Annotated in this window: 46 protein-coding genes and 1 tRNA gene (2 of these 47 cut by a window edge); 22 read left to right on the top strand and 25 right to left on the bottom strand. The window is 46.2% G+C overall.

Features of this window, described 5'->3' with window-relative positions; all coding sequences use genetic code 11:
• Together VB118_04460 and VB118_04455 are read right to left on the bottom strand one after the other, a co-directional pair.
• Nucleotides 1-495 carry the 5' portion of a GH25 family lysozyme gene (locus VB118_04460; GenBank protein MEA4831855.1) on the bottom strand. It extends 237 nt beyond the left edge of the window, so the window shows 495 of its 732 coding nt (coding positions 1-495); its start codon is at nt 493-495; its stop codon lies off the left edge, out of view.
• A gap of 35 nt (nt 496-530) precedes the next feature.
• Entirely contained in the window at nt 531-839 is a 309-nt protein-coding gene (locus VB118_04455) for a hypothetical protein (GenBank protein MEA4831854.1), read from the bottom strand.
• 742 nt (nt 840-1,581) lie between these two features.
• Between VB118_04455 and VB118_04450 the strand changes: the two genes are divergently transcribed.
• From VB118_04450 to VB118_04440, 3 genes are all read left to right on the top strand, one after another.
• Entirely contained in the window at nt 1,582-2,262 is a 681-nt protein-coding gene (locus VB118_04450) for a lysophospholipid acyltransferase family protein (GenBank protein MEA4831853.1), read from the top strand.
• Between the two features lie 491 nt (nt 2,263-2,753).
• Nucleotides 2,754-3,053 carry a CrcB family protein gene (locus VB118_04445; GenBank protein MEA4831852.1) on the top strand — a complete coding sequence of 100 codons (300 nt, stop codon included), beginning with the start codon at nt 2,754-2,756 and terminating at the stop codon, nt 3,051-3,053.
• A gap of 55 nt (nt 3,054-3,108) precedes the next feature.
• Complete coding sequence (locus VB118_04440) at nt 3,109-4,629, top strand: IS5 family transposase (protein MEA4831851.1); 1,521 nt, start codon at nt 3,109-3,111, stop codon at nt 4,627-4,629.
• Between the two features lie 81 nt (nt 4,630-4,710).
• Here the strand turns inward: VB118_04440 and VB118_04435 are convergent.
• Nucleotides 4,711-4,784 (bottom strand) — tRNA-Gly (locus tag VB118_04435).
• 273 nt (nt 4,785-5,057) lie between these two features.
• Here VB118_04435 and rpsB point away from each other — a divergent pair.
• The 7 genes from rpsB (at nt 5,058) to VB118_04400 (ending at nt 17,010) form a co-directional block, all read left to right on the top strand.
• Nucleotides 5,058-5,822: a 30S ribosomal protein S2 gene (gene rpsB / locus VB118_04430; protein ID MEA4831850.1), complete on the top strand. Its 765-nt coding sequence runs from the start codon at nt 5,058-5,060 to the stop codon at nt 5,820-5,822.
• A gap of 41 nt (nt 5,823-5,863) precedes the next feature.
• Nucleotides 5,864-6,793 (top strand): translation elongation factor Ts, encoded by a 930-nt coding sequence (gene tsf / locus VB118_04425; GenBank protein MEA4831849.1) that lies wholly within the window; start codon nt 5,864-5,866, stop codon nt 6,791-6,793.
• A gap of 556 nt (nt 6,794-7,349) precedes the next feature.
• Nucleotides 7,350-10,478, top strand: coding sequence for an isoleucine--tRNA ligase (gene ileS / locus VB118_04420; protein ID MEA4831848.1), 3,129 nt, complete (start codon nt 7,350-7,352; stop codon nt 10,476-10,478).
• Between the two features lie 495 nt (nt 10,479-10,973).
• Nucleotides 10,974-12,731, top strand: a complete 1,758-nt coding sequence (dnaG, locus tag VB118_04415; GenBank protein MEA4831847.1) for a DNA primase — start codon at nt 10,974-10,976, stop codon at nt 12,729-12,731.
• Nucleotides 12,732-12,827: 96 nt separating this feature from the next.
• Nucleotides 12,828-13,922, top strand: a complete 1,095-nt coding sequence (rpoD, locus tag VB118_04410) for an RNA polymerase sigma factor RpoD (protein ID MEA4831846.1) — start codon at nt 12,828-12,830, stop codon at nt 13,920-13,922.
• Nucleotides 13,923-14,124: 202 nt separating this feature from the next.
• Complete coding sequence (locus VB118_04405) at nt 14,125-15,969, top strand: hypothetical protein (protein ID MEA4831845.1); 1,845 nt, start codon at nt 14,125-14,127, stop codon at nt 15,967-15,969.
• A gap of 345 nt (nt 15,970-16,314) precedes the next feature.
• Nucleotides 16,315-17,010 carry a zinc dependent phospholipase C family protein gene (locus VB118_04400; GenBank protein ID MEA4831844.1) on the top strand — a complete coding sequence of 232 codons (696 nt, stop codon included), beginning with the start codon at nt 16,315-16,317 and terminating at the stop codon, nt 17,008-17,010.
• 73 nt (nt 17,011-17,083) lie between these two features.
• Here the strand turns inward: VB118_04400 and ytvI are convergent, their stop codons facing one another.
• Nucleotides 17,084-18,172 carry a sporulation integral membrane protein YtvI gene (ytvI, locus tag VB118_04395; protein MEA4831843.1) on the bottom strand — a complete coding sequence of 363 codons (1,089 nt, stop codon included), beginning with the start codon at nt 18,170-18,172 and terminating at the stop codon, nt 17,084-17,086.
• A gap of 83 nt (nt 18,173-18,255) precedes the next feature.
• Here ytvI and VB118_04390 point away from each other — a divergent pair, with 83 nt between their 5' ends.
• Nucleotides 18,256-19,503 (top strand): homoserine dehydrogenase, encoded by a 1,248-nt coding sequence (locus VB118_04390; GenBank protein ID MEA4831842.1) that lies wholly within the window; start codon nt 18,256-18,258, stop codon nt 19,501-19,503.
• Nucleotides 19,504-19,704: 201 nt separating this feature from the next.
• Here the strand turns inward: VB118_04390 and VB118_04385 are convergent, their stop codons facing one another.
• The 5 genes from VB118_04385 to VB118_04365 form a co-directional block, all read right to left on the bottom strand.
• Nucleotides 19,705-20,661, bottom strand: a complete 957-nt coding sequence (locus VB118_04385; GenBank protein MEA4831841.1) for a hypothetical protein — start codon at nt 20,659-20,661, stop codon at nt 19,705-19,707.
• A gap of 161 nt (nt 20,662-20,822) precedes the next feature.
• On the bottom strand, nt 20,823-22,991 hold the full coding sequence (locus VB118_04380) for a Tex family protein (GenBank protein MEA4831840.1): 2,169 nt from the start codon (nt 22,989-22,991) through the stop codon (nt 20,823-20,825).
• Between the two features lie 6 nt (nt 22,992-22,997).
• Nucleotides 22,998-24,170 (bottom strand): ribose-phosphate pyrophosphokinase, encoded by a 1,173-nt coding sequence (locus VB118_04375; protein MEA4831839.1) that lies wholly within the window; start codon nt 24,168-24,170, stop codon nt 22,998-23,000.
• A 101-nt stretch (nt 24,171-24,271) separates the two neighbouring features.
• Nucleotides 24,272-25,300, bottom strand: a complete 1,029-nt coding sequence (locus VB118_04370) for an aldose 1-epimerase family protein (protein ID MEA4831838.1) — start codon at nt 25,298-25,300, stop codon at nt 24,272-24,274.
• A gap of 78 nt (nt 25,301-25,378) precedes the next feature.
• Nucleotides 25,379-27,358, bottom strand: coding sequence for a serine hydrolase (locus tag VB118_04365; GenBank protein ID MEA4831837.1), 1,980 nt, complete (start codon nt 27,356-27,358; stop codon nt 25,379-25,381).
• Between the two features lie 461 nt (nt 27,359-27,819).
• Here VB118_04365 and VB118_04360 point away from each other — a divergent pair, with 461 nt between their 5' ends.
• Entirely contained in the window at nt 27,820-29,265 is a 1,446-nt protein-coding gene (locus VB118_04360) for a peptidylprolyl isomerase (GenBank protein MEA4831836.1), read from the top strand.
• Nucleotides 29,266-29,532: 267 nt separating this feature from the next.
• On the opposite strand, the gene VB118_04355 is transcribed toward VB118_04360, so the two are convergent.
• Nucleotides 29,533-30,609: a DUF4855 domain-containing protein gene (locus tag VB118_04355; protein ID MEA4831835.1), complete on the bottom strand. Its 1,077-nt coding sequence runs from the start codon at nt 30,607-30,609 to the stop codon at nt 29,533-29,535.
• Between the two features lie 272 nt (nt 30,610-30,881).
• On the opposite strand from VB118_04355, the gene pyrH reads away from it, so the two are divergent.
• From pyrH to VB118_04315, 8 genes are all read left to right on the top strand, one after another.
• Entirely contained in the window at nt 30,882-31,610 is a 729-nt protein-coding gene (gene pyrH / locus VB118_04350) for a UMP kinase (protein MEA4831834.1), read from the top strand.
• 59 nt (nt 31,611-31,669) lie between these two features.
• A complete protein-coding gene (frr, locus tag VB118_04345) occupies nt 31,670-32,224 on the top strand; it encodes a ribosome recycling factor (GenBank protein ID MEA4831833.1) in 555 nt (184 codons plus the stop codon).
• Nucleotides 32,225-32,243: 19 nt separating this feature from the next.
• The gene (gene uppS, locus VB118_04340; GenBank protein ID MEA4831832.1) at nt 32,244-32,957 is read left to right on the top strand and encodes a polyprenyl diphosphate synthase; all 714 of its coding nucleotides are present in this window, start codon (nt 32,244-32,246) and stop codon (nt 32,955-32,957) included.
• Nucleotides 32,954-33,814 carry a phosphatidate cytidylyltransferase gene (locus VB118_04335; GenBank protein MEA4831831.1) on the top strand — a complete coding sequence of 287 codons (861 nt, stop codon included), beginning with the start codon at nt 32,954-32,956 and terminating at the stop codon, nt 33,812-33,814. The genes uppS and VB118_04335 overlap by 4 nt, the downstream gene beginning before the upstream one ends.
• A gap of 110 nt (nt 33,815-33,924) precedes the next feature.
• Nucleotides 33,925-35,091 carry a 1-deoxy-D-xylulose-5-phosphate reductoisomerase gene (gene dxr / locus VB118_04330; protein MEA4831830.1) on the top strand — a complete coding sequence of 389 codons (1,167 nt, stop codon included), beginning with the start codon at nt 33,925-33,927 and terminating at the stop codon, nt 35,089-35,091.
• Nucleotides 35,092-35,245: 154 nt separating this feature from the next.
• A complete protein-coding gene (locus VB118_04325; protein ID MEA4831829.1) occupies nt 35,246-36,283 on the top strand; it encodes a M50 family metallopeptidase in 1,038 nt (345 codons plus the stop codon).
• A 1-nt stretch (nt 36,284) separates the two neighbouring features.
• A complete protein-coding gene (gene ispG / locus VB118_04320) occupies nt 36,285-37,379 on the top strand; it encodes a flavodoxin-dependent (E)-4-hydroxy-3-methylbut-2-enyl-diphosphate synthase (GenBank protein MEA4831828.1) in 1,095 nt (364 codons plus the stop codon).
• Entirely contained in the window at nt 37,372-41,778 is a 4,407-nt protein-coding gene (locus VB118_04315; protein ID MEA4831827.1) for a PolC-type DNA polymerase III, read from the top strand. Before ispG ends, VB118_04315 begins: the two co-directional genes overlap by 8 nt.
• A 455-nt stretch (nt 41,779-42,233) precedes the next feature.
• On the opposite strand, the gene VB118_04310 is transcribed toward VB118_04315, so the two are convergent.
• Together VB118_04310 and VB118_04305 are read right to left on the bottom strand one after the other, a co-directional pair.
• The gene (locus VB118_04310; GenBank protein MEA4831826.1) at nt 42,234-44,204 is read right to left on the bottom strand and encodes a heavy metal translocating P-type ATPase; all 1,971 of its coding nucleotides are present in this window, start codon (nt 44,202-44,204) and stop codon (nt 42,234-42,236) included.
• Nucleotides 44,205-44,230: 26 nt separating this feature from the next.
• Complete coding sequence (locus VB118_04305) at nt 44,231-44,590, bottom strand: metalloregulator ArsR/SmtB family transcription factor (GenBank protein ID MEA4831825.1); 360 nt, start codon at nt 44,588-44,590, stop codon at nt 44,231-44,233.
• Nucleotides 44,591-45,095: 505 nt separating this feature from the next.
• On the opposite strand from VB118_04305, the gene acpP reads away from it, so the two are divergent.
• Nucleotides 45,096-45,323: an acyl carrier protein gene (acpP, locus tag VB118_04300; GenBank protein MEA4831824.1), complete on the top strand. Its 228-nt coding sequence runs from the start codon at nt 45,096-45,098 to the stop codon at nt 45,321-45,323.
• Nucleotides 45,324-45,600: 277 nt separating this feature from the next.
• Here acpP and VB118_04295 read toward each other — a convergent pair whose 3' ends face one another.
• From VB118_04295 to VB118_04235, 13 genes are all read right to left on the bottom strand, one after another.
• Nucleotides 45,601-46,305 (bottom strand): MgtC/SapB family protein, encoded by a 705-nt coding sequence (locus tag VB118_04295; protein ID MEA4831823.1) that lies wholly within the window; start codon nt 46,303-46,305, stop codon nt 45,601-45,603.
• A 4-nt stretch (nt 46,306-46,309) separates the two neighbouring features.
• On the bottom strand, nt 46,310-47,257 hold the full coding sequence (locus VB118_04290; protein MEA4831822.1) for a TIGR01212 family radical SAM protein: 948 nt from the start codon (nt 47,255-47,257) through the stop codon (nt 46,310-46,312).
• A gap of 133 nt (nt 47,258-47,390) precedes the next feature.
• Nucleotides 47,391-48,710, bottom strand: coding sequence for a DegT/DnrJ/EryC1/StrS family aminotransferase (locus VB118_04285; GenBank protein ID MEA4831821.1), 1,320 nt, complete (start codon nt 48,708-48,710; stop codon nt 47,391-47,393).
• Nucleotides 48,711-48,938: 228 nt separating this feature from the next.
• Nucleotides 48,939-49,826: a hypothetical protein gene (locus VB118_04280; GenBank protein ID MEA4831820.1), complete on the bottom strand. Its 888-nt coding sequence runs from the start codon at nt 49,824-49,826 to the stop codon at nt 48,939-48,941.
• Between the two features lies 1 nt (nt 49,827).
• Nucleotides 49,828-50,679 carry a DNA glycosylase gene (locus VB118_04275; protein MEA4831819.1) on the bottom strand — a complete coding sequence of 284 codons (852 nt, stop codon included), beginning with the start codon at nt 50,677-50,679 and terminating at the stop codon, nt 49,828-49,830.
• The gene (locus VB118_04270) at nt 50,676-51,374 is read right to left on the bottom strand and encodes a DUF6062 family protein (protein MEA4831818.1); all 699 of its coding nucleotides are present in this window, start codon (nt 51,372-51,374) and stop codon (nt 50,676-50,678) included. The genes VB118_04275 and VB118_04270 overlap by 4 nt, the downstream gene beginning before the upstream one ends.
• 10 nt (nt 51,375-51,384) lie before the next feature.
• Nucleotides 51,385-52,101, bottom strand: coding sequence for a redox-sensing transcriptional repressor Rex (locus tag VB118_04265; protein ID MEA4831817.1), 717 nt, complete (start codon nt 52,099-52,101; stop codon nt 51,385-51,387).
• A gap of 290 nt (nt 52,102-52,391) precedes the next feature.
• Complete coding sequence (tsaD, locus tag VB118_04260; protein ID MEA4831816.1) at nt 52,392-53,393, bottom strand: tRNA (adenosine(37)-N6)-threonylcarbamoyltransferase complex transferase subunit TsaD; 1,002 nt, start codon at nt 53,391-53,393, stop codon at nt 52,392-52,394.
• 103 nt (nt 53,394-53,496) lie between these two features.
• The gene (gene rimI / locus VB118_04255; protein ID MEA4831815.1) at nt 53,497-53,973 is read right to left on the bottom strand and encodes a ribosomal protein S18-alanine N-acetyltransferase; all 477 of its coding nucleotides are present in this window, start codon (nt 53,971-53,973) and stop codon (nt 53,497-53,499) included.
• Nucleotides 53,970-54,425 (bottom strand): hypothetical protein, encoded by a 456-nt coding sequence (locus VB118_04250; GenBank protein MEA4831814.1) that lies wholly within the window; start codon nt 54,423-54,425, stop codon nt 53,970-53,972. The genes rimI and VB118_04250 overlap by 4 nt, the downstream gene beginning before the upstream one ends.
• A 22-nt stretch (nt 54,426-54,447) precedes the next feature.
• Nucleotides 54,448-54,942 carry a dCMP deaminase family protein gene (locus tag VB118_04245; GenBank protein ID MEA4831813.1) on the bottom strand — a complete coding sequence of 165 codons (495 nt, stop codon included), beginning with the start codon at nt 54,940-54,942 and terminating at the stop codon, nt 54,448-54,450.
• A gap of 490 nt (nt 54,943-55,432) precedes the next feature.
• Entirely contained in the window at nt 55,433-56,302 is an 870-nt protein-coding gene (galU, locus tag VB118_04240; GenBank protein ID MEA4831812.1) for a UTP--glucose-1-phosphate uridylyltransferase GalU, read from the bottom strand.
• Nucleotides 56,303-56,509: 207 nt separating this feature from the next.
• A complete protein-coding gene (locus tag VB118_04235) occupies nt 56,510-57,112 on the bottom strand; it encodes an XRE family transcriptional regulator (GenBank protein ID MEA4831811.1) in 603 nt (200 codons plus the stop codon).
• Nucleotides 57,113-57,381: 269 nt separating this feature from the next.
• Between VB118_04235 and VB118_04230 the strand changes: the two genes are divergently transcribed.
• Nucleotides 57,382-57,671 carry the beginning of a hypothetical protein gene (locus VB118_04230; GenBank protein MEA4831810.1) on the top strand. It continues 628 nt past the right edge of the window, so the window shows 290 of its 918 coding nt (coding positions 1-290); the start codon lies at nt 57,382-57,384; the stop codon falls past the right edge of the window.

Genomic DNA, 57,671 nt, shown 5'->3' with positions numbered 1-57,671 from the left:
CGACCAGTGCGCCTGCCAGATATCAAGATCCGCAAGAAGCTTCATATCAAGCCTGTATCTCATATAATTTCTGTTTGTATACAGCATAGGCGCAAAGCCCGCGGAACAAACTCTTTCGCAGAAAGCTAATATCAGCTCTGATAATCGCTTCCTCTCAAAGCCTTTAAAAATACTTTCTTCTTCAACGTCAACTGCCGCCCATAGCTTAATCTGCGGATGGAATGGTTCTATTGCTGATATGAAATAATCGGCCTCTTCAACCGCTTTTTCCACACTTTCCGCCGTAAAATAATGGTATACTCCGTTCATAATTCCAGCCGCTGAAGCGCCGGCTATATTTGCTTTGAATCGCGAATCGCAGAACAGGTACATCTGAGGTTTCATATATATGCTTTTACCCTGAGTCGCCTTTATCATGGCGAATTCCGTTCCTCCGGCCTTTACCGCGTTCCAATCTATCACGCCATTATGTACAGATACGTCAATACCGCGCATTTTTCATTCCTTTCTCTGATATTGTAAGTAAAACGTTACAGTACGGAGCTCATCAGATATCCTATCAGCCCTCCGGCGACAGCTGAAACGGCCGAAGTTACGAGACCATTCCAGCGTGACGAGGGCACATCTTCCAATTCTGACAATCTTTTTTCGTGTGTGCAGATAAGCTCGTTCGTATGTTTTAATTCAATAACCAGCGATACTATTTTATTGTTCGTTTCGGCAATGCTTTCACATAACCGCTCGAGCTTTTCGATCCGTTTATCATCCCGGCCGAATTTTTCTTCAAAGTTTTTACGCTTTGCCTCGCACAGCTCGTGCGTCATGAATCCATCGTTCATTTATATACCTATGCCTTTCCGCCGAACCGCGTTCTTTTGGCGGTTCCGGCTTACCGAAATTACATATGTTCAAACCGCAAAGGTCATATTTTACTGATTGAAAGCTTTAACTTTCAATCTTGCTCATTTTAATTCCGGCTTTATATTTTATATTTAATCAGTTTTAATAATCGTCTGTGATTATTTTATGACGCAACAATAACATCCACGGGCGGTGACATATAATGACTTGTCACTGATTATTAAACGGCATTTAAATAAGTCTTGTTTTATTATAGAGAAAAGCTCATATACCAGAGCTTTTTCTCTTTCAGCAGTAGTTATTTGAATGCCGAGTTAATAATAAAATGCTGTAAAAAGCCGCCATCCGGCGGCAAGTAAAGCATTTATTCAATATTATTAAATCAATGGCTGTACATAATAAATGTGCTCCTGCATCCATATAAACAAACAATAAATAATGAACCGAAGCTGAGAAATATTTTTTATTTACATTCATAGGATATATTGATGTTAATGCTTTCAGAATAGAAAGCAAACGTCTGTGCAGTGTTTTGTTATTCGGGCTTTATTAAAACAATATTATTTAACAGCTTTATAATAATTTTATCGCTTTTCATGAATATCGATAGCATGAATGGAAATAAATGAATATGGGATTATTTATGACAGTCTGTGATTTCTGCCGATCCTCATTGACATTATGCAGAATAATTAATTTATTCGTTGAGAAAGGATACACATGAAAAGGCTTTTTGAATATTCTGACGAAGCCCTTGGCGTACTGATTCGTTTTCTGTTGATGATCGGAATAAAATTGATTTGCAGACCGAAAATCTATTTTACTTCACCTGAAGTTCAAAAGTACATGATCGAAACACCTTCGGTTATCATATCAAATCACCTTCTGCTCATGGACGGAGCATTGATTGGCACAGCGTTTTACGGTCAAAAGGTTCATTTTATGATCGCCAAGGATCTGCTTTCAACTGAACCGAGACGTTGGATCGCATCAAAATGCCGCTGTATACCGCTCAAAAGATATGTTTCCGATACAAGCTGGCTAAAAAAAGGCGCAGAAGCTATTAAAAAAGGCAGCTCAATCTGTATTTTTCCGGAGGGTGATACCTCACGCAAGGGCGAAACAAAGCCGTTCAAACCCGGTTTTGTTCTGCTTGCGCTCCATTCCGGCGCTCCAATACTGCCAGTTTGTCTCGAAGGTCCGTATAAAATCTTCGGGAAGAGGCAGAGAATCCTTATTGATAAACCTATTCAGCTCGTAATTCCCGCGGAAGGTATTACTTCTGATTTTGTCCGCAGCGCAACTCGGCTTATCAACGAACGCGTCCTGTATCTTCAGGAGCTTTTGCGTGAAAAGACAAATTTTGTTGAATGCGAGCACAAACGCAGAGCCGTGCTTTAAAATTAAAGCATATGAAAAAATCCGGCTCCGCGTCAATGAAGTATTTTAAGCTGCCGGTGCTTTTTCCTATGCTAATTCTGATTATAGCATTATTAACTGCTTGCCCGGAGATATAGTAAGTTTGTATCTAGTAGCTCGCAGAACCACCCTTCATAAATACCTTTTGGGAAGCCTTGCAGGAAATCTGCCGGGAATAATTGCCGTTACACTGATCGGTTCAAGCATTACCGATCTAACATCTCCGGTTTTATTTTTTTCTGCTGCCATAGCTTCTCTTTCGATATTGTCAATTATTATGTATGCTTATATAATCAAGAGAAAGAAAAAGCATAAATTCGGAACGTATATGGCAAGCTTTCACCTATTGACTTTCTCACACTAGACTGTTATACTTATCACAGAAAAAAATAATCCCGTTAAATTGCACTTAAAAAGCTAATGACTTCTGCGCTTGCAGAAGCGTTGGCTTTTATTTTCTTGGAGGTATGACCATGCAATCGGTTTTGTTTGTCGGACTCGGAGGCTCTATAGGAGCAATTTTAAGATATATTCTTGGCAGGATACCCATATCAGAGAATTTCCCGATTATGACGATGATCATAAATTTTCTCGGATCTTTCGTCATCGGTCTTATTTTCGGTTTTTTTGAAAATAATGACACTGTCGATTGCAATTGCAATTTCAATTGCAATCGCAATACAGTTCTTTTCCTGCAAACAGGTTTATGCGGAGGCTTTACCACCTTTTCAACCTTTTCTCTTGAAACCGTAAATCTACTTCATGCCCGCTGAACAAAAGAAAATATACAGCAAGGCAAGACAAATCGCAAGAATTATGGTATAATAAGTGCAAGGAAAATGGCCGAAACATGTTAAAAAGCTTGCACTTGGGGGCGACGAGATGTATAAATACAGCAACGGGCAGATCAGTCTTGAGGATTTCAAACAACCAATAGGCATGAATCTGAAGGAAAGCAACCGCTGGGTAAAGAAAGCCCAGACGATACCGTGGTTGGAAATTGAGAAAAGGTATGCAGCTCTGTTCAAGAATCGAAAAGGTAATGTCGCAAAACCGTTGCGTATGGCGCTTGGCGCATGCATCGTACAAGCGGAATATGGATATTCTGACGAAGAAATCACACTTCAGCTTCAGGAAAATCCATATCTGCAATATTTTTGCGGTTATCTCGAATATGACGATAACAGGCTTCCGTTCGACCCGTCTCTGATGGTATATTTTCGCAAACGTTTGACGCCGGAAATTCTCGGCGAGATCAACGAAATGATTATCGAAAAAGCTGTTAAAGAAGCCCCAATGCCATTGGAAGATGAGAATGATTATACTGATCACAATGACGACAATGATGAAGATGACAAGCCGGAGCCTCCGCAAAACGGCGGAACCATGATAGTCGACGCGACCTGCGCGCCATCGCAGATCAGCTTTCCGCAGGACACAAAGCTTTTAAACAGCGCTCGTGAAGCGACTGAGGAACTGATTGATACCTTGCATGTTCCAGGAACAAAAAAGCCCCGTACATACCGAAAAAAAGCGCATAAGAATTTTCTCAAAATATCCCGCACCCGCAAACCAACCGCAAAAAAGATACGTAAAGCTATTGGGAAACAGCTTGGATACATCAGGAGAAACCTTGAAAACATAAAAATAATATCTGAAAACAGTGCAAAACTGACGATTAGGCAAGCGGAACAGCTGAAAACAATAGAGAAGATTTACGAACAGCAAAAGTATATGTTTGACAACCGCGTACACAGTGTTCCCGATCGTATAGTGAGTCTGTCTCAACCGTGGATCCGTCCGATTTTGCGCGGGAAAGCAAAGGCTCCTGTCGAGTTCGGCGCGAAACTGGACATCAGCGTCGTTGAAGGGTGGACGCGGCTTGAGTTTATTTCATTCGACGCGTATAACGAATCGACAAAGCTGACAGAGATGATTGAGCGTTACCGGGAACGTACCGGACATTATCCGGCAAGAGTGCTTGCCGACAAAATCTATCGAAATCGTGATAACCTTAAGTTTTGTTCCGAACACAGAATACGGCTTTCCGGCCCGGCACTCGGAAGGCCAAAATTAGGTGAAAAAGAGGATATTAGGAATAAAAAACAGAATTACCTTGACGAGTGCGAACGTATCGAAGTTGAACGCAAGTTTAGTTTGGCAAAGCGTAAGTGCGGACTCGGATTGATTGTGGCGAGACTGTCGGAAACAGCACGTCACTGTATCGCTATGTCTGTTATTGTCCTGAACCTGAAAAAGGTTCTTTGCGCCTTTTTTGTGTTCCTATATTGTTTGCTAATAACACATCATCTACCGCAGCGAAATTTGAAATTCGTATTTGTTCAGTAGACATTAAGTATAACACAAAATTATCACAACAGAAAACAAAACTCCATGTGCGGGTTCATCCCCCGACACATGGAGTTTTGCTGGAGCGGATGACGGGAATCGAACCCGCGTGTTCGGCTTGGGAAGCCGACGCTCTGCCATTGAGCTACATCCGCATTTTTTCACTGGGCATTATTATACATCAGGGAAAGCCGTTTGTAAATACCGAATAAAAATATATGACAAGCGTATATGTGAATATTTTGTAAATTTTGGTCGAGAGCGTTTTAAAATTGGAATTACAGTTGAAAATTAATTTAAAATGTGATATAGTATAGCGGCAATTCACACACGTCACGTTGCTTGACGGGGGTGCCTGCATGCGCAGGTATCGTCATTCCGCGCCGTGGTGGTTAAAAAACCCATATTTAAGGAGGACATATTAAATTATGTCAGTTATTTCTATGAAGCAGCTTCTCGAAGCCGGTGTTCATTTCGGACATCAGACGAGAAGATGGAACCCGAAAATGGCTGAGTACATTTTCACCCAGAGAAACGGCATATACATCATTGACCTTCAGAAGACCGTTAAAAAAGTCGAAGAGGCATATGCCTTTGTCCGCGATACCGCGATCGATAACGGAACTATTCTGTTCGTCGGCACAAAAAAGCAGGCTCAGGACGCGATTAAAGAAGAAGCTGAAAGAGCCGGTATGTACTTTGTAAACGCGCGCTGGCCGGGCGGAATGCTCACCAACTATAAAACCATAAAAAAGAGTATCTCCCGTCTTCAGAACCTCCGCAAGCTTGAAGAAGACGGAACCTTTGAGCTCCTCCCCAAGAAAGAAGTCCTCGCTCTCAGAAAAGAGATGGAGACTCTCGAAAGAGATTACGGCGGAATCAAGAACATGAAGGATCTTCCCGACGCCATATTCATTGTCGACCCCCACAAGGAAAGAAACGCAGTCAACGAAGCAAAAAAGCTCGGTATTCCGATAGTCGCTATCGTCGATACCAACTGCGATCCTGACGAAGTCGATTATATCATCCCCGGCAACGACGACGCCATCCGCGCCATCCGCCTTATCGCCTCCGTCCTCGCGGACGCGGTCCTTGAAGGACATCAGGGCGAGCAGTTCTCCGAAGCAGCTGTTGCGGCAGCCGATGAATCAGTCAAGGTCAACGAAGAAGAGGATGTAAAACCCGAGGAATAATATCCGCTCTTTTACTATATAGAAGAAAGGTAATTTTATATATGGCAATAACAGCAAAACAGGTCGCCGATCTGCGCGCAAAGACCGGAGTCGGCATGATGGAATGCAAAAAGGCCCTCACCGCCGCCAACGGCGACGACGAAGAGGCAATAAAGATTCTCCGCGAAAAGGGCCTCTCAGTCGCCGCGAAAAAATCCGGCAGAGTCGCCGCGGAAGGCGTCGTCGACATTGCGTACTGCGATGAATGCAAGACCGCCGCAATGATCGAAGTAAATATTGAAACAGACTTTGCCGCAAAGAATGAAACCTTTGCAAATTTCGTCAAGGACATTCTCGGTGTCATCCTCAAATATAAACCCGCGGATATCAACGCGCTCAACGCGCTCCCGTTTTCCGCGGATATGACAGTCGAAGCGGCAGTCAAGGACAAGATCTTCACAATCGGCGAAAACATCAATATCCGCCGTTTTACAGTCGTCGAAGGCACGATCAGCACATATGTGCACGGTAAAGGCGCGATCGGCGTCATAGTTAAAATGGCCGAGCCCGCAAGCGACAATCCCCTCTTTGCGGAAGCCGCGAAGAACATGGCTCTTCAGATCGCCGCCATGGGTCCGCAATATCTTGACGAGGCCTCCGTTCCCGCAAGCGTTATCGAAAGCGAAAAGGAAATTATCGCCGCCACGATTAAGAATGACGAGGCCAACGCGAAAAAGCCCGCCAACATCATCGACAAGATGGTCCTCGGCAAGCTTTCCAAATTCTATGAAACGAACTGCCTGCTTCTCCAGAGCTATGTAAAAGACGATCAACTCAACGTAAAGAAGTATCTTGCTTCCGTTTCCGCTGAGATCGGCTCTCCCGTCGCCGTCGAAGCGTTTTATAAATACGAACGCGGCGAAGGCATTGAGAAGAAGGAAGAAAATTACGCCGAGGAAATCGCAAAGCTGGCCGGGATCGCGACGAAGTAATCACAGAGTTATCTCGCAAAAATAGTACCGTTACGCAATAATAAAAAACGATGAAAAAGAGAGTAAGCCTTCCTGAACCGCAACAGAGAAAAGGGGCTTCGGATTAATCCGGAGAGTGGAACCCCCGCGGGGACGGACGTGCCGAAAATCACTTTGGAGTTGCGCGCCCAACGCCTCGGATATCCGCAGGCTGTTAAGCGCCGCCGGGAATTCCCGTCACAGAATAAGCGCGTATTTGCGCGCGATATAACGGGTGGTCATGAGATTTTTAAAGTCTCGTCCTGTTAGGACGGGACTTTTTGCTTTGTATTATTAACTTGGCATTTAAATAGGACTTGTTTTATAAGAGAGAAAAGCCCATATACCAGAACCTTTTTACTCATTAAGCGGTAATTATTTAAATACCGAGTTAACAAAAAGAGCGGTAGGAGAACGCGGCAAGAAACTTCATTCACTATTTACAGGCTGCTGCTGTTACTGCTGTTGCCGTTCACGGACAGCAACAAAAAAAGCAAAAAAGCAACAAACAAAAAAACAACCGGGAGGTTAATATAAAATGTACAATAAAGTAACCACGGATCTTAATTTTACCGAGAGGGAAAAGGAAATCGAAAAATTCTGGCGCGAAAACCGGATATTCGAAAAAAGCATTGAAAACCGCAAACAAGGCGAAACATATACCTTTTATGACGGTCCGCCGACAGCAAACGGAAAGCCACACATCGGACATGTGCTGACGAGAGTTATAAAGGATATGGTTCCAAGATATCAGACCATGAAGGGCAAAAAAGTGCTCAGAAAGGCCGGATGGGACACTCACGGACTTCCCGTAGAGCTTGAGGTCGAAAAAAAGCTGGGACTGGACGGCAAGGATCAGATTGAAAAATACGGCCTGATTCCGTTTATAAACGAATGCAAGGAAAGCGTATGGAAATATAAGGGTATGTGGGAGGATTTTTCCCGCACGGTCGGATTTTGGGCCGATATGGAAAATCCATATGTGACATACCACAATAATTATATAGAATCCGAATGGTGGGCGCTGAAACAGATATACGAAAAAGGTCTTTTGTACAAGGGCTTTAAAATAGTGCCGTATTGCCCGAGATGCGGAACTCCTCTTTCAAGCCACGAGGTAGCGCAGGGATATAAGGACGTAAAGGAAAAATCCGCGATAGCCAAATTCCCTGTCGAGGGCGAAAACAACACTTTCTATCTTGCATGGACGACGACACCCTGGACTCTCCCGTCCAACGTCGCGCTCTGCGTCAATAAAAACGTGGACTATGTAAAGGTGAAAGCCGAAAGCGGAGAATATTTCATACTTGCCAAGGCGCTCTGTGAGAGTGTGCTGAAGGGCGGATATGAGATCGTCGGCGAATTCAAAGGCACGGAGCTTGAACGCAAGAGATACATCCCTCTTTATGACTTTGACAAAGTCGGCGAAAAGGCGTTTTACATCACCTGCGACGATTATGTTACGATTTCAGACGGCACGGGCATTGTCCATATTGCTCCGGCTTTCGGAGAAGACGACAATCGCGTGGGAAAGAAATACGGACTTCCGTTTGTTCAGATGGTCGGCAGCAAGGGCGAAATGAAAGAAAAGACTCCCTGGGCCGGAATGTTCTGCAAGGACGCCGACAAAGAGGTGTTTTACGATCTCAAAACGCGCGGTCTGCTTTACGCTTCGCTTCCGTTTGAGCATTCATATCCCTTCTGCTGGAGATGCGATACCCCGCTTATATATTACGCCCGCGATTCGTGGTTCATAAAGATGACCGACGTAAAGGACAAGCTGATAGCAAATAATGAAACGATAAACTGGATCCCGGAAACAATAGGAAAAGGCAGATTCGGCGAATGGCTGAGAAATGTGCAGGACTGGAGCATAAGCCGAGACAGATACTGGGGCACGCCGCTCAATATCTGGGAATGCGAATGCGGACACCGTCATTCAATCGGAAGCATAGCCGAATTAAAGTCGATGAGCGATAACTGTCCGGACGACATAGAGCTTCACAAGCCTTATATAGACGCCGTAACCATAAAATGTCCGAAGTGCGGCGGACAGATGAAACGTACCAAGGAAGTCATTGACTGCTGGTTTGATTCCGGCGCAATGCCGTTTGCGCAGTGGCATTATCCTTTCGAAAACAAGGAAATATTCGATGATAATTTCCCCGCCGATTTCATAAGCGAAGCCCTTGACCAGACGAGGGGCTGGTTCTATTCGCTGCTGGCTATTTCCACGTTGATATTCGACCGCGCGCCATATAAAAACGTGATAGTGCTCGGTCTTGTGCAGGATGAAAACGGACAGAAAATGTCCAAATCAAAGGGCAACGCGGTCGATCCGTTCGACGCGCTTAAAAAGCATGGAGCCGACGCGATACGCTGGTATTTCTATTCGAACAGCGCGCCGTGGCTTCCTAACCGCTTTTACGACGCGGCCGTTACGGAGGGACAGCGCACATTCATGGGGACGCTGTGGAATACGTACGCGTTTTTCGTGCTGTACGCGAATATCGATAATTTCGACGCGGCCAAGCATAAGCTCGATGAAAGTAAAATGCGCGTATTGGACAAGTGGATCATATCAAAGCTCAACACGCTTACAAAAGTTGTCGACGAATATCTGGGTGATTATAAGATAACAGAGGCCGCGCGCGCTCTCAATTCCTTTGTGGATGAACTTAGCAACTGGTATGTCCGGCTTTCGAGAGAACGCTTTTGGTCGAGCGAGCTGACAGACGACAAGACGGCGGCATATATGACGCTTTACACCGTGCTTGTTACGCTTTCAAAGCTCTGCGCGCCGATGACGCCGTTCATGAGCGAATCGATTTACCGCAATCTCGTTTGTTCGATCAATCCTGCCGCGCCGGAAAGCGTTCATCTCTGCGATTATCCAGTCTTCGACGAATCGAAAATTGACAAGCCTCTTGAGGACAAAATGGAGGAAGTGGGCGAGATCGTCACATTGGGGCGCGCCTGCAGAAATGCCGCGGCCATCAAAAATCGCCAGCCGCTTTCACGCATGTTTGTCGGAGCCGAAAACGAGCTTCCCGAATTCTACAGAGATATCATATTGAGCGAGCTGAATATAAAATCGCTCGAATTTACCTCGGAGGTAGGCAAGTATATTAATTACAGCTTCAAGCCACAGCTTAAAACGCTCGGACCAAAGCTGGGAAAATCGATAGGAGAGCTGAAAAATCTTCTGGCCGCAATTGACGGAAAAGCCGCTATGGCGGAGCTTGACGCGACCGGATATCTTAAGGTTAAGCTTTCCGACGGTGAAAAGCAAATCGCAAAAGAAGACCTTCTCATAGAAAGAGCCAAGGTCGACGGCTTTATCGCCGATTCCGATCACGGAATCACGGTTGTGCTCGACACCACGCTGAATGAAGAGCTTATCGAGGAAGGATATGTGCGCGAGGTAATTTCAAAGCTGCAGACGATGCGCAAGGAGGCCGGATTCGAGGTCATGGACAACATTGCGGTATTCGCTGTCTGTGACGCGATGCTATGCGGCATCATAGCCAAAAACAAGTCTCAGATCATGCACGACACTCTCGCAAAATCCATAGAGCTTGTACCGTCACTGCCAGAAGAAACAGGATATGCGAAGGACTGGAGCATAAACGGAACCCCATGCTCTCTCTCCGTGAAAAAGCTGTAAATACGCGTTGACATAATCCAATATAATAAAATATAAACCGCAATAATTTCTTATCGTTAAAACTTTTCCTCAAAAGCTGTGGAAAACTCTGTGAAGAATGTGAAATATTCGATATATTTGACATGAGTTTTCCACAGCTTTGTGTTTTTAACAGAGTGCTCTGACTGTTTTTTGGTTTTTTTGTGATATATTTTCTCGTTTAATCGGGAAAAACGAATTTTAAAAAAAGGTTTTACGAAAACCGGCGCGTATAATATTTTGTAAGCGGTTGAACTAACTCAAGTAATATCGACATTTATAATCAGCTTTAATAAACGCCTGATAATTGCCAGGTATATATTTAAGCACAAACCGGAAAACTAAAACATGATTTTCTGATGAGAAAACGCGTTGAGCAATTTTATATATCTCGACAATTAAATAATTACCGTAAAAGAGAGAAAAGGCTCTGGTATATGAGCTTTTCTCTCTAATAAGACAAGCAAAGGAGAAAGCATGCTGCCCGAAAGCTTCATACAGGAACTTAAAATGCGTGTGTCGCTTGAAGACATAGCCGGGCAATATGTGCGGTTAAAGCGAGCAGGATCAAATCTTGTCGGTTGCTGCCCTTTTCATAGCGAAAAGACGCCGTCATTTACCATTTATTCGCCCGGAGATCATTTTTACTGTTTCGGCTGCGGAGCGGGCGGAGATGTAATCACCTTTGTAATGAGGATAGAAGCTCTTGACTATATGTCCGCGGTAGAGCAGCTGGCTGAGCGCGCCGGAATGAAGGTTCCGGACGAGGGACAGGATGCCGGGCAAAGGACTGATAAACAAAGATATTATGAAATCAACAAGAAAGCGGCGCGTTATTTCTACGAAATTCTGATGTCTCCCCGTGGAGAGCCGGGCATGAAATATCTCATAAAGAGAGGGCTTGGCGTCGAAACAATAAGGCATTTCGGACTGGGATACGCCGGAGACGATTTTGACGGTCTTGTCGGATATCTGAGCAGAGAGGGATTTACGGCGGAGGAGATGAAGACGGCGTTCCTCGCGGGGATAGGAAGTAAAAGCGGAAAGCCGTTTGACTACTTCCGAGGACGCGTCATGTTCCCGATTATCGATTTGAACGGAAAAGTCTGCGCATTCGGAGGACGGATAATCGGCGACGGCAACCCGAAATATCTCAATTCGTCCGACACGCCGGTATTCAAAAAAAGCAGAACCCTGTTCGCGGGAAATTACGCTAAAAATGCCGGAACGGACTCGCTGATATTATGCGAGGGATATATGGACGTGATCGCGCTTCACGCGGCAGGCTTCACGAACGCCGTCGCGACGCTCGGCACATCGCTGACGGGAGAGCAGTCCAGGCTGATGAGAAGATATGCCTCGAAGGTTTTCCTGTGCTATGACTCTGACGAGCCCGGAAAAAAAGCCGCGAAACGCGCGATAGAGCTGCTTGACGCGGCGGATATTAAAGTCAAGGTAATAACGTTACAGGGCGCGAAGGATCCGGATGAATACATAAAAACCTTTGGCAAGGCAGCATTTCAAGAGGTGCTGGACGGATCCGAGGGACAGATAGAATACACCTTCAACAGCATAAAAGCCGGATACGACCTGAACGTTCCGGAGGATAAGCTGAGATTTGCGCGGGAGATATGCGCAAAGCTTTCCGGGATACGTTCTCCTCTTGAAAAGGAAGTATACATAGAGCGATTAAGAGAGCTTACGGGTCTGGACGCGTCGATTCTGAGAGCGGAGGCCGACCGAAGCGCAAAGCGCGCCGTCCGAAGCGCGGTAAGAGAACGCACGGAGGCCGATCTGAAGAAAACCGCGGGATACGGTGATACGGCAAACCCGGAAAAGATAAAGTATCCGGCGGCATGCGCCAAAGAAGAAGGCATCATTGGCATACTGCTGTTAAGGCCGGAATACCTCGCCGACGAGAAAACGAGAACGCTGGTTGATCCCGGTAATTTTGTGACAGCCTTCGGGCGAGAGGCCGTCACGGAGCTTTTAAAGCTCGGATCGGACGGCGGATTTGACTTTTCGTATCTGGCGCAAAGCTTTTCGCCGGACAAGCTGGGGGCGCTGACCAGGATGAAGCTCGCGCGCGCGTCGCTGACTGATAATTCACCGGCGGTTCTGGCGAGCCTTGCCGAATCGCTGAAAGAAGAAAAAAAAGCGGCGGAAAGCGCAGAAATTACGTCGGCGGAGGCATTGGCCGAGCGGTTAAAAGAGCTCAGAAAGCAAAAATCCTGAAATATATCTCACGGTAAATATTTCGGAGCCGTTTGGGAAAACATATTAAGCGGCAACCGGTTTATATAAATAATAATACAAAGGAAGTAACACGCGATGAACGAAAACCATAGGCCGACTATCAGCGAGCTGATTGAAAGAGGACGCCAAAAGGGTTCGCTTTCAAACAGCGAGATTATGGAAGCGATGGACGACGTTGATTTTGACAGCGATCAAATAGAAAAAATATATGAAACGCTTGAGAATATGGGAATAGAGGTAACGGATTATCTTGAGGTTCCTGATCTCGATGCTATTGAGGCGGATGTCGAAGCGTTTGATTCGCCTGAGGATGTAGAAAAGATTCTTGCGTCAGAAGGTATCGCGATCGAAGATCACGTAAGGATGTACCTGAAGGAAATCGGAAAGGTACCTCTGCTGGACGCCGGAAGAGAGCTGGAGCTTGCGACGAAGATGGCGCAGGGCGACGAGCAGTCGAAAAAGCTGCTTGTCGAGGCGAACCTCAGGCTTGTCGTCAGCATAGCGAAAAGATATGTCGGCAGAGGAATGTTTTTTCTCGATCTGATACAGGAAGGAAATCTCGGCCTGATGAAAGCGGTCGAGAAGTTCGATTATTCCAAGGGATACAAGTTTTCTACTTATGCAACATGGTGGATACGTCAGGCTATCACGAGAGCGATAGCGGATCAGGCGCGCACAATAAGAATTCCCGTACATATGGTGGAGACTATCAATAAAGTGCTGCGCGTATCGCGTCAGCTTCTTCAGGAGCTTGGTCACGAGGCGAGCGCCGACGAGATCAGCGAAGTGATGAATATACCTCCCGACAAGGTCAGGGAAATCATGAAGCTTGCCCAGGAGCCCGTGTCTCTGGAAACGCCGATAGGCGAGGAGGAGGACAGCCATCTCGGAGATTTCATTCCGGACAACGACGCGCCGGCACCGGCGGAGGCGGCAAGCCACACGATGCTGCGCGAACAGCTCGAAGAGGTGCTTGACACTCTTACTCCGAGAGAAGCAAGCGTATTGAAGCTTCGCTTCGGATTCAACGACGGAAGAAGCCATACGCTCGAGGACGTCGGAAAAGAATTTAACATAACCAGAGAGCGCATACGTCAGATAGAAGCAAAGGCGTTGAGAAAGCTCCGCCATCCGAGCAGGGCAAAAAAGCTGCGGGACTTTTTGGATTGAAACAGCTTCATTAATGCCTTAATAATGTAATATACGACAACATTTCACATCATTTGGATGTATAGCACAGAAATGAGGCTTTCATTTTAGCAAATATGCACAAGCGAATTGAAATAAAATTACCTTGACATAAATATTATTTTAGTGTAGAATATAGGATGAATTATACGCATCCGCGTTGTTCTTAAGGAGGACACAAGACATGAGAAAAAGATGGGTTAGTCTTCTTCTTGTAATGATTATGCTGTTGTCGGCGCTGTTAACCTCGTGCGCGAGCAAAGACGACGAAACAGTTGATCTAACTACATACAGATTACCTACATATCTGACGGTATATGCGATAACCGGAGACACGACGACACCGGAGGCAATACAGGCTGTACAGGCGAAGCTTAATACTTTTACAACAAAATTCAAGACTTCTCTTGTGCTCCGCTTTTATACTAAAGATAAATACCAGGAAGCCATAGAGGCGATGTGGAAGCAGTTTGAGGCGGATAAATCAAAAAAGCTCGCCGATGACGAAGCTGACAAGATCGCTAAAAAGGAACAGCAGGAATACGAAAAAACGCTTAACAAGGATGAGTTGCGCAAGCTCAGACAACAGCAGCGCCTTGATAAACGCGCCGCCGACAAGGCCGCGGCCGAAGCCGATCAGGAGCGAATAAAGGCGATCCTCAACGGTGAAGAGGGCGCGCCGGAGCCGATTACCTCCGCCCAGATGGATATTGTATATATAGACGGTTATGATTCATATGTATCGCTTATAGCCGGTAATCCGGATTATAACGGCGGCAGCGCGCTTTTACAGCCGCTTGACGAAAAGCTTAAGAGAGATGAAAAGCTCATTACCGATTATGTGAATCCGGTTATTCTTGCCGCCGCCGATCTTGGCGCGGGAAAGAGCGCGGCCGCCACATACGCAATACCCGTAAACAAAAGCGTTGCCAGCCAGGGAAAATATTTTCTGTTCAACAAAGCCTTGGTGGAAAAATATAATATGGATGTCTCGAACGTCAAGTCTCTTTATAACTGTGAAGACTTCCTTGCAACGATCAAGACAAACGAACCGAACGTAGTGCCGATGGTGAAGCCGGTTGAGCTCATGGGGCTTGATTTCTATGACGATGTTTACGGCGGCGCAATCAGCGTGACAAATTCCGAATACGGTCCGTTCCCATCGCTCGAGGCCAGCTCCACGTTTAAAACCTATTCGGTCAAATCTCATTTCGAGCGCATGTGGACATTCCGTCAGAATGGATATTTTGCGGCCGATCCCAACAACGCCCCCAATTTCTTCCTTGATATACGCACAGGATCCCTTTCCGATGTTGCCAAGTGGGAATCCGAAGGCTATATAGTAAGGACATATATCACCCCTACCGTAACCGCAAAAAATTGTCTTACCGGATTATACGGAATCAGCGCATACAGCAAGCTCTTTGACAGATCCGCCGAAATTCTCACCCTGCTCTATTGCAACGCGGATTTCAAAACCGTTTTCACATACGGTGTTGAAAATGTAAACTGGATAAAGAACGACGACGGCACGATAAGCAAAATTAACGATGATTATTCGATGGATTTCTATCAGACGGGAAATACATTAATCGGATATCATACATCAGACATTCCCGCCGATTACAGAGATAGCGCGATACAGTCCAATCTCATAATGAAACCCGACGGTTTTATCACGTTTGCCGGCACTTTTGACGAAGAGCAGCAGGATATTATCAAACAGGCAAACGAAATCGTTGCAGGCAAATACGAAGAGCTCTGCCAGGGCGTTGAGGATTGGGAAGCGCAGAACAACGATATTCTCGCGAAGCTCGATGCGATAGGCTTCCCGGACTTCCTCACAAACGTATTTAACGCTCAGTACGGTCCCGTTGCGACGGCGCTCTCTGAATCAGAGGCTGCCCGTAAAGCGCAAAAACCGCCGTATCTCGATGACAGCGCCAACAATGGCAAAACTGAAACCGGCGAATCTAATACTGAAGAAGTTAATACTGAAGAAGCTAATACCGGCGAAGTTGAAGAGTAAATAATAAAGTTAAGTTTAAACTTGCTCTTATAAAAAGAGATAGATTATTATAGTCTATCTCTTTTTTTTACAGTGAGCTCGGATAATGCCGATTGTTTTAAGCGGAGAATATACGCGCGTTTTTTACAATAACCGTAATTAGTATCACTATAACAACGACAACAAAATTCAACGACGTTACAAAAATTGATAATATGATTATATAATTATTGTTCTATTAACTTGGCAATTAAATAATGTCCGTTTAAAGAGAGAAAAGGCTCTGGTATATGGGCTTTTCTCTCTAATAAAGGCTCATTTAAATGCCGTTTTAATAATTGTCGTTTCAATAATATGGAGGATTTTATGGCAGGAACAGCTACACACCTGGCGATTGCAGATAAAATATACGAAATGAAAAACTGTAAAATAAAAAACCCGGCATTATTTTACTCTGGCAATATCGCCCCGGATGCTATTCACGCAAAAACTAATTATCAACGCTCAGATAAAAAAAGAACACACCTCACTGAAAATATTTCCGGTAACGACTTTCAAAACCCCGAAAAAATAGCAATGTTTCATACGAGAGTAAATAATTTTATTGATGCTTATTATGACCCAAATGATAAATATGCAGATTTATATTTGGGGTATATTGTTCACTTGATTACAGATGAATTGTTTAATATTCACATCAGAGAAAAATTTGTAATTCGAATGGAAGAAGACGGTGTATACAATGAGGATCCCGAGTTTTTCAAACGCATTATCAGCGATATAGAAAATATAGACCATATTGTTATTAACAGATATCCATATAAAAAAAATATAAAACAACTGTTGAATGATGTATGGGATTATGAAATTAAAGACTATATTTCATCGGATGAAATAAATCGAAGCAAAAAGTGGATTATTGATACATATCTAAGCGGAAAAGCAACAGATTCAAAAGCACTGTATTATGACTATGAATCTGCATATAATTTCGTATTATTTGCCTCTGGAAATATTGTTAATCGCCTTACTAACAATATTGATTACAAAATAATATTGTGATTTTCGTCTTGTCTGAAACAAAATTATATCATACCAAGTGATATAAAGAAATTTAATAATATCCTCTAAACAATTATCCGGCATCAGTCATTCTGCCGTGTCTTTTTTCAAGGCTCACTGCGGCGGCAACGCACATGGGCACCGCAAACATTCCGAACGCACCGAATAAAAACAGACCTAAGAATATGCTCATCAGCATCAACAACGGATGCAGCCCGGTGAATTCACCGACGATCTTCGGTTCGATCATCTGTCTGACAACGGTGATTATTATATAAAGGATAAGAAGCCCGATGCCTGTTTGGGTCGAGCCGCGTATAAATTCAATCACAAACCAGGGAGCCAGCACGGTTCCGCATCCAAAAACGGGTAGTAAATCCACAAAAGCTATTCCAAAAGCAACGGTGAACGGACGCGGAATACCGACAATCAGCATTCCGAAAAAAAGCTCCGTCAAAGATATCAGAAAAAGCATTGAATACGATTTCAAATAGCATCTTGTCACATACAAAAGTTCTTTAGCAAAATCCTTGAAGTATGTTCTTGCTTCACAGGGTATTATGCCGAGAATAAAGGAATTACATTTTCTGAAATCGCATGAAAGATAAAACGCAGATATGCAGAATACCGCTGTAAAAATAAGGATTTTAGGCAAAATACCAATCACAACGCCCGCGGCTGTCGGAAGATATGAGATCAATTTACCTGCGTAAGTTGTAATAAAATTGAAAAATGAATCGGAAAGCTGAGCAGAAAAAGCGGAATCCTCCGAAAATGGCAGCTTATATAAAAATTCTCTCACCGAGTCAAGCACATTTTTAACGCTTCCCGCAAACATATCAAAATTTTCGGTAAGCCATACATAAAGCGAGGCGCTTACAGATACAAGCTTCGATATACACAGAAATCCAAGTGAAACCGGCAATGCTGTGATGAGAATCACATAAAAACCTGCGGAAAGCTTTGGAGGAATTTTATACGATCGGTACATCAATTCTATCGGCTTTTGGACGCAATAAGCGGCAAGCCAGGCGAGCACAAATGGAAACAGCCAAAAAAACAGACCATCGCTGATATATTTAACGAAAAGATATATAATGATAATATAAAAGATGACTATAACAGTTCTTTTATATCCCTTTTCCGGAAGAAACAACGGCAAAAGCTCCTTTATATCTTGAATTTCTGCATAGCATATGATATAATTATAAGATGATATAGACTTTACAAGGATAGGATATTAGCATGATAAATGTTGCAATACTCGGATTCGGCGTGGTGGGCGGCGGAGTATATGACGTAATCGAAATGAACAGCAATCGTCTTGCGTCTCGCGTCGGAGAAGAGGTAAGAGTTAAAAAAATACTCGATCTGCGTGAGTTCCCGGGCACTCCTTTTGAAAACCTGATTACTCACGATATAAACGATATAATAAACGACGATGAAATAACGGTTGTTGCCGAATGCATGGGAGGCTCTCATCCGGCGTTTGATTATTCTCTTTCTATAATAAAAAGTGGGAAACATGTGGTGACCTCAAATAAAGAAGTCGTTTCTAAATTTGGCAGCGAGCTGATAGCGGCCGCGGCTGAACACGGAGTCAGATATTTGTTTGAAGCAAGCGTCGGCGGAGGTATACCTCTTATTCATCCGCTGTGCGAATGTATGAGCGTTAATTTAATATTGAAAATCGCAGGAATATTAAACGGAACGACAAATTATATTCTTACGCGCATGTTCGGAGACGGAGCTTCATTTGATTCCGCGCTTTCTGAGGCTCAGCAAAAGGGTTACGCCGAACGAAATCCGTCCGCCGATATCGACGGGCTGGATACCGCACGTAAAATATGCATACTTTCCGATCTTGCTTACGGTATTACAGTTTTGCCGGAACAGATTACAACCGAAGGAATCCGCACAATTTCTTCAAAGGATGTTGCCGATGCCGAGGCATATGGAGCGACGATAAAGCTTATCGGTTATTCTGAAAAAGCGGGCGAGGGTATTTATTGTATAGTATGCCCGTTTTTTGTTCAGACAGACAATGTTCTTTCCGGAGTAAATGATGTTTTTAACGCTGTTAAAATAACCGGAAACGCGGTCGGCGACGTTGTGTTTTACGGCAAGGGAGCAGGAAAGCTTCCTACTGCCTCTGCGATGGTTTCAGACATAGCTGAAGCTATTATCGGCTCATCCTGTTCCGTTTCCTGGATTGAGCCGGACAAAACCGAAAGCGATGGGTATATAAAGCCCATCTCCTCCCGCGTTGCGCCCATGTATCTTCGTTTTTCATCGGATAAAGCCGGACAGGAGCAAATCCTTAAAGCTTTTGCTTCCTGTGAAGTGGTCTCACGCGATGAGATTTCATCAAAAGAAAGAACGATTTCGATTGTATGCGCTCCGGCCTCAGAGGATGAAATAATGAAAAAGGTTGCCGAGCTTGACCGTTTATATTCTGTCAAGCTTGAATCCAAAATCAGGATTCTTGCATAATATATACCTTCATAAAACATCACCGGAACAGGCAGACATAATGCCTGTTCCGGTGATGTTTATAATGTTGCATTCGTACGTAAAAATGCTGCCTATAAGCGGTCACGCCTGTAAGCAGCATTATTTATCCTGATTACTCTGAATAACAGTTTTAAAACTTTCGTTCAGGCAGGAGCTGATTCCAAAGCTTAAAACTTCCTGTTATCTTGCTCTTTTCTTTGAGAACACAACTGCGCATGAAGCGGAAATAACAAGCGCGATTACAACGAAGACAAGTCCGTCGCCGGTTTCAACAGGTTCTTCGGTGGTGGGTTCTTCGGTGGTAGTTGCGGGATGTGCATCAAAATAAGCCTTGGCGACTGCTGCGTCTGCATCCTTTTCAGCAGAGCATCTGCCGGTGTTTGCTTCGGTGCTGTTTACGGCAATGCTGCTGTCGGCAAGCTTAGCCATGAATGTATCAAACGCAATATTTGAGCATGCAACGCCTTTTCCATAGTAGAGGCGGAAGGTCACATAAGCGGTCTTGTCAGGGGATGTGAAGGTTCCGTTAGGTCTGTCAGAGCCATCTTCTCCGGCATATGAAGCGCCTTTTTTAATAGTCTTTTCTATTTTTTCGGTTTTGAGAAGGTTGAGGTCCGCATCCCAGAATTCAACCGCGCATCCGATAACGGCGCCTTCTTCGGTGTTCTGGCTGCCATAGAGATAGTATATATATACATCTTTATTGGGCTCTAACGGTGAAAATTTTGTACGGAGACCGACATCCTTGGATCCGTCGCTTGTCCAGCCAATAGCTGCAGAGCCGTTCCAATACCAGCCGCTCGTGATAACAGAATCTGCATCGACATATGTGTTATCGCCGTAGAAGGCAAAGGCGTAAGGAAGCTTGTCCTTGTCATAATATGTAGTATCCGGGGTCGCAAAGCCTGTCTTATCGTCGATTGTCGGTTTATTATACTCGCTGCTGACGCCGTCCGCACTGAAGCTGCCGGCTTTTCCGTTTCCGTCGAAGCCTTCCATGAGTATAACTCCGTTTTCTACGCTGTCCCATGCGCGGAACTGCGGCTTTTGGGTAAACTGCAGAGCGCTCGCCGGAATAACAGCGGGTATAAGCAGAGCCAATGAAATAATGACTGCAAGAATTTTCGAATTTTTCATGCTTTTCTCCTTTTTGACTATAGCTATGTGATTATAGTTTTTGCATTCCAATTATATCATACTTTATTATAAAATCAAGCGTCTTATTATTGAAACGGCAATGAAATATTAATATTTGTGATCTCAATACACATATTTATGACCGTAATCAATAACCGGAATTATTTCTTCATTGTAAGCGCAATGCGTTTTTTCTGCGGATCGACGGAGAGGACACGAACCTTCACCGTGTTGCCCACAGCGAGCACCTCGGATGGGTGTCGGATATAGCGATCAGATATCTGTGAGATGTGGACTAGGCCGTCCTGATGGACTCCAATGTCTATAAATGCGCCGAAATCACATACATTTCTGACCGTTCCGACCAGCTCCATACCCTCTTTTAAATCGTTTAAATCCATGACGTCGTCACGAAGCAGGGGCTGCGCAAAATCGTCGCGGATGTCGCGTCCCGGCTTTTCAAGCTCCGATATAATGTCGTTGAGCGTGGGAAGCCCAATTACGAGCTTTTCCGAAAGCATTTTCTTCCCCGCTTTTTCGCATAACAGCGACATGGACGATATACCGCCTTCAAGGTCGTTTACCGTAAAGCCGAAATTGTTCAGAAGCTTTTCGGCGGCATCGTATGATTCAGGGTGAACGCCGGTGTTGTCGAGCGGATTTTGTGCGCCCGGCAGCCTTAAAAACCCGGCGCACTGCTCATATGCCTTCGCTCCTATCCTCGGCACCTTTAACAGTTGAGAACGCGAAGCAAACGCTCCGTTTTCTTCTCTGAATTTCACTATGTTCTTTGCGCTTTGCGCGTTTATTCCCGAAATGTATGACAAAAGCGAATATGAAGCCGTGTTGAGGTCGACACCGACGCTGTTGACGCAGGATTCTACCACTCCTCCGAGCGCTTCTGAAAGTCTGGCCGGCTTCATATCATGCTGATACTGTCCGACTCCTATTGATTTCGGGTCGATCTTGACAAGCTCGGCCAGCGGATCCTGCAGTCTTCTCGCGATAGAAACGGCGCTGCGAAGCGTAACATCGTAATCCGGAAATTCCTCAGCACCGAGCTTGGACGCGGAATAAACCGATGCGCCGGCCTCTGAAACCATCATATATTTTACTTTCAGAGAATTGCGCTTTATGACGCCGGAAATGAATATTTCGCTTTCCTTTGAGGCCGTGCCGTTGCCTATCGCGACTGTGTCTATATGATGCTTTGAAACAAGCCTCAATACAGCTTTTTCAGATTCTTCGATGCGTTCCTGCGGCTTTGTCGGGTAAATAACACCCGTATCCAAAACTCTTCCTATCGGGTCTACAACCGCGAGTTTGCAGCCTGTGCGGTATCCAGGGTCAAAGCCGAGTACGGTTTTGCCCTTCAAAGGCGGAGTAAGCAAAAGGTTTTTAAGGTTTTCTTCAAAAACCACAATCGCCTTTTCACACGCTTCGTCAAACAAAGCGCTTCTTATATCACGTTCAATGGCCGGGGCGACAAGACGCGAATAACTGTCCTTCACCGCGGCTTCGACTGTTTCGGTGAATATGCTTTTTTCTCCGACAGTCTTCTGAATCAGGTAATTGAGCGGAATATATTCTTCAATAACAAAGTCCACCTTAAGATACCCTTCGTTTTCGCCGCGGTTTATGGCCAGAAGGCGGTGAGGCGGAATTTTCGAAAGCTTTTCCGAATATTCAAAATACATCGAATAAACGGCGGCCTCCTGCAACGCCTTTGCCGCGTCGCTTACCGCGCAGACAGAAAGCGCGGCGTTTTCAAATGTCAGCGCGCGGACGGTTTTTCTGAATTCGGCGTTGTCGGAGACATCCTCAGCGATAATGTCCATTGCGCCGGCAAGCGCCTCCTCCGGCGTGGAAACACCTTTTTCGGTATTGATGTAATCCGCCGCGAATTCCTCCGGCGATTTTCCGGAGTTCTTTTTTATTTCCTGAGCGAAAATTAACTGCGCAAGAGGCTCCAGCCCTTTTTCGCGCGCGACAGAGGCACGTGTCTTGCGGTGAGGCTTGAACGGACGGTAAATATCCTCCACCTCCGTCAATATCTCGGCCGCTTCCAGCGCGGCGGAGATATCCTCAGTCAGCTTGCCCTGTGATTCTATCGACGCGCGCACTTCCTCCTTGCGCTTTTCAAGCCCGCGGAGGTATTCCAGACGTTCAGAAAGCTGTCTTACAACCTGATCGTCGAGAGAGCCCGTGACCTCCTTGCGGTAGCGCGATATAAATGGGACGGTGTTGCCTTCATCAAGAAGCTTAATTGTGCTTTCGGCCTGCTCGGTTCTAAGTCCGAGCTCAGATGCGATTTTTTGTGTTATATTCATTTAAATTCAATGAGAGGTTTCGTTATTAAACCTGTCCTTCATTAATTGGTTTATTTTTTGATGCGGATCTATCAGCGTGCTGACAGAGATGTTATGGTTTAGAGCAGCGATTATATACGCGATATATTTCGACACATCGACTTCATAAAACCATGGACGCTGTAAAAGCTCTGGTCTTCTGTACGTCAGGTTCGTGCCTAATATTCCGTCGAAAAGTCCGGCCGCATAAGCCTTGTCAAAGCTTGAAAGACCGCTCGTGAACAAAGCATATGTTGCATAGGCGAAAATGCGGTTGGCTCTACGCTTCTTCAGCTCAATTATAATATCAAGCACGCTGTCGCCGGATGAAATAATATCGTCGGCTATAAAGATATCCTTACCTTCAACCGACGCGCCTAGATATTCATGCGCCACAATCGGGTTTCTGCCGCCGACAATGGCGGAATAGTCTCTGCGTTTATAGAACATCCCGAGGTCAACGCCGAGCACGGATGAATAGTACATATTGCGGTTGATCGCGCCCTCGTCCGGACTTATTATCATAAGGTGATCCTTATCCGGATTTATATCCGGAAAGTTGCGGAACAAAGCTTTCAGAACCTGGTAATACGGCATTATATTGTCAAAGCCCATTATGGGTACGGCATTCTGAACTCTGGCGTCATGAGCGTCGAAGGTTATGATGTTTGATACCCCGAGATGCTGAAGCTCCTGAAGCATAACTGCGCAGTCAAGCGATTCGCGATAGCTGCGTTTATGCTGTCTGCCGCCGTAAAGGATAGGCATTATGACATTCATTCTGTAAGGCTTTCCGCTTGCGGCCTCAATGATTCTTTTCAAATCTTGAAAATGGTCGTCGGGACTCATTGCGTTTTCGCGGTCGAAAAGCTTGTATGTGCAGTTATAGTTCCCTACATCCACATATAAAAACAAATCGTCTCCTCTAACGCTGGATTTTATCATGCCCTTGCCGTCTCCGGTCTGAAATCTCGGGCATTCCGCGTCGATAAGAAACGTGTCGCGATCATATCCGGCCATCTTTGACCATTCAATGAGATACCAGTTGATCTTTTTGCAGATTTCCTCAGATCCATTGAGCGAAATAAGACTGAGAGGCGCGACTCTTTCCTGATGAGCGAATATGGTGTCGCTCGTAATGCCGAGCAGGTTACTGTCCATATTTATTCCGTCCTTCCTTGTTTGGGGAGAGTCCGCTTGCATATCTTCGCACCAACATTTCAGCCGCGAAGATTGCTCCGTTTGTCTCTCCCGGTATTTTCTCATTTTTCTTCTTTTATTTTTACCGAAAACCTACGTTTTGCGCTTTCTCCCGGCGCCAGTGTTTTAAGAGTGCCGTTGCGGATGTTTTCCTCATATCCGTCCAGCGTTGCGTTTGCTGGTTCAAGTCCCATGACATAGGCGCCCTTTTGAAACATTTTCCATTGAACAAACACGTCAAGCGCGGAGGCGGCAGGCTTTTTCGAAAAGTCGTCGAAGCTTATTTCAAGCGAAAGCCCCAGCGCGGAATTTTTCATTCCGAAAGAACGGACGCCGTTTTCGTCTTTTTCCAACGTATGATAATAGCACATTTCACGGTATTCGTCAACCGGTGACGTTATATCCGAATAATTTTCGGCGTGAAGCGCGGCATATTCGTCCCTGGGAACGATCTTTTTTGATTTTATTACAGGCACAGAGCTCTCGCAGAGAAACGGATAACCGATGTTGAAGTGATAAAGCTGCATAAACGGACGGGCGGTGTGAGAAACGTTAGTTACACAGTCCTCGAAGAAAAATTCCGCTTCGCTTCCCGATTCCGCCGGAAAAAAATATTCCCGGCGCAGAGTAAACGCTTCGCCAAAGGCGCACGCCTCAGTCATAACTCCTGAAAGCCTTACTCCGCCGCCATCACGGGAGTATGAGAGCTGTTCGGCAGGAATATTCGATAATCTTCCGTGAAGACCGAAGCTTTCTCCGCCGTAAGAATCGGGCGAACCTATGTTTCTCAATCCGCAGCTGGTGAGAAAGCCTCCAAAAAAATTCCTGAGCCATCCCGCGCCGGACGCGTCGTAATACTGCGGCGCGGCTATGCCTACAGGCGTAATATAATTTAAGTTTATCCCTTTATATCTGACATTGTACAAATCCATGCATCTGTCACATACGACCGTGGCATCAAGTCCGGCGGGAGTGGATATGCTTGCGATTCTTGTTCCGCGGGCCCGCCCTTCCTCAAACCGTGAAACGGAAAATGAAATGATCTGATCCGGATTGCCGATATACGGCAAAGCACCCTGCAATGAATTCATAAATTTATTTCTCCTTGACCGATTTTTATAAACTCTGAAAAAGACTTTGGTATATGGGCTTTCACTCATATAAAAGTATTATTTTGTTGCTGCTTTAATTATTTTCGGATCCGCGATAAATCTGACTTCCGGCATAAAAGCGATGCTCACGCGGTATAAAAGATATCCGCCGTCAACCTTATGCGCCAGGGCGTTTATTATTTTTTTACCCGGCATATCCTCAAGGAAAGCATCCAGCCCTCTCGAAACAAATTCGATATTTGGCTTTTCCGCAAATTTCGCCGTCACCGTATCCTCGTCATCAAAGAAAAGCTTTATTATTCGTGAATTCGGGATTTCAACAAAGGAAAGCCTCATAACGAGGCATTTAACCCCATCCTCGTTTTCGGCAAATCTGCCGGCCGTTCCCACACGGTATTTTTCTCCCGAAAAATTAAGCGTTGCGTATTTCGCCTCGCCTCCGAAGCCGACGGGAACACGGAATATTTCGCCGCCCTCCGCAAATACAACCGAAAATTCGTCATTGTTCGCCCCGGAAACGGAAAATTCTATGCTGTCTATGCCGCCGGTAAAATTATTCTGTATTGACTGAGTCATGAGAGGAAGCAATCCGACGATTCTCTTGCTCCAGAGCGCATATTTTCTGCCGTTAAGCCGTGCGCACATATCGGGCAGAGCCTTTGGCACGGCCTTACTGCCGCCTGATGTTAAATCTACTTTACGCCGCGTAAAAAGCCGCGCAAAAATACTTTGCGGCATGCTTGTTTCCGCGCTTTTTTTCGCTCCGTAAAGCTCCGTTCCATGATAATTACTGTTGTGGGAATCATGTATGTGTTCATTCCCGTGGAAATCACTGCCGTGGGCATCACTACCGTGGGCATCACTGCCGTGGGAATCACTGCCGTGGGAATCACACAGCATGCGAAGCTCGCGCAGAGCCTGTCCGTTTCCGCTTTTTGCTATTAAATAGGCCGGATCGGCCGGTATAAAACCGTTTCCGAAAAATTTATCTGCTATTTTATAATATTTGCTCTGCTGAAACATTTCCTCGTTGCCGGCGGTCGTGACAATGATTATATTCTTGTCTTTATATCCGAGAACATTCTGACCGAACATGCCGTTTAAAAGAAACGACTGTGTGTTTTTCCCTACCCATACGTGGTAACCATAATCATAATCGCCCGCTCCTTCGGGAGCTTTTATATGCGCGCGCGTCGCCTCGCTGATAAATTCCTTTGATATAATGCGTTTGCCGTTGTATACGCCGCCGTTCAGATATAATAATCCGATTTTAGCCATATCTTCCGGGAGTATATACAAACCCCAGCCGCCTTTTTCGATGCCTTCGGGAGATTTTTCCCAGTAAACCTCTCCCATACCAAGCTCGTCAAACACCGGCTTTTTAAGGTATTCCGTAAGCTGCTGTCCCGTAACTTCCTTTACAATCGCGGAAAGTATATAAGAATTCATGCTGTTGTAATTAAATTCCTTGCCCAATTCAAATCTGGGCATGGATTCCAGAAAGCCCTTTATCCATTCCGTTTCGGTCACGCTTCCGGCTTCGTTGAACATGACGCCGCTTGACATTGTAAGCAGATGCCGGACCGTCAGATTCTTCAGCGGAAGGGCGGTAATATGATTCGCGTAACGATCCAACAGCTTCACCACTCTGTCATCAAGCGAAAGCTGTCCGCGGTCGATCATCCGCCCTATGGCAAGCGCGGTTATGCTCTTGCACATTGAATGCATCACTCTTCTGACATCAGGCTCATATGCGCCGTAATAGCATTCGCACAGGACATTTGAATTTCTTATAACTGTGACGCTGTGCATATCTATAGATTTCTCATCCCTGAGCGCACGAATAAACCGCGCAAGATAATCCGAGGATATTCCCTCTGATTCAGGCGCGGTGCGTTCAAGCGGGATGGCTGTGTGCATTTTACCGGTATATGCGGGCTTTTGAGGCGTATAGGAAATTATAGGCACGGTCTTTGATGACGTATCACTTATTCTGTTCAAAAGCTTTACAGTATTGGTGTAGACTTTTATATCCATACGATACAAACACCTGATATTTTTTTATTTGATATTCTACCTTTAATATATATATTATAACATATCGTTCAAAGCATATCAAGACTTTATATTCTATTTTCGGCATATGTTGACTCTTGTTATTAACGCGACAATCAAATAAATGCGTACCGCGCATAAGCTTCTCTCCGCAGGCAGCTGTGTCCAAAGGTTCGCGGCTTTCAGCTACGTTTATAGACAACAGAGTCCGAAAACAGCAAAACATAGTGATTTTATTACCGTCTGCAATAACTAAACATTATTTAAAATCAATTATTATTCAAATATTCTTCACGTTTGGATGCTATAATCGACAGTATATACAATAAGCTATCGTTAATCAGAGATAGATACCGCCCCGCGCGCATGCACGCTTCAAACGCACAGCATTGGCGGCGGATTTTAGTCCGGTAAATGGACGCAGAGAAAGGATTGGCGTTTCAATGGGAAAAGGCAACAGAAACAAACAATTAAAAATTAAGGAAATATCCATTAAACAAAAAAAGCGGGAGGAACAGGCCTTAAAACGCAAAAAAAGCCGTAAAATAGTCATTGTTTCGGTATGCGGCATTCTTTGCGCCGCAATTTTATGCACAGCCGGCGTTTTGATTGCAAACGCTGTTCTCGACAGCGGAGATTTGCTTCGCAGTAAAGTCTGCCTTTCAAGCGAAAATTATAAGGTTGACGAAGCAATGATAACCTTTTACATTTATAAAACCTATAATTCATATGTGGATTCATTAGGCGCGGATACTCTGAAGAATAAGTACGGGCTTGATACCTCCGTATCGCTAAAGGACCAATACGAAGAAGATAAAACAACATGGTACGACTATTTCCGCAATATGTCAGTCGACAGCGCAAAGGAAATGCTCGTGCTTTCAGAAGCCGCGCGCGAAGCCGGTGTCTCTCTTTCTGAAAAAGAGCTGTCCATATGTGACAATAAAGCGGGAGAATTAGATGTAAAAAAATATGGACGCGGCGTCAATATCGACGATATAAAACGCAGCCTTAAATTGTCTTCTCTTGTTTCAAAGTATCTGAATGACATAAATGAAGGAATCAAAGTAAGCGACGACGACATTCAAAGTTATTATACCAAGAATAAATACGATTACCTTTCGTTTGATTACCGCTGTTATTCGATCAATTTCTCATCTACAGGCGAGGAAGGAAAGCTCACCGCCGATGAAGCCAAAGCCAAAGCAGATAAGCTCGCCGCCGTATCCTCCGTCGACGAATTCCTTTCCTCCGCGGAAACGCTGATACGCGAAAACAACCCGGGTTTCACTGACGACCAGGTAGAGGCAGATCTCAACGAAACGCTTTCGGTCAAGGCGAATTACGATTCCACGGACAATTTCAAGGTATGGGCATTTTCCGACGGACGCAATGTCGGCGAAACCTATGTATCTAAAGGTACCTCTTCGTACAGCGTTTATTTACTCGTAAGCCTGCCGGCATTAGACGAAAGTATAACAAAGAATGTCCGTCATATTCTCATTACCGCCGCGTCCGCGGGCAGCGATTCCGCCGCGACCGCGCTGGCAACCGATATATTGAAACAGTTTAACTCCGGCGACAAAACAACAGATTCGTTTGCGCTTCTCGCGTTCGAATACTCTGAGGACGGAGGCAGTGCCGCAAAAGGCGGCAAATATACCAATGTCTATTCTCATCAAATGGTCGATGAATTCGACGAATGGTGCTTTGATCCCGCACGCAAATCCGGGGACACAGGCATTATAAAATCAAATTTTGGTTATCATGTGATGTATTTTGAGGGCGACGGTCTTCCTAAGTGGAAGGCGGACGTTTTCGACGCGGTATCTGCAGAGAAATACAAGGAAATTTACGAGGGCTTTGAAGCCAAATATCCGGTGAAATAAAAAGCACGATCATTCTCGACAAAATGTCATTTTAAACATGGCTATTTTATCGGTAAGCTTGATAGAGGTTGAGTACTCATCTTTGTTATTAAAACGGCATTTATTAAACGGTAATTAATTAAACAAGTTGTGTTTTGCGATAATTATTTAAATGCCAGGTTAATAAAGGGATATTAAACTACAGAAAATACGAATGAGTTTTTCACATAACAAGAAGACCGCACTTAAGCTATTAAATTTAGTGCGGTCTTTGCTAATTATAAAATTTTAACACATCGTCTTATCTATTATTTCTTCCGTAAGTCTGCTTTTTGAAAAAAGATATGTGTTGTCATATATCGCTCTGACAAGGGGATCACCGGATTCATACGCGTCATAGAATACACCGGGGGCACCGTCCTGATAGTACATCTTTATGCCGTCCTTCATGTATCCGGTCTTTACTCCGCCGCGAAGGTACGCGATGTACCGCGCGCGCCATTCAGACTGAGTGATTGAGCGGTAATCGATCTCCATTTCTACGCACATCCCCAGCATTTTTGCAAGCTTAGCGCATTCATAAACACGGTTCTCTTTTGCGTCATCATTGAACATATAATTAGGCTGAAGGCAGGCGGAGTCAAATCCGAATTGCGCCCACCTGTCGAATCCCGGCGCCTGATAATAAGGAATCCATATACTCTTGTACCCGAGCGAACGTATGTAGTCGGTCGTGAACCTTAATAATTCCATTTCTTCGGCATTGTCGCCGTCAATGTCTTCTTCATACCAATAAAAGCCCCACAGCTTCATGTTTTTAAAACCCCTGTCATTGAATCTTTTAAGCTGTTCGTCGATAAGCCATTTGACAGCTTTTTTACGATGCTCGGGCTTTGAAAAATCAAGGCTGATACCGCTGCCGTCAATATCGCCGAAATTATGTTGAGCAGTCATCGGACGGAGAATTGAAAGAAAGACATTGACCTTGTAGTCTTTGATACTCAGCTTGTTTTTTACCTGCCCGACCGCTTCTTCAAGCGCGGGAATATTTGTGTCCGGATAATACTGGTCATCGATATAATACTTCCAGTCCGAGAATATCAGATTTCCCGACTGCATTGATTCGCCTGACGGCGCACGGCTTGTACATGGCAAGAACAGATAGCTGTCAAAAAACGTATCCTGAAGCTCGTTATCTTTATTATAATAACCGGCGAACGGCAGTAAATCCTTGACAGAGTGCCTTCCGAAACGAACATTGGGATATGCGCAGGTGTATGTCAGAATGATATTGCTTATACCGCCCAGCTCATCGGGGGATGCGAATTTATCAAGCATATTATTTTCGTAACTTCCTCGGTTCATATTATTCTCCCTTGTTTCATATAAGTCGTTTATTCCTTGATACGATAATTGTATCTTGATATAGATCGTTTTGTCAATAGAAACAGAGGTATATTCCCGACATTGCGGCAATAAATTTCCGCGATCCTCCGTATTTCACCGTTTTGTATTATCGCTCACAACATCTCCAAATTGAAATTTTATGTTAAAATATCAATTTACTCTTTACAAACATATTAAAAAAAGATAGAATAATAAGAGAATTTTTCCGTTCTAAAAGGGGATGCAAACCAATGGGAAACAAATATAAACGTGTGCTTATCAAAATTTCGGGCGAGGCACTTTCCGCGGGAGAACAGCCGGAGGGCGGCAAAGCCATAATCAATTATAAAACCCTTCGAACTATCTGTGAGAAAATAAAGACCGTGCATGACTCCGGCACGGATGTCTCGGTAGTCGTCGGCGGCGGCAATATATGGAGAGGCGAAAAGGGCGCCGGTTTTGAACGGGTCAGGAGCGATCACATGGGCATGCTCGCGACGGCGATAAACGCTCTTGCCATACAGGATACTCTGGAGCAGATGGGGCTTGATACGCGCGTTATGACCGCGATAGAAATGAACCAATTCGCGGAACCTTATATCAGAAACAAAGCAATATCGCATCTGTCAAAAAACCGGGTTGTAATTTTCGGCTGTGGCATAGGCAGCCCGTATTTTTCAACTGATACGACGGCCGTATTACGCGCCAAGGAGATAGGCGCGGATATTGTCCTCTTCGCAAAGAACGGGACCGACGGCATATACGATTCAGATCCAAACGCGGTAAACTCCAAAGCAAAATTCTTGCCTCACCCCGACTACAATTATATCCTTTCCAACAAGCTTGCGGTAATTGACGGCACGGCGGCGGCATTTGCTCAGAAAAACAACATCAAATGCTGCGTCTTCAATCTCAATGATCCGGAAAATATAGTCCGAATTGCCCGCGGGGAAGATATCGGCTCTATAGTTGAGGAATAATATTCATGACGAGCAATGCATTTTCAATAAAATTTTAATACTTTATAAGGAGAAACGACATGAAACTTCAGACCGGTGAATACGAACAGAAAATGAAGAAAACCCTGGATGCCTTTACAAAGGAATTCGCGGCAGTGCGCGCAGGACGTGCGAATCCGGCCGTCCTCGACAAGGTGACAGTCAATTATTATGGAACACAAACACCCATCAACGGCGTTGCGGAAGTAAAGATTCCGGAGCCACGGGTTATCATGATTCAGCCCTGGGATGTAAAAACGCTTAAAGAAATAGAAAAAGCAATCCTTGCCTCCGATATCGGGATCAATCCGATCAACGACGGCAAAACAATACGTCTTAACTTTCCGCAGCCCACAGAGGAACGCAGAAAAGAGCTCTGCAAGCAGGTCATGAAAATGGGCGAGGACGGCAAGATCGCGCTTCGCAATATCCGCCGTGAAGGAATAGACAAGATAAAAGATTTAAAAAAGAAGAGCGAAATGACCGAAGACGAGCAGAAGCAAAGCGATAAGCTCATGCAGGATCTCGTCGATAAATATATAAAGCTCGTGGACGCGGCTGTCGCGGAAAAGAACAAGGAGATCATGCAGGTCTGATAAAAACAGGGTCAAATAAATGATAAACAAAAGCGAATCATTTCCGCGTCATGTGGGAATTATCATGGACGGCAACGGACGGTGGGCATCCCGCCGGGGTCTGCCCCGTTCGGCCGGGCATACGGCAGGCGCCCAGACATTCAAGCGGTTATCGGAATATTTTCTCGATCTCGGAACCGAGACCGTGACTTTCTATGCTTTTTCGACCGAAAATAAAGGACGTCCGCAGGATGAGGTCCGCGGCATATCAAAGCTTTTTTTCGAATATCTCGAGGAATGGTTTACGATGTCCAAGGATAAAAATATGCGGATCCGTTTTTTGGGTGACAGAAGCTTTTTTGACACGAAAACGATCGAATTAATGAACCGCGTCGAAAAAGACAGCGCCGTATACGAAAATCAGATGAATATCGCCGTCAATTACGGCAGCCGCGCAGAAATATGCCGTGCGTTCAATATATTGTCGCAAAAGCTTCGCACCGGCGAGCTTTCGCCCGGAGCGATTACCGAAAATAACATCGAAGGTGCGCTGTATACAGCCGGACAGCCGGATGTGGACCTTTTGATACGTACCGGCGCGGAAAAGAGAATATCAAATTTTCTCCTCTGGCAGTCGGCATACGCGGAGCTTTATTTTACAGACAAGCTTTGGCCGGATATGACGAAAGCGGATATTGACGCGGCTATGGAATTTTTCGCGACGCGCAAGAGGCGGTTCGGGAAGTTGAAATGATTAATAAGAATATTTCCGAAAAAGAAGGGCAGAACATTAAAATGCGGCTGCTGACGGCGGCAATCGGAATCCCGCTGCTCGTACTTCTGCTGTTTTACTCATACACAATAGCATGGGACTTTGCGATCACCCTTCTGTCTTTGATCGGCACATATGAAATTTTGTCCTGTGTGGGAATGAAAAACCATATAGGGCTTTCCGTGCCGTCTCTTATTTACAGCGTGGTATTGCCATTATTTACACAGAATTCATATAAATTTCTATATAATTGCACTATAATATATGTGCTTGTTATTTTGTTCGCGGGAGTCATTTCAAAAAAGCAGTATCCGACGCGTGATATTTCGCTCGCGATAGCGATGACCATATATGTCGTCAACGCGTTCACCGCGCTTATAATGATACGCAGTCTTGATAAAATCGGTCTTTATGTATGTATTCTCGTATTTGTGGGAGCGTGGATGACCGACACCTTCGCTTATTTTTGCGGCCGGCTTTTCGGAAAGCACAAGCTGATTCCTGAAATAAGCCCCAAAAAGACGTTTGAAGGCGCGCTGGGCGGCATAATTTTCTGTGTTCTGGCATTTTGGGCCTACGGAGCTATTCTCACAAATCTGCGCGGCGATATAGAATTCAACCTGTTCGGAATGCTCTTCACCGGTCTTATTACGAGCGTGGTGGCTCAGTTCGGAGATCTTCTCGCTTCGGCCATCAAGCGAAATTTCGGATCAAAGGATTACGGGATGATATTTCCCGGACACGGCGGCGTTCTTGACAGATTTGACAGCATTCTTACCGTGGCTCCGTTTTTACTAGCCATTACAAGCCGTTCAGACCTGTTTTATCTTTTTAAATAAAGCTGAGGTTCAGAAAAGATACTCTTTGAAGGCTTCTGTAAAATAACTTGTTTTAAAACTGACATTTAACCCTGCTCATAACACATACTGTTACAGGAAGAGGAATATTATTGAAGAAAATCGCGGTTCTCGGCTCGACGGGATCCGTCGGCACACAGACGCTCGCCGTCGCCGAAAGCGCCGGAATAAAAATCAGCGCGCTCTGTGCCGGGACAAAGATTAAAGAGCTTGAAGCACAGATAAGAAAATTTCATCCCTCGCTTTGCGCCGTCATGGACGAGGAACGCGCAAGGGATTTAAGAATTGCGGTCGCGGATACCGGCACGCGCGTACTATCCGGAATTGAGGGAATATGCGACGCCGTCTCGGAAAGCGGCGCCGAGCTGGTCGTGAACGCGATCGTAGGAAACGCCGGCATCAAGCCGATGCTGCGCGCAATAGAAGCAAAAAAGGATATAGCTGCCGCAAACAAGGAATCGATAGTTTCCGCCGGAGACTATATTATCGAAAAAGCAAAGGAAAACGGCGTAAAGATAATCCCGGTCGACAGCGAGCATTCGGCGATATTCCAATGCATGTCCGGAGGCTTTAATGACCGCCGGTTTGCCAAACGCCTTATAATAACGGCTTCGGGCGGTCCTTTTTACGGAAAAAAGCGCTCTGAGCTTGTCGATGTTACACCGGAGCAGGCTGTCAATCATCCGACGTGGATAATGGGGCGTAAAATCTCTGTGGATTCCGCGACGCTTATGAACAAAGCGCTTGAGCTAATTGAAGCGTCGAGGCTTTTCGCAATGCCGCATGAAAAAATCGACGTGACGATACACCGTCAGTCCACCGTTCATTCGTTTGTCGAATTCACCGACAACAGCATTCTCTGTCAGATGGGATATCCGGATATGGCTCAGTGTATACGCTTCGCTCTGTTTTATCCCGAGCGAACCGAGGACAGCGGGCTGTGCCGCCCCATCGATTTCACAAAGCCGATGACGCTTACATTCGAGCCGCCGGATGAAGAAACCTTTTCTTTCGTTAAGCTGGCACGCCGCGCCCTCGAAAAAGGCGGAGCGGCATGCGCCGTTATGAGCGCCGCCGATGAAGAAGCCGTAAAGCTGTTTCTGGGAAAACGTATAAAGTTCACCGATATTTTCAGTCTGGTCGAAACAGTTTTCAATAAGCTCTCAGATCTTCCGCTAAATACAATCGAAGAATTAACAACTGCAGAGGATGCCGCGAGAGCAGAGGCGGCCGCGCTTGCGGGAATCAGAATTTATTAACTCGGCAGTTAAATAATTACCGCTTAAAGAGAGAAAAGACTTTAATATTCAGGCTTTTCTCTTTTATAAGACAAGAATTTTACACGATAAGGCGTATAATACAGTTCCCACATGCTCCCGAAATCAGCTTTCGGGGCGTCAAGAAAGGATAATCATGAGCTTTACGAGCATACTTATTGCGATTTTGTTCTTTTCGCTGATGATCTTTGTCCACGAGCTTGGCCATTTTATCTCGGCCAGATGCTGCGGAGTGAGAGTTTTGGAATTTGCCATCGGCATGGGTCCGAAAATTATCGGACGAAAATCCAAGAAATCCGGTACGGAATATTCCGTCAGATTGTTTCCGATAGGCGGATTCTGCTCCATGCTCGGCGAGGAAGAAGAGGTCAGCGACGACCACGCGCTGTGCCGCCGTCCGCCGTGGCAGAGGCTTATAATCCTGTGCGCGGGATCGTTCATGAATATTCTTACCGCAATATTGGCGATGTTCATAATGCTCTTTTCTCAGCAGGCTTATTATTCCACAAAGGTTGACGGCTTCACCTCGGAAACCGCCGCGTCCATGCAGGCTGGGCTCAGAAGCGGAGACGTGATAATCGCCGTCAATAATCAAAAGGTAAACGTGTTCAACGATATCGCCTATGCGGTTATGAGAGAAGGCACGTCGCCATGCGACATCACCGTTATGAGAAACGGTGAAAAGATCGTAATCAACGATGTCGTGTTCCCGACCTATACCGAAAAGAGCGTAACATACGGTGAGCTTGACTTCCGGACCACGGTTGTGGGAAAGAGCTTCGGAGAAGCGCTTAAGCAGTCCGTATATCAGTCCTTTTCGACACTGAAGCTGATATACCAATCCCTGCTTGATCTGATTACCGGCAAATACGGTATCGACAGTGTTTCAGGACCGGTCGGAACGGTCGAGCAGATAGGCGAGGTGGCTCAAAACAGCGATTTCAGAACCCTTTTATTCCTGTATGTTTTCATCAGCATGAACCTCGGTGTGTTCAATCTGCTGCCGCTTCCGGCATTGGACGGCGGAAGGATCATTTTTGTGTTGTTGGAAATGATAAGAAGGAAACCGATAGATCCTAAATATGAAAATTATGTTCATCTTGCCGGTTTTGCCGTACTGATAATGTTCATGGGCGTTATAACCGTGCTTGATATAATAAAAATAGTAAAGTGATATGATAAGAAAAATTACAAAACCCGTTCTGATCGGGCCGTATACAATCGGCGGAGGCGGCCGCGTGCTGATCCAGTCGATGACCAATACGAGAACCTCCGATGCTCAGGCGACGCTTTCGCAGATACGCGCGCTTGCCGACGCGGGCTGCGATATCGTTCGCTGCACCGTGTCAGACAATGACGATGCCCGCGCCTTATATCAAATAAAGGAATCAAGCCCGATTCCTGTTGTGGCCGACATTCATTTCGATTACCGGCTCGCAATAGCGGCGGCGGAGGCGGGCGCGGATAAAATCAGAATAAATCCTGGAAATATCGGCTCGGATGACCGCGTTGCCGCGGTGTGCCGGGTATGCCGCGAAAAGAAAATACCTATACGCGTCGGTATTAATTCCGGTTCGGTCGAAAAGGAAATACTGAATAAATACGGCGCTCCGACCGCAGAGGCTCTATGCGAAAGCGCGATAAAGGCCGCACGGCTTTTGGAGCGTTTTGATTTTTATGATATAGTAATTTCCGCGAAATCGAGCGATGTTGTCACCACGATTATGACAAACAGGCTCCTCTCCGCGCAGACGGATTATCCAATACATATCGGCGTCACGGAATCCGGCACGGAACGGGCGGGAGTTATCAGATCCTCCGCCGGTATTGGCTCGCTTTTATGCGACGGCATAGGTGATACAATAAGGATTTCCCTTTCCGCCGATCCCGTAAAGGAAATAGAGGCCGCGCGTATACTTATGGCCGCGTGCGGGCTGCGGGGTGCCGAGACTGTCGAGATCATCGCATGCCCCACATGCGGAAGAACCAGGGTGCCTGTGATGGAAATTGCGGCCGAGCTTGAAAAACGAATCGCCGCCGCAAAGTTAAAACCTAAAAGAAGGATTCGCGTCGCGGTCATGGGCTGCGCCGTAAACGGTCCGGGAGAAGCTCGTGAAGCTGATGCGGGCATTGCCGGAGGCGACGGAGAAGCTTTGTTATTCAGAAAAGGAAAAATAATAGAAAAAATCTCATGCCGGGACGGTTCGCAATCAGCGTCCAATCGGCTCATGGAAGAAATCAGGAGAATAATCGAAGAGGATAATGGGTAAAAAAACATTCCGTGAAATGTTCGCGAAATATGAGCCGGAAGAAGAATTTTTAAAGGCGCTCGAATATCTTGCGGATTATTCATATTCGATAAATAAAGAATTCAGATACATAAAAATCAACTGTTCTTTTATAAAAATCATTCCGCGCACCGTCTTGAATTTCGCGGAAAGCGGGATAACGTCCGCGTATTCGCTCGCAAGCTGCCGCATTTATCCGTCATATCCGGAAAAGCTGTTCGGACAGGCCGGAGCGGGAATTGAAGAGCTTATTTCGGAGCTTTCCTGTGACAGCGCGTTCGCCAACGGCTTTTTTGACGGCGCTTCGCTTGACGACAACGGAGCCATCGTAAAAATAACGCTGCGTCCCGGTCTGGATCTGCTTCCGCGCCGCGCCGATTGCGAATCAAGCCTTTCACAGATATTGCTGCGTGAATTCTCAATGGAAAGAAAGGTCGTCATAGAAGCGCCAGAGCTTTCTCTGGAGGAATATGAGCGGCGAATGTCAGAATACGACACATATCAGTCCGCGAATACCCCCGCTTTATCTTCCGAAGCCGCGCCGGTTCATCCGCACGCGATACAAAGCGGCATCGAAGGCAAAGCTGTTCCCACAGTGATAAGCGGAGAAAACCCGGATGAAGTCCGAGCCGGATATATGTTATTTGACATATCCGAAGCAAACCGATCACTTTTATACGGCAAGGAACAGCCGAACGATCCTGAAAGAAAGATACTTTCTCTGGGCGAGCTATCTATGCATGAAGACAGAGCAACGATATGCGTCTGCGGACGAGTTTTTTCTGCCGAAGCTAAGGAAAACCGCGCCGGTACAAAGCTGTCATGCACGCTGAGACTTACCGATGAGCAGAACTCGTTTGAAATACGCGCACGCGGATCGCGCGGAAGTGTAGGCGCGCTTGCCGATATATCGGAAGGCACAGACGCTTTGGTTTTCGGGCGCATAAAGCGCGATAAGTTCGACGATGAGCTTTATATCGATCCCTCCGCGATATATAAAATCGTTTCAAAAGGCAGAAAAGATAATGCTCCCGGTGAAAAGCGCGTCGAGCTTCATCTGCATACACAGCTTTCCGCGATGGACGCGACGATCCCTCCCGACAAAATAGTGAAAACAGCCTTCAAATGGGGTCATTCCGCTGTTGCGATCACAGATCACGGAAACGTTCAGGCGTTTCCCCAGGCAATGGAAGCTCTGGAAAAGCTCGGAGATGACGCAAAGGATTTCAAGATTATATACGGCATGGAGGGTTATCTCGCCGATGACACGGCCCGCGCTCTGTTCGGAGAGGCTCACGCATCGTTGGAAAACGGTGAATTTGTCGTTTTCGACATAGAAACCACAGGCCTTTCCCCGGTCAGCTGCGCAATAACCGAAATAGGCGCGGTCCTGTACCGCGCGGGAGAGGTTACGGACACCTTTTCGACCTTCGCCGATCCCGGAATGCCGATCCCGCCGAACATCACCGAAATAACCGGGATCACCGACGATATGGTTGCAGGCGCGCCGGATCAGAAGGCCGCGGTGGAGGCTTTTCTTGAATTCGCCGCCGGCCGCACGCTTATCGCGCATAACGCCTCGTTCGATACCGGTTTTGTCCGCGCGGTCTGTGATAAAAACGGTTTGAAATTTGACAATCCATATATCGACACGCTCGCGCTGTCGAAATTTCTGAACACCGATCTGAAGCGCCACAATCTGGAGGCGCTTCGCGAATATTTCAAGCTTGGAGAGTTCAACCATCACCGCGCTTACGATGACGCGACCATGCTCGGAATGATTTTCTCAAAAATGACCGCAAAACTGAAACAGTTGGGCATAACCACCCTTGATTCGCTCGGAGAGCAAATGAGCTCAAACTGCGATCCGAAAAAGCTGCCTACATATCATGTTATAATTCTTGTGAAAAATCTCGCTGGGCTGAAAAACCTCTACCGCATAGTTTCAGATTCTTATCTTAAATATTACCGAAAGCATCCGCGCATACCGAAAACAGTGCTGAGCGAATACCGCGACGGTCTTATTGTCGGCTCTGCCTGTGAATCCGGCGAGCTTTTCCGCGCCGTCGTTGAAAACAGGAGCTATGGCGATTTGCTTAAAATCGCCGATTATTACGACTATCTCGAGGTCCAGCCGCTGCCAAACAATTATTTCCTTGTAAACGGTAACAGCGAGGAAGGCAGAAAACAGCTCATAGAATACAATAAAACGGTAATCGGGCTCGCGGCGAAGAAAAACAAGCCGGTCGTGGCGACAGGAGACGTGCATTTTCTCAACCCGCAGGATGGCTTATACCGGAAAATATTGCTTGCCGGCATGAAATTTGCCGACGCAGACAGAGATATACCGCTATATTTTCGCACCACTGAGGAAATGCTAAGCGAATTCGATTATCTTACACCGGAAAAGGCATATGAGATAGTCGTGACCAATCCGAATCTGATCGCATCACAGATCGAAAAGCTCCGCCCTATACCGAAGGGAACATATACTCCGAAAATGGAGGGTGCGGAGGACGATCTCACGGATATGTGCCATGCGCGCGCGCACGCGATATATGGGGATACACTTCCCGAAATCGTATCTGCCAGATTGGAAAAAGAGCTTGGATCGATAATCAAGCATGGCTTTGCGGTTTTGTATATAATTGCTCAGAAGCTCGTGAAATTCAGCGAGGACAACGGATATCTTGTGGGCTCGCGCGGCAGCGTTGGATCATCATTTGTCGCCAGCATGGCCGGAATTTCAGAAGTAAATCCGCTTCCGGCACATTATGTCTGCCCGAAATGCAAATACAGCGATTTCGACACCCCCGCAAAGCTCGGAGCGGGAAGCGGATTCGACCTCCCGGACGCGGATTGCCCGATATGCGGCGCGAAAATGCGCGGCGACGGACATGACATACCATTCGAGACCTTCCTCGGCTTTTACGGTGACAAATCGCCAGATATAGACCTAAATTTCTCCGGAGAAGTGCAGGGCAAGGTGCATAAATACACGGAGCAGCTTTTTGGAAGTGAAAATGTGTTCCGCGCGGGCACTCTCGGCACCCTCGCCGATAAAACGGCATACGGTTTTGTCATGAAATACCTTGAGGGAAAGGATATCAGTGTCAACAAGGCCGAAACGGAACGACTTGTCAGCGGCTGTGTAGGCGTAAAACGCACAACGGGACAGCATCCCGGAGGAATAATCGTCATACCTCGCGAAATGAATGTGCTGGACTTCACTCCGATACAGCACCCCGCGGACGACGCCGAAAGCAACGTTATCACAACGCACTTCGCGTTTTCATATCTGCACGATACTATTTTAAAACTTGACGAGCTTGGCCACGATGTACCGACAAAGTACAAGAAGCTCGAGGAATACACGCATACCTCCGTACTGGATGTTCCGATGAACGAACCGGAGGTATATGAACTTTTCACCTCGACCAAGCCGCTCGGCGCGAATCTCGATGAAATAAATGTCACGATCGGCACTCTCGGACTGCCGGAATTCGGAACAGGGTTCGTTATGCCGGTGCTTATCGAATCAAAACCGAAGAATTTCGCCGATCTTCTGCAGATTTCCGGTCTAACTCACGGAGAGGGTCTTTGGCTCGGAAACGCACAGGATCTTATCAAAAACGGCGTTTGCGATATATCAAAGGTCATCGGAACGCGCGACAGCATAATGCTCGCGCTGATCAAATATGGAGTCGATTACGGCATATCGTTCAAAATTATGGAATTTGTCCGTAAAAACAAAAAAGGGGCGCTGATCAAAGACGAAATGATCGCCGCCATGCACGAAAAAAATGTGCCGGAATGGTATATAGAATCACTCGGAAAAATCCGTTACATGTTCCCGAAGGCTCACGCGGCCGCATACGTAATGAGCGCGATAAGGTTGGCGTGGTATAAGCTTCATATGCCGCTTGAATTTTACGCCGCATTTTTCACCGCCGCACCCGCGGGGCTTGACGGAGAGATAATAATGAGCGGCAAAGCCGGAGTGCTCAAAGCCATAAAGGAAATAGAAGCCAAAGATAAAAACAACGAGGCAAGCCAAAAGGAGCAGGCGATGATCGCCCCGCTCCAAATGGTTTACGAATCATATGCGCGCGGTATCAAATATCTTCCGGTAAGTCTTGAAAAATCCGACGCGTTCGCGTATCTGCCTGAAAACGGGAAGATAAGGCTTCCTTTTGCCTCCCTGTCAGGCGTAGGAGAATCGGCAGCGGCCAATATATACAGAACACTGCGCGGGGAAACTGTATTCTCGACAGAGGAGCTTAAACAGAAAGCGGGCATCACAAAATCCGTAATTGAAGCTCTCAGGAAAAACGGAGTTTTGGACAAGCTGCCGGATACAAATCAGATAAGTCTGTTCTAAGTAAACGCTTAAGGACCCTTTTGGAAAAGGGTCCTTAAGAATCCCCTAAAACTCATTTTGGGCTATCTGAAATGAGTTTTTTTGGAGGTATGGAACTTTTTCCCAAAAAGTCTCCGGCTTACCTTTCTGGATCGCGAAGTGGGACACGCTTAAGGGCCTTTTGGAAAAGGGTACTTAAGAATCCTCTAAAACTCATTTTGGGCTATCTGAAATAAGTTTTTTTGGAGGTATGGAACTTTTTCGCCAAAAAGTCTCCGGCTTACCTTTCTGGATCGCGAAGCGGGACGCGCTTAAGGGCCTTTTTGGAAAAGGCTCCTTAAGAATCCCCTAAAACTCATTTGGGAATTTTCCCGAATGAGCTTTTTTAATTTTAATTTTCAAAAGGAAAATTTTCTGGGATTCTCAAGGGCTCTTTTTCAAAAGAGCCCTTGAGCGGAGCCCCGCATCCCATCTTTTTATATACGCGCCGCACGGGCCGCGTTGAGCACCGCGATAAGCGTCACTCCGACATCAGCGAAAACCGCGCTCCACATCCCCGCTATGCCGAACGCGCCGAGGACAATAAAAACAGCCTTTACGGATAACGCAAAAATGATATTCTGCATTACTATTGATGTCGTTTTCTTTGAGAGCCGGACAGCAAGCGGAACCTTCAGCGGATTGTCATCCGTGATGACGACGTCAGCGGATTCTATGGCGGCGTCGCTACCGAGCGCCCCCATTGCCATACCCACGTCGGCACGCGCAAGCACGGGCGCGTCGTTTATGCCGTCTCCGACATATATAAGGCTTCCATTTTCATTTTCTGAAATAAGAGCCTCAAGCTTTTCGACCTTTTGATCGGGCAGCAGACGCGAATAAACACGGTCAAACTCCATAAGGCGTCCGATGCGTTCGCCTTCATCTTTGGAATCTCCGGTCAGCATCGCGGTCATTGAAACGCCTTCTCGTTTCAATTCACGTACGGCGCGGACAGAATCGGGCTTAAGGCTGTCGCTGATAATACAACAGCCTATATATTTACCATCATAGGAGGCATAAACCGCGCTGCCGCCTGAAGAAACGCGCCTCACCTCGGAATCCCGCGGATTGGCACCGCATTCCTTCATTAAATCGAGATTTCCGGCGTAACAGGGCTTACCGTCGATTACGGCGTAAGCTCCCCGTCCGGGTATTATCCTGTATTCTCCGATACGCGAAAGATCGGGAGATTTTCCGATATGCGCGGTAATCGAACGCGCTATCGGATGGTTTGAATGTGCCTCTACAAGGGTAAGCAGCTCAAAAAGACGCTGTTCGGTAACTCCGCTCGGATAAACCTCCGAAACGGTGAATTCACCGTTTGTCAGCGTTCCGGTTTTATCAAAAACGCAGACAGAGGCTTTTGCAAGCAGCTCGATATAAGTAGTGCCTTTTATCAGTATCCCCTTTTTTGCCGCTCCGCCGACTCCGGCAAAATATGTAAGCGGAACTGATATGACGAGAGCGCAGGGGCATGAAATGACAAGAAAAACGAGCGCCCGGTGTGCCCACTGAGCGAATTCGGCTCCGAAAAGCAGAGGAACAAATGCGATGAGGATCGCGGCCGCGACAACCGCAGGCGTATATACGCGCGAAAAACGTGTTATAAAGCGCTCCGTATGCGCTTTTTTTGATCCGGCGCTTTCCACAAGCGCAAGAATTTTCTCAATAGTAGAATCGGCATAAAGCTTCAGTACACGGGCTTTCAAAAGACCCTCGCCGTTGACGCAGCCGCTTATCAGCTCAATGCCTTTGCCGGCATATCGCATCATCGGTTCGCCTGTTAGCGCGGAGGTATCTATATCCGATTCGCCGGAGATCACGACGCAGTCAAGCGGAACACGCTCGCCGGGATTTATTACGATTGTTTCTCCAATAAGAATGTCACGCGGAGCGATCCGGAGAATCAAGCCGGCGCGTTCAACATTCGCAAATTGCGGCCTTAGCTCCATGAGGTGGGCGACAGATCGCTCTGAGCGCCGCACGGCGAGATCCGAAAGCGTTTCACCAAGACGGTACAATATCATTACAGAGGCGGCCTCGGGATAGTCTCCGAGCGCAATCGCGCCGGCAGTCGCGACGGTCATAAGAAAATTCTCGTCAAAAAGCTTACCTTTGAATAATCCGCGGATCGCATTAAAAACCGTTTCTCCTCCGGCAGAGCAATATGACGCGAGGAATGAGAGCATTATCAATAATTCTATCAATGGTGAATCTGCGACCGCCGATCCGGAAAACGCCAGCCCGAGCGCGAAAAAGCAGACGCTTATACCGGCGCGGATAAAGCCGGTCTTCACGCTTTCGCCTTTATCGTGATCGCAGTGGCCGCAATTATCTCCTCCCGCGCAGCTTTCACCACCGTAATTAACCGTATCGCATTTCAATGATTTATCTGTTGAATTCATAATCAGCACCTTTTCATAATAAATATTTATTCCGCGATATGCTCCGCGCCCTGTCCGAGAATTGTGCGGACATGATCATCGGAAAGCGAATAAAAAACAGCTTTACCCTCACGGCGGTATTTTACCAGCCCTGCCTGCTTCAAAATTCTCAGCTGATGCGAAATTGCGGACTGATTCATGTTTAAAAGTCCGGCAATGTCGCAGACGCACATTTCAGCCTCGAACAAAGCATAAAGTATCCTGATCCGCGTTGAATCTCCGAAAACCTTGAAAAGCTCCGCGAGATCGTATAAGCTGTTTTCATCTATCATATTCCGTTCGGCTTTATTGATTATTTCCGTATGAATTTCACATTCTTCGCATAAAATATCGATGTTTTCATCCATATTGTTTCCTGCTTTCTATTATATTATTTCATATGCTCATATGTGCATATGATAATACTATATTTGAATTTTGTCAATATAAATACGAAAATTTTTTTGTATTATATAATGTCCGCCGAACAATCACAAAACACATACAACAGTAAAAAAATGATGAAAACAATGATTGCACAACTAAATTGGTCGATTTTCAACCAATTTAGATGTACAATCAATGGATACTGAGCTCTAAAATAAATGATTTTGGAGTGTTTTGGCCGATTTTTCAACTGCAAAACTTCAACAGACATTATATAATTGCCGTTTAATAATTTCCGTTTTATAACATAAAACGATGAATACAGCATAAATTATATAGCGGATTATAAGTGCATCCGCTGACACCTCAAGCCTGCGCCATGCGCATCGGTATTTTCGCTCTTGACAAAGCTGCGGAAAAGATGTAAAATAATCTGAAAATAAATTATGAACCCGGCTTTTTTGCTGCCGGAGAAACGGAACTTTTATGATAGAAAAAATAAAAGACCTGCTTGCCAAGCAGCTGAGAATTGATGTTAATACAATAACCGACAACACCAACATTATTGAGGATCTCGGCGCGGACAGTTTAGATATTGTCGAAATGCTCATGGCTATTGAAGAGAAGTTCGGCGTCAACGTTCCGGATGAAGACGTCCCTCAGCTTAAAACCGTGAAAAACGTAGCCGAATATATTGAAGCAAACGAAAAATAACTCGCAATGCATATCACGTTTACGAGAGAAAGCTCCATGTACCAGAGCCTTTTTTCTTTAACTGTATAATTTTTTATTCCTAAGCAATAAAGACAGCCTCTTAAAACACGAATTTTCGCACCATCGCTTTTAATAATCTATTGCCGGAAGCAGTCTTTGCTTCTCATTTTATTGCGATATAAAGTTTCCTGAATTATTTTATTACCACGTTTTAAAAATCCGGCGCGCCGCATGATTATACGGCGCGCCGGGAATTTTTATTTTATTTGGTTATGTTTTACTGCATTCCGATACCGATGGCATATTCTACGCTGTCGAAGGAGGAAACCTTTATCGGTATATCCGATGATTTTGTGCCTTTGCAGTGAATTGTCGCAATAAAGGAAGGCTTGCCGTCGCATATGATCGGATGCTGCTTTTTGTCAAAGCTGATTATTATCATTCCGTTTGATTCTGTTTCCGTTAAAAATGAGCTGAGAGGAACTCTGTCTTTAAGCTCGATATATATATCACAGTATGTGCTCTTGTTGGAGAAATAACGGTCTGCGCGCTGGAGCAGCGTGAGAATGATGGTTATTATAAGCGTGCCGATAAGGGCGCCGGAATAAAACCCGGAGCCTACCGCGAGCCCGACCGACGCGGCGGCCCACATTCCGGCTGCCGTAGTGAGACCACGTATATGAGTTGAGCCTGTCACTATTATCGTTCCGGCGCCAAGAAAGCCGATACCACTGACGACCTGCGCCGCCATACGCGTCGGATCGCCCGAGCCGAAAGCGGTCACGATATATTCGTTTGTCATCATTACCATGGCTGCGCCGAGGCACACGAGCATATGAGTCCGCAGACCGGCGGCGCGCCTTTTTATTTCACGCTCTATTCCGATCGCCGCTCCGCATGTAACGGCAAGAAGCGACCTGATTATAATTGTCAAAACATTCAATTCGCTCAATCCCTTTATAAAATCAGTTATAATATTCATATTTTTATTCTCCGGGATAATATTTTATGCCTTGAAAGCTGTCGCGGCGGAGCATTTCTTTGTCGATGGAATTTAAAACGACGAACTTTTTAAGGCTCCAGAGCGGAGCCACAAGGTCATTCTTTTTTCCATCACCGGTGATTCGTTCTATCACAGTATCCGGCGGCAGGATTGCAAGCTGGTCGCAGACGATATCCACATATTCGTCGAGCGTAAGCGGAATGATCTTCCCTTCCCGCAGCATATCTTCCGCGGCGGTTCCGCGTAAAATATGAAGCAGGTGTATTTTTATGCCATCGGGTCTTAACTTAGCGGTTTCTCTGACGGTATACAGCATATCGTCTTTATTCTCACCTGGCAGGCCGTTTATTATATGGACGCATACGCGGATTCCCACATCCTTAAGCGCCTGATAGCCGCACAGAAAATCCGAATAAGTGTGGCATCTGTTTATAATTCCGGCTGTAACGTCATTGCAGGTTTGAAGCCCGAGCTCTACCGAGAGCTTTGTCTTTTCGCTGTATTCCCCGAGCAGAGAAATTATGCCGCCGTCAAGGCAATCCGGGCGCGTTGCAATGTATATTCCGCAAACTCCGGGAAATGTAAGCGCTTCATCAAACAGTGCTCTGAGCTTTTCGGGCGGCGCGTAGGTATTCGTATGTGCCTGAAAATAGGCGATATAATTTTTGACTTCCCATTTGGACGAACGCGCCTCACGCATCTGAGCAAGTTGTTCCGTAACGGAAAACGCGCTTTCCGCGGAAAAGTCGCCGCTGCCACGTCCGGAGCAGTATATACATCCGCCTATGCCCTTCGTGCCGTCGATGTTCGGGCAGGTGAAGCCCGCGTCTATGGGAAGGCGCGCGGTTTTTTCACCGAAAACCGATTTAAAATAATAGTCTTCGGTGTAATAACGCTTAAATCCGGCGGAATGAGGAAACGGCGATTTCATATATTTATCCTTTGAGGCGGGATTAATAAAAATTCATTTTATTAATTCGGACGGCCAATGGTCGCTCCTACATATTTTTCAAAAATTCCACCGCCGGATTAAGGCGGTGGAATTAAATCATTGTGTTTTGCGGTTATTTATACATATTAACGCTTCTGCCGGCGTTCTTTATCTTTACTTCGCGAAGGTTATTGTCCTCTTCGTATTTGACGAGGTCATCAACATTTGCGAGAATCTTGTGATATGCTTCCGAATACTGCTCAAGGTGTTCCTTGCATTCCTTTTCAAAGCGGGGAGCGAGCATAAATGCGCGATCGGCGAGCTTTTCAGTAACGGGAAGCGGCTGACCTTTTTTATATGTGCATCCTTCCGGATATATCGGATTGCGTCCGCCCCAGATTCCGTCTCCGGTATAAAGCGGAGCGGTATGCAAGTGACCGTATCCGCAGGAACCGCAGCTGACGCCTTCGGCGGCGGCGGCACTCAGAACGGTGTTGAGGTTTAGCCCTTCAAGTTCTTCGGGGTTGTAACGGACATAATGATATGCATAAAGACGTTCGGCACCCTGAGGAACCTTCTGAACTGTGATATAAGACAGATCAGATATGAGCTTTTCAAGATAAGCGGCGTTCTTATTGCGGAGTGCGTTGACTTCCGCAAGATTGTCGAGCTGTGCGTCCGCGATGGCGATTGCAAGCGGATGAACGCGATGCTTATAACCGAATCCGGTCAGAGAATACTGTCTGTACGCAGAATCGGCGGGGAGGGCGGAAAGTCTTTCGTAAGAACCGAGAGCGCAGGCCCTTTCATAATAACTGATATTGTTGGTGACCATTATTCCGGCTTCTCCGGCGGCAAGAGTCTTTGAGCCCTGCATTGAGAAGCATCCTACGTCTCCGATAGAGCCGACCTTTTTGCCCTTGTACATTGCGCCGTGAGCGTGAGAGCAGTCTTCAACGATTTTGAGGTTATACTTTTTCGCGAGAGCCAGGATCGGATCCAAATCTACCGGGGTGCCCCAGACGTGGACGACCACGATAGCTTTTGTTTTAGAGGTGATATGGGGCTCGATTGTTTCCGCGGTAAGGTTATGAGAGTCATAATCAACCTCCGCAAATATCGGGGTGGCGTTGTTGACAACGACGGGACCGACCGACGCCCAGAAAGTAAACGAAGGAACGATTACCTCATCTCCGGGGCCGACGCCGACCGCAAAAAGACCTGCCTGAATGGAGGTAGTTCCGTTGGGAACGCATATACCATATTTTACGCCAATGAAATCGCAAAATCTCTTTTCAAATTGTCCTACTATCGGAGAAGTTGAGATTTCTCCGGCTCTCATCAAACGTTCAACGGTTACATATGCCTTTTCCGGAACAAGAGGGAGTGTGGCAACTTCGCCTGTGCTGTGCTTGACGGCTTTTTCTCCGCCCAATAATGCAAGTTTAGACATAACTTACTCCTTATGTATCGTTATTTACCTGCTCAGTCGCCCCTTTTGGCGCGAAGCAAGCATAAAACATTTCATCTTCATTGTTTACTTTATCATTTTTGCATATAAAAGTCAAGGGATTTTGTGTTTTTTGCTTAAAAATATAGACTAAGTTTAATAATAGGCGGAGCCTTTTTCGGTCATTTTGCTGATTAGTCAAGCCCTGCGCCGTCCGCATTTACAATATTTCTATTCAAGGGTGAGGCTGTCAAGCTCTTCCACTTTCGCGCGATCGCTTTCGGAACGTGTAAAGAGCTTTTTCATCCTGCCGCAGGAGGGGCAGGATATGACAAGGCTGTCATATCCGATGCCGATGGCAAGTTTTTTACCGCCGCACGAGCACCTGAGCGCGCCGTCGGTCACCATGTCCCGCAAAAGATACATAACTTCGCCGGTAATCACGGGATTATCGCATTCGGAAATGTCATGCGGCGCTTTCGGCTTTTTGCCTTCTTCCGCTTTTATTTCCCCGGCTTCGCGGTTATTATTATTATTAAAATCATGATTGCAATTGCAATTATGATTCTCTCCGATACCGTTTTTTTGCTCGTTCAGAGACCCCCGCCTTTTTTCGCATTCGTCGTCAAAGGCGTCGTCGTCAAAATCAAGGTCATCTTCGTCTTCATTTTCATAATCGTTGTCATCGCCGTCTTCGTCGCCGTCTTCGTCGCCGTCAATGTCATCGGCCTCATCTTCTGTGCTGAGCCCGTCGTCAAAGTTTTCGTCTATCAGGGTCTGAAGCAGCTTGTCGGATATGTCAAGCGCCTTTTCAACCTGCTTTTTTTCTCCGACAAACACGACATCGACGCCCGTATACGGGCACTGCAGCAGGAACAGTTCTTTACCGAAAACAAGAGATGGCGCGACCGTGAATCTGTGCGGATTTTCACATACGATGCAAGGCGCGGTAATCCTCAGCTTGTTGTCAGAGGCTGTTTCTATTGCCAGAGTGCTTTGACCGCAGTCGCATTTGAATATTTTACGCCCTCCTGAAAGCTCAAAAATATTAAGCTTTTCAATTGTAGTCATTCCGCATGCTCCGCATCGGAACGCGATCGTTATTTCGCTTGCGCTCATTTTAAATCTCGTTTCTTTCATTGTTGAATATGTATTGCTGCGCAATTCCCGCATATGCTCCGAAATCCGGAAGCGTTCCGCCAAACCGGGTATTTATTGCGCGTTTTATCCACACATCGACCGGGAACATATCCTTCCGCGCGTATCCGAATAACAATACGCAGTTCGCAACCTTCGGTCCAACGCCATAAAGCGTCATAAGCTCCATGCGCGCTTCATCGTCCCTCAGCCCGCTGACGGATGATAAGTCAAACCGCCCGGAAGCAACGGTTTCGGCACAGCGGGCGATGTATTTTGCTCTGAATCCGAATTTCATATCCAAAAGCGCCTTTTCACCTGCTGAAGCCACTGCCTCCGCTGTCGGAAAGGCATAAACAGTCTCGCCATATGGCGACTCGAAGCCGTTTCCAAGCTCGCGGCAAAGGCGGGCGATGAGCGAGCGTATGCGCGGGATGTTGTTATTTTGCGAAGTGATAAAGCTGATAAGCGTTTCAAACGGCTCCTGATGCAGTATTCGTATGCCGGTTCCGGCCTTCATGGCACGGGTCATTGTGTCGTAAAGCGCCGCGTTTTGCATGCTGTGAGCAAGTATATCGCTGCGGACACATGAATAGTCCGTGCTCATATCGAAATATTCGTCGATAAATTGTTTTCCGGCGTCGCTGACAACACGGATACAGCCGTCACGCGCTTTTTCCGCGCGTATAAAGCTGCCTGCGGCGACGCCCTCATATCCTTGTCTGCCGTCTCTTTCGGCGGGGAAAAAGCGGAAAGACTGTCCGCATTCAAAAATCAGCCTGATATCGAAATCCTCAAGAGGAGCTATGTCGTATATATATTGCCGGGATATCATTTTAATGCGCCGGCCTTTCCTGAAAGGAATGACGCCGCGCGTTCAACGGCATCTCGGCTGTTGTTCCACGGTTCGTCCTTAAAACGGTAATCAAACTTTTTGCAGAACCAGTCAATGTCTTTCTCCAGCTCTCCGATATAAACACTCTGAATATGCTGAGCGGCCGCCGCGAAATCCGGAAGCTTCTTTTTTGATATATATGCTTTTGATATCCGCATCATTTGCGAATAATGTGGGATGCAGAAAAACGGCTGGGCATCGAATTTTTTCCGGAAATCCGGGTCGGCGTCCCATAAAAGCATCGAGGTTTCAAACATTTTTGTAAGATGCATATCAATTTTACCGCATATATAGCATGAATCCGCGATCGCTTTTGCGTTATCGGCAATTTTTTCCGTATTCTCGCGTATCAGACCCAAAAAGGACTTGAAGAGAACCGCTTCGCGTACACAATCAAGATGGCTGTCCAGCATGAGCGCCAGACCAAGCCTGTTTTTACCGGAAAGCATTTGATCATAATGCTTCCGGCAAAAGCCCAGCTTGTTTGTTTTTGTTCTTATGTCCGGCTCCATCAGCGAAGCGCCGAGAATGAGCTCAATCTCGCTTGACTCAAGCTTTTCATACATCCTGCAGAAAGGACATCCGTCTGATATCTCAAAGGCTTCGTTTACGGGTATTGTATATATCTTTTCCATGGAATATCCTCTAATTTTCTATTATCTCGCCCTTTTCTCCGTTTGCCATGGCATAACACAGGCGCATCAGCGAATCGCCTATATGAACGTTTTCTATCCTGACATCCGGATAATCTGGAAGAGCCAGCTCCATGTTCGCAAAATTCCAAAATCCGTATATCCCGAGCTTCGCGAGCCGGACGGCCGCCGCCTGGGTTTCGGATTTAGGCAGCGTAAGAACCGCCAGATTTATTTTCTTGCCGCGGCAGAAGCTTTCGAGCGAATCCATCGGTAGCACATCGACACCGGCAACCGATCTGCCGATTATCTCCGGGTTGACGTCAAACAACGCAATGACCTTGACCCCGCTCTTTGAAAACAGCGAATGGTTGGCCAGCGCGTTGCCTAATTTTCCCGCGCCGATTATTACGGCTGAATACGCATTCTTTATGCCGAGAATCTCCGCGATCGCTTCATGCAGCAGCGCCACATCATATCCGTAGCCGTATTTTCCGAAGCCGCCGAAACAGTTGAGATCCTGACGTATCTGACTTGCGGTCACGCTCATTCTCTCTGATAACTCACGCGATGAAATTCTTGTTATTCCGTTTTTTAAAAGCTCTCCGAGATAACGGTAATAACGCGGAAGACGGCGGATCACCGCCGGGGAAATGCTTTTTTTTGCCGTTTTCACGCCGGTGTCAGAGATATCGGGCAAAACGGCCGGTTTTTCGGTATTATTCATCATTTTGGCACCTTACTTTTATGCTTGTCTGATATCCGCATAAGTCCGGCGGGTATATTTGTAAACCTTTATTTTAAGCCTGCTGTATAACCTTTCCACAATTACCACATGGTTTTCCACAGGCTTAATTCATCAGAATGGCGATTTTTAATCGAAAAGTCACGATAGAAGCGCGTACTCAACAGGCTTTTCCACAGGCTGTGGAAAACTTTTTTGCCGAAGGTGTGTTTTTTATTGAACGTTTATTGTAAATTGGAACGGTTTTATCCCGTTGTAAAGCCTGGCTGATTTTATCATATTTCGGCATCAGCGGACGCGTTTGAGGAAATCGAGCCGACATTTCCGGCGAGAAATTCATAGTAGGCCTGTGCTCCGATCATCGCGGCGTTATCTCCGCACAGCGATACGGGAGGGACGCAGAGACGGAGACCTTTTCTCTGCGCGAGAGAGGCGAAGGCGGATCGTATATGGCTGTTGGCGGATACGCCGCCGCACAGCACGAGCGTGCCGCATCCGGTATATCTGAACGCGTTTTCCGAGCGAGATACTAAAGCCGAAACAACGGAGTCTGTAAACGAACGTGCGATATCCGGAACCTGTATGGGAATCTTTCGCTGGGCATCGTTGTTCAGGCGGTTGATGACGGCGGTTTTAAGACCCGAAAACGAGAATTCAAACGGAGAATCTTTGACCGCGGGAGACGGAAAAGAATATTTTCCGGGAGTGCCGAGCGACGCGGCGGAGTCCATTTCCTTCCCTCCGGGATAAGGCATCCCCATAACGCGCGCCACCTTGTCGAAGGCTTCGCCGGCCGCGTCGTCGCGCGTGTGACCGATCACCTCAAAACGCGTATAGTCCGCGACCTTGATCATCGATGTGTGCCCTCCGGACAAGACGAGCGCCAGAAAAGGCGGCTCAAGCGAAGGAAACGCAAGATATGACGCGGCGATGTGACCTCTTATATGATTGACCGGAATGAACGGCTTGCCCGCGGAATACGCCAGAGCCTTTCCGAAGTTCATTCCGACCAACAGCGCGCCGATAAGGCCCGGCTGAGCGGTTGCGGCGACGGCTTCAATATCCGCAAATGTCGCTCCGGCCTGTTCCAAAGCGTCCGAAACAAGACCGGAAACAGCCTCGGTGTGAGCACGGGAGGCAATTTCCGGCACAACGCCGCCATATTTTTTATGAATGTCTATCTGCGACAGCACGACGCTGGATATGATCCTTCTTCCGTCGGCCACGACGGCCGCGGCCGTTTCGTCGCACGAGCTTTCTATTGCGAGGATATTCAATTTATGAGTTCCTTTTTATAATTAATGCGGCAATTTATTAGCTTTATTAACTCGGCATTTAAATAATCACCGCTCGTGAGTCACATGTCACATAAAACAGCTATTATTTTAATTGCCGTTTTAATAAAATAGCGTCCTCAACCGGTGCGGTATAAAAGCCCCTTCTCTCGCCGATCCGGACAAAGCCGTGTTTTTCATAAAGAGACATCGCGGCGAAATTCGACCTTCTGACCTCGAGAAACATAACGTCAAGCTCAGCTCGGCGCGCCGCGCCGCAAAGCTCCGTGAGAAGCGCGTTTCCGACGCCTTTTCTCCTGAATTGCGGCAAAACGGCAATGTTGTTTATCTGACCTTCTCCGGCCACGCAGTACATTGTGGCGTAACCGGAAAAGCTGTCTCCGAGGTATGCGCAGAAGCCGATCACACGTGTTGCAGTGCAACACATTTCTTCGCAAAGGCGTAAAATATCGTTTTCGCTCCATGGAGAGGTGAAGATCCTTTTTTCCGCTTCACTGATCAAAGCGGCATGCGATATTGAAACCGGCTCAAGCCTTATTTGATTCACGGCTGAATCACTCATTTTAATATGCCCAGCTTTCCGAAAAGCGTTTTTATCCCGCGTTCGATTTCCTGAGCGCACATGAGATACGCTTCCTCAGACATGCCGAACGGATCCGGTATATCCTCCGGCATCACTGTGAGCTTTGATTCGTTTTCAAGCCCGGCACCGAATTTTTGCTTTATATATAATAAATGTCTTTGAGATATTGCAATGACGAGGTCGCTTTTATCGATAAGCTCCTTTGTGAGCGTCTGCGGACGGTGCGCGAACATGATGCCGTAAAGCCCGTATATCGCTTTTTTGGCGTTCGCGGCAATGTCAGAGGCGCCGAATGTGTCTATTCCCGCCGAATCGAATTCGAATTCCGGTTTGTCTTCAGCTTTGACAGATTTCGCATAAAGCTGTGTGGCAATCGCCTGTGCCATCGGGCTGCGGCAGGTATTCTGGGAGCAGACGAACAGTATTTTCATCAGTTTTCTCCGATTATAAGCTTCAGTATCCGAAGGTGCCGGAAAGGCTGTCATCGTCGTCGACCCAATCGCTGACATTGTAGACGGTATATTCATCAGTGGAGTTTCTTATTATGACTTTTTCGATTCCCGCGTTGATCACGAGCCTTTTGCACATCTGACAGCAGCAGGCATCTGGAATGAGTTCGCCTGTTTTGACATCGATACTGGTAAGATAAAGCGTCGCGCCGAGCATTTCCTCGCGGCTTGCCGCTATTATCGCGTTTGCCTCCGCGTGTACGGAGCGGCACAGCTCGTATCTTTCTCCACGCGGCACATTAAGCTTTTCGCGCTGGCAATAGTTGAGGTCGCAGCAGTTTTTGCGTCCGCGCGGCGCGCCGACATATCCGGTTGATACAATGGAATCGTTTTTCACTATTATGGCGCCGTATTTTTTTCTCAAGCAGGTGCTTCGCTCCGCGACAGCCTGAGCGATATCGAGATAATAGTTTTCCTTTGATCTTCTTTCGGCATTCATATAATCACCGTCGTTTTCTATAATTTAATGGAATGATACCCTTTTCATAATTTGCAATTCGTATTTGGCTTATTTTACTTACTCGAAGTTGTCAGTTAAAAAGCTGCCCTTATCATATATGTTAAAACTTTAACTTCCGGATATAATTCGCGACTTGTTTATATACAAAGCGCATTTGGAACTGGCAGGGATGACATCTGCCCTATAAGCCAAAAGGAGGGGGGCTTAAGGGGGAGAAGGGGCGGAAACTTGAACGGCGCAAAGTTTTTGGTTCCGCTCCTTTTCCCACTTTTAAAATTGCAAATCGCTATAACAATTTATACTGTATCGGGAAGAAATCGAACGGACGACCAAAGGTCGCCCCTATATTAGAGGGAAAGGCTGCTGTGTATGAATATGAAACATTAAAATTTGTCGGGTCGATTATTGATATCCTACATATTAATTTTTAACCCAGAATTTGCTTTTTGAAGTCTCACAAACCTTCAGCTTACAGTTCTGACGCAAATTCCTTTAGCCATTTTTTAAAATCCGATCCGATTTCGGGATTTTTTACACCCATCGAAACGTTCGCGATCAGGAATCCGAGCTTGCTGCCCATGTCATGGCGCACGCCGTCAAATTCGTATGCGATCATGCCGCGCGCACGGGCGATCTCTGCCATGGCGTCTGTCAGCTGTATCTCTCCGCCCGCGCCGGGCAATGTGTGATCGATTATATCGAATATATCCGGGGTAAGCAGCACTCTGCCGAGGATGGCGAGCTGAGTGATTATCTGTTCCTCGGTCGGCTTTTCTATCATATCCTTCACTTTATAGACTCTGTCCGCGAGCTTTGCCGCGTCGAGCGTGCAGTATTTTTTGATCTGCTCGCGCGAAACGGTCTGAACGCCGAGGACCGGCAGCTCATACTTTTCATAAAGCTTTATCATTTCGCCTACGGTCGGCTTCGCGGCGTCGATTATATCGTCTCCGTACATGACCGCGAACGGCTCGTTTCCGACGAAGCTCTTGGCACAGCGGACCGCGTGTCCGAGACCCTTCGCCTGTTTCTGGCGAACAAACTGGATGTTGGCGAGATTTGCCACCCGTCTGATTCTTTCGAGCATTTCGGTTTTTCCGGAAGCGGTCAGCCTTGTTTCATATTCGGGAGAATAATCAAAATAATCCTCTATCGCGTCTTTATCGCGGTTTGTGATTATAAGTATGTCAGTTATTCCGGATTTAACAGCCTCTTCGACAAGATACTGGATGGCAGGCTCGTCCACTATCGGCATCATTTCCTTCGGAACAGCTTTAGCGGCGGGCAGCATTCTCGTCCCGAGCCCTGCCGCGGGAATTACAGCTTTTGTGATTTTCATTTAATAGTTCCTCCTGTATATTTGTATTATTTTTTAAATTATTAATAAACGACTGCCGCTTAGCAATAAAATTTTCTAAAATATTATTATACCGAATAAGCAGACGCGCGATCAACAATCAGCAAAGATGTTACCATTATATATCATACGCATGAGTTTTTCAATACTTAATAGCGACGTATTTGTGAGTTACTTTAGCGCGTACAGTCATAATTTCGCCCGAAGCTCTTCAACGGCGCCGAGGATCACGACAGGGAGCGAGTGAATATCACGATTTGAAAAAAAAATAGGTTCATAAGCCGTGTTCATCGAAATGAGAAAAATACCTTCCGATGTCTTCTTCAGCTTTTTACATGTTGCTTCTCCGTTACCGATCAATGCAATCACCGTTTTACCTGAATCGCAGTCGGAACAGCTTCTGACGATCACAACATCGCCGTCGGAAATTTTAGGCTCCATGCTGTCGCCTTTTATTCTTAGCGCAAAATATTCGCCGCGTGCGGCAGTTTCCGCCGATATTTCCTCAAAATCAAGGATATCCTCGACAGCTGACATCGGAATGCCGGCAGCGACAGATCCGAGCACCGGAATCCTGACCGCTTCTTTTACATATGAGACGCCGAGAATATAGCCGATGTCTGTGCCGAATAATTTGGCGATTTTTTTTGCAGTTGCCGAGTCGGGGGCGGTGCGTCCGGTTTCCCATTGGCTGACGGCGGTCTGATGGACGCCGATTCTTGCCGCGAATTCGCTCTGGGATAACCCCGAGCGTCGGCGCAGAGCGCGTATGTTGCCGGCCTGATCGTTCATGGGCGTATTATCCTTTGATAAATTTTTAATTTAAATAATCATTGTCTTATAAGATAGGGAACCCATATATCAGAGACTTTTCTATCTTTAGGCGGTAATTATATAAACGCAGGGTAAACAATAAATATTATATTAGCAAGGCTATTATATGTCAAGCATAATAAAAAATATTATCAGAATATAATAGTATTTCTATTGACTTATGGCGAATAACATGATATAGTAATAGTGTGGCTAATATATGTCGCAAAACACAGAAAGGAATTTAAATGATATTAACTCTTGATAAATACGCAATATATCCTGAAGCCGCGGAGCTTTGCACACGCGGAACATACGGATTTGAAAAAATCGAGCTGTCGCTTTCAAAAGATTGGGACGGACTTGACATAAGCCTTTGCTTTTATCCTCCTGACAAAACGGAGGGTGTGACAGTGCTGTATAGGGGCGAGCCTGTCGATGTCCCGAAGGAATTTACCGCTTCCGGCGGATACGGAACAATGACCGTTGTCGGTTCGGCAGGCGAAAATATTATTATCAGCCGCGCGGTTTGCCTTCA

This window comes from Oscillospiraceae bacterium (assembly GCA_034925865.1).
In the GTDB taxonomy this organism is placed as follows: Bacteria; Bacillota; Clostridia; order Oscillospirales; family SIG627; genus SIG704.
Note: the sequence above shows the minus strand (reverse complement) of the source record. Positions and strands in the feature narration are given on the sequence as shown.

Coding starts and splice junctions, on each gene's coding strand:
- VB118_04385 (MEA4831841.1), bottom strand. CDS start 20,661: ATGAAAAATTCGAAAATTCTTGCAGTCATTATTTCATTGGCTCTGCTT.
- VB118_04405 (MEA4831845.1), top strand. CDS start 14,125: ATGAGAAAAAGATGGGTTAGTCTTCTTCTTGTAATGATTATGCTGTTG.
- VB118_04245 (MEA4831813.1), bottom strand. CDS start 54,942: ATGAATGCCGAAAGAAGATCAAAGGAAAACTATTATCTCGATATCGCT.
- VB118_04390 (MEA4831842.1), top strand. CDS start 18,256: ATGATAAATGTTGCAATACTCGGATTCGGCGTGGTGGGCGGCGGAGTA.
- VB118_04275 (MEA4831819.1), bottom strand. CDS start 50,679: ATGATATCCCGGCAATATATATACGACATAGCTCCTCTTGAGGATTTC.
- frr (MEA4831833.1), top strand. CDS start 31,670: ATGAAACTTCAGACCGGTGAATACGAACAGAAAATGAAGAAAACCCTG.
- VB118_04280 (MEA4831820.1), bottom strand. CDS start 49,826: ATGAGCGCAAGCGAAATAACGATCGCGTTCCGATGCGGAGCATGCGGA.
- VB118_04375 (MEA4831839.1), bottom strand. CDS start 24,170: ATGGACAGTAACCTGCTCGGCATTACGAGCGACACCATATTCGCTCAT.
- VB118_04265 (MEA4831817.1), bottom strand. CDS start 52,101: ATGATGAATAATACCGAAAAACCGGCCGTTTTGCCCGATATCTCTGAC.
- VB118_04360 (MEA4831836.1), top strand. CDS start 27,820: ATGGGAAAAGGCAACAGAAACAAACAATTAAAAATTAAGGAAATATCC.
- VB118_04380 (MEA4831840.1), bottom strand. CDS start 22,991: ATGAATATAACACAAAAAATCGCATCTGAGCTCGGACTTAGAACCGAG.
- VB118_04315 (MEA4831827.1), top strand. CDS start 37,372: ATGGGTAAAAAAACATTCCGTGAAATGTTCGCGAAATATGAGCCGGAA.
- VB118_04310 (MEA4831826.1), bottom strand. CDS start 44,204: ATGAATTCAACAGATAAATCATTGAAATGCGATACGGTTAATTACGGT.
- VB118_04235 (MEA4831811.1), bottom strand. CDS start 57,112: ATGAACGATCAGGCCGGCAACATACGCGCTCTGCGCCGACGCTCGGGG.
- VB118_04450 (MEA4831853.1), top strand. CDS start 1,582: ATGAAAAGGCTTTTTGAATATTCTGACGAAGCCCTTGGCGTACTGATT.
- VB118_04295 (MEA4831823.1), bottom strand. CDS start 46,305: ATGAATATTATAACTGATTTTATAAAGGGATTGAGCGAATTGAATGTT.
- VB118_04290 (MEA4831822.1), bottom strand. CDS start 47,257: ATGAAATCGCCGTTTCCTCATTCCGCCGGATTTAAGCGTTATTACACC.
- VB118_04250 (MEA4831814.1), bottom strand. CDS start 54,425: ATGAAAATACTGTTCGTCTGCTCCCAGAATACCTGCCGCAGCCCGATG.
- rimI (MEA4831815.1), bottom strand. CDS start 53,973: ATGAGTGATTCAGCCGTGAATCAAATAAGGCTTGAGCCGGTTTCAATA.
- VB118_04455 (MEA4831854.1), bottom strand. CDS start 839: ATGAACGATGGATTCATGACGCACGAGCTGTGCGAGGCAAAGCGTAAA.
- VB118_04355 (MEA4831835.1), bottom strand. CDS start 30,609: ATGAACCGAGGAAGTTACGAAAATAATATGCTTGATAAATTCGCATCC.
- VB118_04335 (MEA4831831.1), top strand. CDS start 32,954: ATGATTAATAAGAATATTTCCGAAAAAGAAGGGCAGAACATTAAAATG.
- acpP (MEA4831824.1), top strand. CDS start 45,096: ATGATAGAAAAAATAAAAGACCTGCTTGCCAAGCAGCTGAGAATTGAT.
- tsf (MEA4831849.1), top strand. CDS start 5,864: ATGGCAATAACAGCAAAACAGGTCGCCGATCTGCGCGCAAAGACCGGA.
- VB118_04305 (MEA4831825.1), bottom strand. CDS start 44,590: ATGGATGAAAACATCGATATTTTATGCGAAGAATGTGAAATTCATACG.
- VB118_04285 (MEA4831821.1), bottom strand. CDS start 48,710: ATGTCTAAACTTGCATTATTGGGCGGAGAAAAAGCCGTCAAGCACAGC.
- VB118_04325 (MEA4831829.1), top strand. CDS start 35,246: ATGAGCTTTACGAGCATACTTATTGCGATTTTGTTCTTTTCGCTGATG.
- rpsB (MEA4831850.1), top strand. CDS start 5,058: ATGTCAGTTATTTCTATGAAGCAGCTTCTCGAAGCCGGTGTTCATTTC.
- VB118_04370 (MEA4831838.1), bottom strand. CDS start 25,300: ATGAATTCATTGCAGGGTGCTTTGCCGTATATCGGCAATCCGGATCAG.
- dnaG (MEA4831847.1), top strand. CDS start 10,974: ATGCTGCCCGAAAGCTTCATACAGGAACTTAAAATGCGTGTGTCGCTT.
- ispG (MEA4831828.1), top strand. CDS start 36,285: ATGATAAGAAAAATTACAAAACCCGTTCTGATCGGGCCGTATACAATC.
- VB118_04400 (MEA4831844.1), top strand. CDS start 16,315: ATGGCAGGAACAGCTACACACCTGGCGATTGCAGATAAAATATACGAA.
- ileS (MEA4831848.1), top strand. CDS start 7,350: ATGTACAATAAAGTAACCACGGATCTTAATTTTACCGAGAGGGAAAAG.
- VB118_04365 (MEA4831837.1), bottom strand. CDS start 27,358: ATGGATATAAAAGTCTACACCAATACTGTAAAGCTTTTGAACAGAATA.
- galU (MEA4831812.1), bottom strand. CDS start 56,302: ATGAAAATCACAAAAGCTGTAATTCCCGCGGCAGGGCTCGGGACGAGA.
- uppS (MEA4831832.1), top strand. CDS start 32,244: ATGATAAACAAAAGCGAATCATTTCCGCGTCATGTGGGAATTATCATG.
- VB118_04270 (MEA4831818.1), bottom strand. CDS start 51,374: ATGGAAAAGATATATACAATACCCGTAAACGAAGCCTTTGAGATATCA.
- rpoD (MEA4831846.1), top strand. CDS start 12,828: ATGAACGAAAACCATAGGCCGACTATCAGCGAGCTGATTGAAAGAGGA.
- pyrH (MEA4831834.1), top strand. CDS start 30,882: ATGGGAAACAAATATAAACGTGTGCTTATCAAAATTTCGGGCGAGGCA.
- VB118_04445 (MEA4831852.1), top strand. CDS start 2,754: ATGCAATCGGTTTTGTTTGTCGGACTCGGAGGCTCTATAGGAGCAATT.